Source organism: Pseudomonas sp. TJI-51 (assembly GCF_000190455.2).
In the GTDB taxonomy this organism is placed as follows: domain Bacteria; phylum Pseudomonadota; class Gammaproteobacteria; order Pseudomonadales; family Pseudomonadaceae; genus Aquipseudomonas; species Aquipseudomonas juntendi.
On the sequence record NZ_AEWE02000031.1, the window covers coordinates 1 to 49,940 of the forward strand.

A 49,940-nucleotide genomic window follows, 5' to 3' on the forward strand; every position below is an offset into this window, starting at 1 on the left:
GAACCATAGAATCTCCCACATGATCTCCACAGTTCTCAGCTAATGTGAGGCACCTGTGGGAGCTGGCTTGCCGGCGATTGGGCTGCAAGGCAGCCCCGTGCGGTCTCTCAGGAGAGCAATTCTTTCAGCAGCCCACTGTTGCGTTGCTGTTGCTTCCTCAACACCAGGCGGTTGGCGCGGAACACTGCTTTCAAGTCTTCCAGCGCTGCATTGAAATCATCATTGATGATCACGTAGTCGTACTCGTCGTAGTGCACCATCTCGCTGACCGCTTCTTTCATGCGCCCATCGATGATCTCTTCGCTGTCCTGCCCGCGCCCGTCCAGGCGCTGGCGCAGCGCCTGCTGGCTCGGTGGCAGGATGAATACCGACAACGCATCGGGCATCACCCGGCGAACCTGCTGGGCGCCTTGCCAGTCGATTTCCAGAATCAGGTCATAGCCCTCGTCCAGGGTTTGCTGCAGTGCGCTGCGCGACGTGCCGTAGAAATTGCCGAACACTTCGGCATGCTCCAGGAAGTCACCCTGTGCGATCAGCGCCTTGAATTCCTCGTGCACGACGAAGTGGTAGTTCACCCCGTGCTGCTCGCCCGGGCGCATGGCGCGGGTGGTGTGCGAGACCGAAACGCGGATCTGCCGGTCTTCCTTGATCAGGGCGTTGACCAGGCTGGTCTTGCCGGCGCCGGAAGGGGCCGAGACGATGTAGAGGGTGCCGCTGTTGTGGTTCATGGTTGGGGTGGCCTTACTCGATGTTCTGTACTTGTTCACGCATCTGTTCGATCAATACCTTCAGGTTGACCGCCGCCTGCGTGCTGCGTGGGTCGAAGGCCTTGGAGCCAAGGGTGTTGGCCTCGCGGTTGAGCTCCTGCATCAGGAAGTCCAGGCGCCGGCCGGCGGCGCCGCCCCCCTTGAGCACACGGCGTACTTCGGTAACGTGGGTGCTGAGGCGGTCGAGTTCCTCGGCCACGTCGCTTTTCTGGGCCAGCAGCACCATTTCCTGCTCGAGGCGCTGTGGGTCGAGCTCTGCCTGCATGTCGCCGAAGCGGTCGAGGATTTTCTGCCGCTGCGCCGCGAGCATCTGCGGCACCAGTGCGCGCAGCGTCGTGACTTCACCGGCCATGCTGTCCAGGCGCTCGTTGATCAGGCGCGCCAGTTCCTGGCCTTCGCGCTGGCGCCCGGCCTTGAGTTCGGCCAGGGCTTCGTCGAACAGCGCCATGGCTTCAGCGTTGAGTGCCTGCGGGTCACTGGTATCGGCTACCAGCACGCCGGGCCACGACAGCACTTCCAGCGGGTTGAGCGGGGCTGGCTGCCTGATCAGCCCGGCCACTTCTTCGGCGGCGGCGACCAGTTGTGCGGCGCGCTCGCGGTCGACCTTCAGCGGCTTGCCGGTGCTGTCTTCATTCAGGCGCAAGGTGCATTCCACCTTGCCCCGTGACAGCCCTTGGCGCAGGCCTTCACGCACGCCGCCTTCGAGGTCGCGCAGGGCCTCGGGCAGGCGCAGGTGCGGCTCCAGGTAACGGTGGTTGACCGAACGCAGCTCCCAGACCAGGGTGCCTTGGCTGCCGGCGCGCTCGACACGCGCAAAAGCGGTCATGCTATGCACCATGGGGAGTACCTCGCTTGGATAAGTGAAAGGCGCAGGATTGTAGCGCAGTGGGGGCGTGGCGCCCAATCGGCCTATGTTACCGGTAGGTGGTGGTCGGGGTAGGATAAGGCGACGGGCCGTCTGCGCGCGACAATAGGCATGTCCTCACCGGGCTTGCGGCTCTATAATGCTCGCCAGATTCAAAGTCCCAGTACAGGTATCCCAGATGAAACGTCCAAGTGGTCGCGCCGCCGATCAGCTCCGCTCGATCCGCATCACCCGCAACTACACCAAGCACGCCGAAGGGTCGGTACTGGTCGAGTTCGGTGACACCAAGGTCATCTGCACGGTCAGCGTGGAAAACGGTGTGCCGCGCTTCCTGAAAGGCCAGGGCCAGGGTTGGCTGACCGCCGAGTACGGCATGTTGCCGCGTTCCACCGGTGAGCGTAACCAGCGTGAAGCCAGCCGCGGCAAACAGGGTGGCCGCACCCTGGAAATCCAGCGCCTTATCGGGCGCTCTCTGCGTGCCGCACTGGACATGAGCAAGCTGGGCGACATCACCCTGTACGTCGACTGCGACGTGATCCAGGCCGATGGCGGTACCCGTACCGCGTCCATCACCGGTGCCATGGTTGCCCTGTGCGACGCCCTGGCAGTAATCAAGAAGCGCGGTGGCCTCAAGGGCGGTAACCCGCTCAAGCACATGATCGCTGCCGTTTCGGTCGGCATGTACCAGGGCGAAGCGGTGCTCGACCTGGACTACCTGGAAGATTCCGCTGCCGAAACCGACCTGAACGTGGTCATGACCAGCGCGGGCGGCTTCATCGAAGTGCAGGGCACTGCCGAAGGTGCGCCGTTCCAGCCGGAAGATTTCAACGCCATGCTCGCCCTGGCGCAGAAAGGCATGACCGAAATCTTCGAGCTGCAGCAGGCGGCGCTGGCCGATTGAGACCAGCCGGAGAGGTGCAGATGTTCTGCCACCTCTCCGCGCTGCTGGGCCCGCTGATCTGGCGGCCGATCACAAAGATTTTCTGTGGCCCCGTTCGCGGGCACGCCCGCTCCCACAGGGATCGCGGCGCTTTCACTGGTAGCGCCGTACCTGTGGGAGCGGGCGTGCCCTCGAACGGGGCTGCAAAGCAGCCCCAATTGCTTCAGATGGTCAGCGTCCAGTCATAGTCGACAATCAGCGGCGCATGCTGCGAGAAGCGCGGCTGGCGCGGCAGGGGGGCGTTGCGCACGAAGCGGCGCAAACCCGGGGTGAGGATCTGGTAGTCGAACCGGTAGCCCAGGTTGAGCATCTCGGCCTGCTCGTTGTCCGGCCACCAGCTGTACTGGTCGCCTTCACGGCTGACTTCGCGCAGGGCGTCGACGTAACCCATCTCGCCCGTGATCGCATCCATCCACGCACGCTCCGGCGCCAGGAAGCCAGGCGACTGCTGGCTGTCGCGCCAGTTCTTGATGTCGAGCTTCTGCTGCGCCACGTAGAACGAGCCGCAATAGATGTACTCGCGGCGCTTGCGGCGCTGCTTGTCCAGGTACTTGGCGAAGTCGTCCATCAACTTGAATTTCTGGTTCAAGTCTTCGTCGCCGTTCATGCCCGAAGGCAGTAGCAGGCTGGCAATACTGACTTTGTCGAAATCTGCTTGCAGGTAACGCCCGTAGCGGTCGGCTGTCTCGAAGCCCAGGCCGGTGATGACTGCCTTGGGCTGCATGCGCGAATAAAGGGCCACACCACCTTGGGCTGGCACCTCCGCGTCGCAGGCATAAAGGAAATAGCCATCGAGCTGGAAAGCTGGGTCATCGAGTTCAAAGGCCGAGGCGCGGGTATCCTGAAGGCAGATGACGTCGGCATTCTGGGCTTGAAGCCAGCTGAGCAAACCACGCTCGGCCGCAGCCTGAATGCCATTAACGTTCACACTGATGATCCGCATAAATGGCCCCATAAATCTCGTGCGTGTATGATACCCGAGCTCAACCCATTTAGCTAAATCCGTGGTGTCCGGGACTATTCATGCAGCCGTATCAGCGCGACTTTATCCGTTTTGCCATCGATCGCGGGGTACTGCGTTTCGGTGAATTCACCCTGAAATCGGGGCGTACCAGCCCGTATTTCTTCAATGCCGGCCTGTTCAACACCGGTTCCGCCCTGGCTGAACTGGGCCGCTGCTATGCCGCCGCCATCGTCGACAGCAAGATCCCGTTCGATGTGCTGTTCGGCCCTGCATACAAAGGCATTCCGCTGGCGGCGACCACTGCCGTCTCGCTGGCTGACCAGCACCAGCGCGATGTGCCATGGTGCTTCAACCGCAAGGAAGCCAAGGACCACGGCGAAGGCGGCAGCCTGGTTGGCGCACCGCTGGCCGGTGATGTGCTGATCATCGACGATGTGATCACCGCCGGCACTGCCATCCGTGAGGTCATGCAGATCATCAACGCCCAGCAGGCCAAGGCCGCCGGCGTGCTGATCGCGCTGAACCGCGAAGAACGTGGCAATGGCGAGCTGTCGGCTATCCAGGAAGTGGAGCGTGACTTCGGCATTCCAGTGGTCAGCATCGTTTCGCTGACCCAGGTGCTGGAGTTCCTGGCTGACGACCCACAGCTCAAGCAGCACCTGCCCGCTGTCGAAGCTTACCGGGCGCAGTACGGGATCTGATCCTGGCCCGGAAATGAAAAAGGCGACCTTCTTGTGAAGGTCGCCTTTTTTTGTGCCGCCTGTTTCGGCCTATTCGCGGGCACGCTCCCACAAGGCGCTATCCCTGTGGGAGCGGGCCTGCCCGCGAAGGGGCCGGTACAGGCTAACCGATCACTCAGCGCGGCTTGCGGTTGGTGATCAGGGTGCCCACGCCGCTGTCGGTGAAGATCTCCAGCAGCACCGCATTCGGCACGCGGCCGTCGATGATGTGCGAGCTGTTAACGCCGCCCTGCACGGCATCCAGCGCACACTTGATCTTCGGCAGCATGCCGCCGTAGATGGTGCCATCGGCGATCAGCTCGTTGACTTGCTCGGTGGTCAGGCCGGTCAGGACCTGGCCCTGTTTGTCCATCAGGCCCGCAATGTTGGTCAGCAGCATCAGCTTCTCGGCCTTCAGCGCTTCGGCCACCTTGCCGGCCACGAGGTCGGCGTTGATGTTGTAGGACTCACCGTTGACACCCACGCCGATTGGCGCGATGACCGGGATGAAGTCGCCTTTGACCAGCATGTTCAACAGGTCGGTGTTCACGCTCACCACTTCGCCCACGTGACCGATGTCGATGATTTCCGGGGTGGTCATCTCGGGGGTCTGGCGGCTGACGGTCAGCTTGCGTGCGCGGATCAGCTCCGCGTCCTTGCCGGTCAGGCCGATGGCGCTGCCGCCATGGCGGTTGATCAGGTTGACGATGTCCTTGTTGACCTGGCCGCCCAGCACCATTTCCACCACGTCCATGGTCGCCGAATCGGTCACACGCATGCCGTCGATGAAGTGGCTTTCGATCGACAGGCGCTTGAGCAGGTCGCCGATTTGCGGGCCACCCCCGTGCACGACCACCGGGTTGATACCGACCGCTTTCATCAGCACGATGTCACGGGCGAAGCCGGTCTTGAGCTCCTCGCTCTCCATCGCGTTGCCGCCGTACTTGATCACCAGGGTCTTGCCGACAAAGCGGCGGATGTAGGGCAGCGCTTCGGACAAAACCTCGGCTACATGGGAAGCGGCATCGCGATCGAGGGTCATGCAGGGCTCCTGTGAGGAACAGATAATCGGTCAGAACGGCAGTTGCAGCTCAGGATCAACCCGCAGCAACTGGGTACGGAAAACATCCTTGATACGTTGCAATTCGGCGTCACTGTCGGCCTCGAAGCGCAGTACCAGCACCGGTGTGGTGTTGGAGGCGCGAACCAGGCCCCAGCCATGGGCATAGTCGACCCGCACACCGTCGATGGTGGTCAGGTTGGCTTCGCCCCAGTCGGCGTCGCGTTGCAGTGCATCAATGATGCTGAATTTACCCTCGTCGGTCACATCAATATTGATTTCCGGCGTGGAAATGTCGTTCGGGAAGGCGGCAAACAGGTTTTCGGCGCTCTGTTCGGCCTTGCTGAGGATCTCCAGCAGGCGCGCGGCACTGTAGATACCGTCGTCGAAACCGTACCAGCGTTCCTTGATGAAGATGTGACCACTCATCTCGCCCGCCAGCAGCGAACCGGTCTGTTTCATCTTCTTCTTGATCAACGAATGGCCGGTTTTCCACATCAGCGCCCGGCCACCGTGTTGTTCGATCAGCGGGGTCAGGCGCCGGGTGCACTTGACGTCGAAGATGATCTCGGCGCCCGGGTTGCGTCCCAGTACGTCCTGGGCGAACAGCATTAGCAGGCGGTCGGGGTAGACGATGCTGCCGGTGTTGGTCACGACGCCGACGCGGTCGCCGTCACCATCGAAGGCCAGGCCGATGTCGGCGCCGGTCTGCTTGACCTTGGCGATCAGGTCTTCGAGGTTTTCCGGCTTGCCTGGGTCCGGGTGGTGGTTAGGGAAGTTGCCGTCCACCTCGCAGAACAGCGGGATCACCTCACAGCCCAGGGCTTCGATCAGCTGGGGGGCAATCACACCGGCGGCGCCATTGCCGCAATCCACCACGACCTTGAGCTTCCTGGCCAGCTTCACGTCGCCGACGATCTGCTGGAAGTAGCGGTCGAGGATCTCGACTTTTTCCACACGCCCTGCAGCCAGGGTCAGGTCGTTGGTTTTCAGGCGGGTCAGCAAGGCCTGGATCTGTTCATTGGCCAGGGTGTCGCCGGCGATGACGATCTTGAAGCCGTTGTAGTCGGACGGGTTGTGGCTACCGGTCAGCATCACGCCCGACTTGCCGGCCAATACGTTGGCCGCGTAGTACAGGGCCGGGGTCGGCACCAGGCCGACGTCGCTGACCTGGCAACCGGCATCGACCAGGCCCTTGAACAGTTGCTCCACCAGCATTGGCCCGGACAGGCGGCCATCGCGGCCTACCGAGACTTGCGGTTCGCCCTGGGCCAGGCTTTGCGCACCAATGGCGCGGCCGATCCAGTAGGCGGTTTCGGCGTGCAAGGTCTTGCCGACCACGCCGCGAATGTCATACGCGCGGAAAATGCTGTCTGGCAATGTGGCGGGGACCAGGTGGGCCATGTCGTTCATCTCTGGAAGCTCCATTAATCAAAGGCTTTCTGGGCAGGCGCAAATTGAACGCTTGGACGGTGGTTTCACCAGAGAGTTCGCCATCCTTGGCCTGAACGGTCGTGTTTCGGCTCAGTGGCTGCCGGAGTGACCGAAGCCGCCAGCGCCGCGCTGGCTTTCATCGAAGGCCTCGACGATATCGAAATGCGCCTGCACGACCGGCACCAGCACCAGCTGGGCGATACGCTCGCCCACGGCGATGGTGAAAGGGGTGGTGCCGCGGTTCCAGCACGACACCATCAGCTCGCCCTGGTAGTCCGAATCGATCAACCCGACCAGGTTGCCCAGCACGATGCCGTGCTTATGGCCCAGGCCCGAACGCGGCAGGATGACTGCGGCCAGGCCCGGGTCGCCGATGTAGATCGACAAGCCGGTAGGAATCAGCAGGGTCTGGCCTGGTTCGAGGACGGTGTCTTGCTGGAGCAGGGCGCGCAGGTCGAGGCCAGCGGAGCCGGGGGTGGCGTAGGTTGGCAGCGGAAATTCGCTGCCCAGGCGTGGGTCGAGGATCTTGGCTTGAGGAGCGTGCATGTAACTTATTGAACCTGGTTGAGCCGTTCGGCGATGAAGGCGACCAGTTGCCGGGCGATCTTGCCCTTGCTGGTCTGCGCGAAGAGGGTTTGGTGCTGTTGGCGGTCGATCACGGTCAAGGCATTTTCTTCGCTGTTGAAGCCAATGCTGGGGTTGGCCACATCGTTGGCGACGATCAGGTCGAGGTTCTTGTCCTTGAGCTTGCGCGTGGCGTAATCGAGCAGGTGTTCGGTCTCGGCAGCAAAGCCGACGCTGAACGGGCGGTCGGCGCGGCCGGCGATGGTGGCAAGGATATCGGGATTGCGCACCATCTGCAGCAGCATGCCGTCGCCGGTCGTAGGATCTTTCTTCAATTTTTGTGTGGCAACGACTTCCGGGCGGTAGTCCGCAACGGCTGCCGAGGCAATGAACAGGTCGCACGGCATGGCCGCCTCGCAGGCCGCGAGCATGTCCCGCGCGCTGACCACGTCGATACGGCTGACCCGGTCCGGGGTTGGCAGATGCACCGGGCCGGTCACGAGGGTCACCCGAGCCCCTGCTTCAGCTGCCGCCTCGGCGAGGGCGAAACCCATCTTGCCGGAGCTATGATTGGTGATGTAGCGCACCGGGTCGATGTTTTCCTGGGTCGGCCCGGCGGTGATCAGCACATGCTTGCCGGTCAGGGCCTGGCGCTTGAAGCTTTCTGCCGCGCACCAGGCCAGCTCGGTGGCCTCGAGCATGCGCCCCAGGCCCACGTCACCACAGGCCTGGCTGCCGGAGGCCGGGCCGAATACCTGGATGCCACGGCTTTTGAGCAGGTCGAGGTTGGCCTGGGTCGCCGGGTCGCGCCACATGGCCTGGTTCATCGCCGGGGCCACCGCCACGGTGGCGTCGGTGGCCAGTACCAGGGTGGTCAGCAGGTCATCGGCCATGCCCTGGGCCATGCGCGCCATCAGGTCGGCGGTGGCCGGGGCGATCAAGACCAGGTCGGCCCACTTGGCCAGTTCGATGTGGCCCATGGCCGCTTCGGCAGCCGGGTCCAGCAGGTCCATGTGCACCGGGTGGCCCGACAGCGCCTGCAGGGTCAGCGGGGTGATGAATTCGGCACCCCCACGGGTCATGACGACGCGCACCTGCGCGCCGTGCTCCAGGAGACGGCGAATCAGCTCGGCGCTTTTGTAGGCGGCAATGCCGCCCCCCACGCCGAGAACGATGCGCTTGCGATACAGCCGCTGCATAGGCTTGCCTTTTTCCAGTGAGAGCGGGCGGCGACGTTTGCAAATGCCTGCGGCAGAACGTCGCATGTACGAGGCGAAATAGATTAACACAGGGCCGAAATGGGCCGCAGCAAGGGCAGAGGGGCAGGGATGAATATCAGGGAGTGGCCGGCTGAAGATCGGCCAAGGGAGAAGCTGTTGCAACGGGGTGCGGCGGTGCTGTCGGACGCCGAGTTGCTGGCCGTGTTGCTCGGTTCGGGCGTGGCCGGGCGCAATGTACTGGACCTTGCACGCGGGCTGCTGGTGCGTTTTGGTGGGCTGCGGCAGTTTCTTGAGGCCGAGCGCGCGGCGGTGCTGCGCGAGCCGGGCATAGGCGCTGTGAAATACGCACAGTTGCAAGCGCTGCTGGAAATCGGCCGGCGTTACCTGGATGAGCACATCGCGCGCGCAGCGGTGCTGGAAGGGCCCGAGGCGGTGCGGCGTTACCTGAAGGCCATGCTGCGCCATGAGCCCAGCGAGGTGTTCGGTTGCCTGTTTCTGGACACCAAGCACAGGCCGCTGGCGTTCGAGATTCTGTTCAGGGGCACCATCGACCGTGCCAGCGTCTACCCGCGGGAGGTGGTGCGGCGGGCATTGCTGCACAACGCGGCCGCGTTGATCCTGACGGGTTATGGTGTCAACTCTAGTGTTTCACTCGGCTGAAGTGCCCGAGATAGAAGCATTCCTTGATGCTTATTCAGATTTTGATGTTCCATATTCAGTGTTGCAGAGCAAATTTGATTTTAGGCCCAGGCGGGCCACCACAGCAGTCAGCTTCACCAACAATTGTGATGCTAGGTCCCGGATGACTGGGGCTCAGGCTGTTGCTTGCGGTTCACAGAAAAGCTGGGAATTCCTACCCATCTTCCCGAAAAAGCTGAACATTACGGCAAAATCTGATGGAACCTACTCCACGTGGCCAAGGGATCCTACATCGCTGATGGCATTTTGACCTTCTCCACTCATTGTGTACCGCTGGATAAAAAGGCGAGAATGCGCGCGCAATGGAAGGCATGATGCGCGCAGGTCGGCGCTCTCGTGGCAGGATGTCACCGGCTTCATGCCTCCACAGCCAAGGCTCGCACGAGCCTTTAAGCTTAATGCCAATTTGTGGAGAGTGATGTGCTGAGTGACGACGACCAAAAGCTAGCCAAGATCCTTTTTGGCCTTCTGAAAAATGCGACTAGCCAAGCCGTCGTCAAGGAATTCCTCCGGACGAAGGGCATCCCCGTTTCTGCGCAAAACTGGGACGATCTCTATGAGAAGCGGATCGAGCCTGCCCTCAAGGATAAAAAACTTGCCCTGAAAGACCTCCGTGATCTACTGCAGCAGGTGGAGGAGTTTGGCAAGCAGCACTCGTTCCTTTTCCAGTGCACTGAAGAGCGGGCAATCGGCCTGCTGTCTCCTACGCGCATCGCTTCAATCGCAGCAGCTGAGGGCCTTTCGGGGCTGTTTACTCACCCGCTGGATCTTGAGATGCCCGACGAGGCCACAATCGTCGACATCCGCCTGTACCGTCCGGACCCGCAGAAGACACCGGTTTCGCTTACGATCAAAGTCGTCGAAAGCCGTGACATCAATCGTCTCAGCGCTGTGGAGACGGATCCAGCAACTGGCGAACTGATTCGACGCTATGCGACCACAAAAAAACGTGCGGTGAATATTGTTCACCTGGACCACACTGGTTTATTGGAGTTTCGTATTGCCTCTCAAGATAATCAGGCAAAGAAATATTCCGAGCTCTTGTGGGTGTTGAAAAACAAAGTAAGGAAATTTCTACCGGACGATGGGTTCGCTGAAGTTTCGCTTAGCCCCGCTAAGAATAAGATTCTGCGCGAGCGCGATAACCTCTCCCAAGAAATCAGATATAGCAATTCAACGGCTCGAAATGAATTCGGGGCCCAAATGCAGATTACCTCCGCATCGGTTGATGAAAACCTTTCATCGGATGAGGGTTCGATGTCTGCGTTGGATCGCTTCTTGGAGCGTGATGGCGAAGTGACGGGAGCCAATATTTACGTTAAACTACCAGACAGTGATTCTCCCCGTGAACTGAGGCTTTTGATTTCGGGTGAGAGAAACGAGTTTGCGGTGACCGTAGCGTGCTCCGCCGGAGAATACGAATATGTTCGCGGAAAAGTTATCGCCTTTAATACTTAACCATCCAGACGAGGCTGAAGGCCTCCGAAGATTGGCTAGTTTTATCCAGGGCTATGAATCCCAGGGTGGCGAAGCTTTGCCTAGAATTCGGCTAAACCCGAATCGCATGTTCGATATTATGCAAGCCGGTACTTCCGCGCACCTTGCAATCTTGATTAATATCTTGGTAACGGGCCGGATTATCAAGAGATTCCTTATTGTTAGGTGCCCCAGCGGCGAAGGTCTCTCATTCCAATCTTACGGCGATATCCCAGAGATTGTTCGTGATCCTGGGATGGATACCGAATTTGAAGTACTTGCCGCCAACGTGGAACCAACCTATAGATTGGTGCTCGATTGAAGCCTGTTGATATTGTTACCCTTGTTCGATCGACTTGGGAAAATACGATTGAGACCAAACGACTGGCCCAGCTGCAGGCAATTAGGGCAACTCTGGATGCCGAGCATCTGGAGCTGTTTGACTCGTTAGTCGATATGCAGATTTCTAATGTCAAAGATGATGCTCAGGCCATCACGCTCATGCTTGTCCATGGTATTCAAACTGATGGTTCCTGGCACGAGCTGGTAAAAGCAGCCTTCCGAGATGTTGCTCATGTCAGAGTCAAAGGTCTTGGCTACCATTGTGTGACCGCGCTGCAGCTTGCGTGTCCGTTTCGATCTACGCCAATCAATAAGATCGCAAATGACTTCCGAGACGCACGGCTTATGGAACCGACTGCTCGCATTATGGTCATTGCCCACAGCTTCGGCACCTATATCATTAGTCGGATCCTCGCCAAATACACTGACATCAACATTGAGAGAATTGTTCTCTGCGGCTCCATAATAAAAGGCAATTATGCCTGGGAGAAGCATGCTCGGCACATGGCTGCAGGCAACATCGTCAACGATGTCGGGACGCGAGATTTTTACCCCGTCCTAGCTACCTTTTCGACTATAGGCTACGGCGGGACTGGTCGAAACGGATTTAAAAATACACGTGTAGCTGACCGTTACTTTGATTACGGCCATAGCGATTTTTTTGAGCCCGACAAGGACCATATCGTCAAATATTGGAAGCCTTATATTCTAGATGGGACCATCGTCGAGTCTGAGTGGGATAGCATAAAGCCGAAGACCCATCTGGGAATCATGCTGGCTTGTCACCCTTGGATCGGCAGACCTGCCTTCTATGCAACCGTTGGGTTAATTACAGCTGCCGTAGCGGGTTTGGCTTGGTGGCTACTCACCTGATCTTCCACTGCTCTGTTTCAGGGTCCCTTACCAAATGCTGCTCTGAGACGACATCCAAGCCTACGGACCTAAAAATACTGAGCATTAGCGTCATAGAATAGTAATAGAGTCGCTGGTGTCGTCCCTTGTCTGAGGCCACAAACACCCCGTCAATCCGTCCATCCTCACTAGTCGCGAATTCGAATACGTACGAGTGGATTACCTGGTTCGCGACAAAAGTCATATCCCGCAGTTCTTTGTAAACTTTAGTAGTTTCGTAGTTTTCCATTATGTTGTGCCGATTGAAGTAGTCTACTGTCTTGCCACTGGTGATCGGGTAGTACGGTAGATGGAGCTTAATTTTCTTCGTTGATTCAGAGATTTTGTAGGTCTCGATTAGCTTGCGTACCGTATAAAAACTGACAAAAATTTCACGTTCTGCTTTCGCATAAATGCGCCCTTCAGAACACTCTTTTACACGAGCCTTCTCAAGCCAACGAGCTGAACGAAGAAGTGACTTCCTCCAATCATCAGACTCGTAAATCATCAGGATTCTCCTTGACTGAGAAATAAATAAAGCGTCAGTCTATTACTGCTGCATCAATACAATATTATCACCTCGGCTAGCATAGGACGCAATAGGTCAATGACCCAGGCTCTAAAGCAATATATCGCGAAAAGCATTAACTCAGTTATAATGATGGCCCCGCTTAAACGGGAGGTGATACGCCTCATCATATGCTGCTCTATAGCAATTATCCTGAATGCCATCCTATTCTTTGGTGTAGAAAACGACGGTACCATCAAGCCATGGGCAGAGATACCACTGAAACTGTTCGCCTCAACAACTTTATTTGCCTTTATGGTGAAGATTTTCCTTCCGCTTTTCGGTTGGACCATATTGAAGGCAGTGTTATTGAGCGCCAATAATGCCTTTAGTGGGGTGCTAAGCTTTCTAGGGAATCAATTTACAGGTGCTTTGTATTGTTCGGCCTTTATCCTGGCTTCTCTTACACTTAAGCAGTATGTAATTTCAGGGTTTATGGATCCTCAATTGGCTCTGATGGCGCCTACTGTTCTCTTTGCGGGCTTCTTGTACTTCTATATTTTTCAGTGCGCTATTCAAAAAACAATGACGCCTGCTCTGTGTGCTCCGCCTCTCCCGCGCTCTAGCAGGGTGCCGTGACTACCTGTTCTTGTAGGGGCAGGTTCGAATAGCAAGAGTCACTTGATGGCGTGATTTGATCTCTATCCTGGTGCCATAGCATGGCGCCAAAATTCCGCCGGCATAAAAATCTCCTGCCTGACACAATCAGAATAATAAATGCTACGAAAGTAGGCTGCGTACTGAGCGATTATGGAAAACTTCGCTGGAATCTATTCGTCATTACGTGATAAAAATTATTCTGTGCCCCGGTAAAGTGGCACAAAAATATAGAGCAACAGTTCAAGGGAATAGATATGGCTCAGTATAAGCACGGCAATTTTCTGCACAAAAGTGATCATTCGGAGTACGATAAAAAGTATTCGCCTGGTACCGAAGCGCCAAATCCAGGCATTTACCGATGCGTCTCCTGCGGGGATGAGATCGGTATTGCCAAAGGGCATGTTCTTCCTCCACAGAACCATCACCAGCATGCACCTGGCGCGGGCAAGATTGAGTGGCAGTTAGTGGTTTTTGCACAGCAGCGGAAATAAGGTTTTTGGGCTCAGTAGAGCTCTGCAACGTGGGTTCTACTGAGCACTCAATAAAAGGACGGAATCCGTATTGACTATTCAAACCACTATGAGGAGGGTGATCGTGAGCGTGCCTGGTTACGCATATATTCGGATATTAGATTGCCGAAATTGATGTCGGCCTCTTCAACAAAAATATTGACGTGGCAGTAAAACTCTTCAGGACCCCTGAGATAATTGAAAATTCTTGATCTGACGACGCCACAAACCCCCGCTTTGACGGCCGTAGAGGGTAGGTTGACTACATCGCCAACACATGGGATAAGAGCTAAGCCATGCTCACTGTTAAAGACAATATCAGCTGAGCGGTCATCAGGCCTGACAAACTCTTGATCCTCCGAGACCTGCTGATAATCAATGCTATACCTCATGCACAGCCTACCTCATTTGCGGGGTAAGGAATCAGCGCCGCGGGTCGTAAATAGTAAAATCCAGTTCAGTAGGCACGTTTGCGACGGAATTAGTTAGCCGATCTCGATACTATATAGTTTGGCAATTAACGCTTTTCAAGTACATACCCTACGCCTCTAAGTGTGTGTATCAGCTTGGTTTCGAAGGGGTCATCTATCTTGGCTCTGAGTCTTCGAATCGACACCTCTACAACGTTCGTGTCGCAATCAAAATTCATATCCCAAACCTGAGAGATAATCTGCGTACGGCTCAGTACCACCCCGGTGTTACGCATCAAGTAGTGCAGCAACGCGAATTCTTTGGTGGTCAAATCAATACGCTGACCGTCCCTGAATGCCCTGTGCCGGCTTTGATCAAGTTCCAGATCGGCCACGCGAATGACCTCCACAGATGCGGGGTGATCTGACCTGCGCATCAAGGCGCGAACCCGGGCTAGCAGCTCTGGGAACTCAAATGGTTTGATCAGATAGTCATCTGCGCCGTTCTCCAGCCCCCGGACCTTATCCGCCAATCGGCTTCTCGCCGTCAGCATCATGATGCGGGACGGGCAGTTTTTACGGCGCAACAACTCAAGGACCTGCCAACCGTCCATCTCTGGTAGGTTTATATCGAGGATAATCAGCTCGTACTCATGCTGCTTGGCCAAGAATAATCCATCTGATCCGGTGTGGACGCAATCTACGACATAGCCACACTCTGTAAGGCCTTGACGCACATACTCCGCAGTTTTTACTTCATCCTCAATTACCAGAATTCGCATGGGATTATGTCTCGATATCACTGAGCAATTAACCGCGCACGCGCGCCGGCATTATTGAAATGGATGGTAAATCAAAATGAGCGTGTTGGGGTTCAAATGACGGATTTGTAATTTCTAGGTAATACAGTTGATAGTCTGGAGGTATATCTTGTCGCGGCTTGGGTTTGACAGTTGCGGGCCCTCTCTCCAGCGGATGATTTGACCATATGAAATACTGGGTTATTTTCTTCTTTGTGCTAGCTTCGTTCCGTTCGGATGACGGCGAGGTCGCTCATGTTGAGGAGACTGGTCATTGGTGTAGTCATGAACTTCACCGGCATGCAATGCGTACAATCGAACGCTTACTTGAATTTTAGGCAAAAAAAAGGCGCCCAATGGGCGCCAAATATCCACCTTTTACCAAAGGAGCAATTAAGCCACTCAAGGTGAATTCGTAATGCTCGTTTTACTAATCGGACCAGCCGTCGAAAGACTGGCCCGCTCAGCGAATTACAGAATCGAAAGCGGGTACTCGATGATTACACGAGTTTCATCCAGATCCGATTCGAAAGCAGTGGCACGCGTGGTTGCCTGGCGCAACCGGAAGGACAAGTCTTTTGTCGGACCGGTTTGCACAACGTATTTGACTTCGACGTCACGCTCCCAACGCTTCTGATTGTCGAGCGGGTTGCCGTTGTCGTCGGTGCGCATGTAGAACTGGTTAGCGTTCGAGTAATCCGCGCCCGAGCCTCTGGCGTAGCGGGTCATGAACGTCAGGCCTGGGATGCCGTAGCTGGTGAAGTTCAGGTCATAGCGCAGCATCCAGGAACGCTCTTTCGGCGAGTTGAAGTCGCTGTACTGGATGGAGTTGTCGACGAAAATCGAGTCCGACTGACGCAGATAGTCGAAATCGTCGTCGCCGTTGTTGCGCTGGTGCGACAGGGCCAGGGTGTGGGCGCCGTAACGCACGCCGACCTTGGCACTCCAGATGTTGTTGTCGAATTCACCCAGGCGCTTCTTACCTTCATCTACGGCTTTGTAGTAGTTGAAGCCACCGATCAGCGCCAGATCGTCGCTCAGCGGGTAAACAACGCTGGTGCCGGCGTAGTACTGATTCCAGACGTCTTTCAGCTGGCTGGCGTAGACGCTCACAGTCCAGTTGTCGTTGATCGAGTAGTCACCACCACCGTAACCGATCCATGGCGAGTTGACCGGGCCGCCGTAGAAGGTCACGAAGTTGTCGTTCAGGTTGCTGGAGACTGGCTGGCTCATGGCGTGCAGTCGACCACCCTGAAGGGTGAGGCCTTGGATGCTGGTGTTCTCAACGGTCACGCCGCGGAAGCTTTCTGGCAGCAGGCGAGAGTCACCGGATGCAACGACCGGAGTCGATGGGAAAACATCACCTACTTTCACGATGGTATCGAACAAGCGGACTTTGGCTGCACCGCCGACCTTGGTGTATTCGTCGCGAGCTTCGCCCTTGTTATCAACGGGTAGCACGTCGAAGGAGCTACGGCCGCCGTTGCGCCCATCACCGGTGTCGAGCTTGAGGCCGATCATGGCGAAGGCATCAACGCCGAAGCCAACGGTACCCTGGGTAAACCCAGAGTTGAATTTACTGATGATCGCGTGCGCCCAGGCTTCGGAGTAGCCGTTGGTATTGCCCTTGCCACTGTTGTAAGTGGGGGCGGTGCTGTCGCGATTATCACGGTTGAAGTAGAAGTTACGGTTCAACACTGTAAGGCTGCTGCCTTCAATGAAGCCTTCTGGCTTGTCTTCAGCTTGTGCCGAAATAGCGTAGCTTCCAGACAGCGCAGAAACTGCCGCCAAATACAGTGGTACTTTGATTTTCATCCGATGCTCCTTTGATTCACGGCAGTTTTTATTATGTTTACCGGCGCGGGTGTCGTTAATTGTTCTGACCCGGCGGCGCGCCTAGCGTAGCGCGAGCTCATATTTGCAGGCCGAAGATAACGGGAGGGTGATAGGACAATTACAATTTCGTCATCTGCCTGTTATTCGGCGCCTTCGCACCGCGTGTTTGCCATCTCCGTTGCTTGTAACGAAATCCTAGTGCCGGGTTTGGTTTCCCAGTATTTTCGGGCATTACAGGACTTTCTTACGAAATTGTAATTTTCTAGCCACCCCTCTGATAGCTACCGCTCATTAGAGTGCCATCACCTAATCAAGTGGGGCTTGGCAGCTGTTTCGGCGTTCTCGCCAAGCTTTATCGAAGTTTGTGCACGAGGACCATCAAAGTGCCCCGGTATAACCGCAATGTCTTATCCAAGACCTCCGTCTCGCCCTGGAAGATCGCTGCACTCTGTGCAGTCATCTCTGGATTGATGGCACCTGCAGCTCTTGCTCAAAGCATCAGCTTGCCCCAGGCGCTTTCGACGGCCATGGATGCCAACCCTGACCTGGCCGCGGCCCGGCAAGAGATTGGCATCGCTGATGGTGCTCGCAAGCAGGCCGGGCTTATCCCCAACCCCACTATTTCGTACGACGTGGAAGACACCCGTCGTAACACCAGCACGACGACCGTGTCGCTTAGCCAAACCCTGGAGCTGGGTGGTAAGCGGGGAGCTCGTGTTGACGTCGCCACTTACGGGCAGACCGCCGCACAGCTGGAGTTGGACCGTCGCGTGAACGGTCTGCGGGCAGACGTCGTACAGGCCTTCTACGCCGCATTGCGGGCCCAGACAGGCCTTGACCTGGCCAAGCAATCTCTCGAACTGACTGAGCGCGGTCTCCGCATCGTCGATGGTCGTGTTCGCGCAGGTAAATCGTCTCCAGTAGAGGCCACCCGCGCCCAAGTACAACTGGCCGAAGCAAAGCTGCAAGTTCGACGTGCCGAAACCGAAAAGACGACCGCTTACCAGCAACTCGCTCAAATTACCGGGAGCTCGGTCACCGTCTTTGATCGACTCGAATCGCCAACCCTCTCCCCGGGACTGCCACCGCGGACTGAAGAGCTGCTGGCGAAGCTCGATCAGACCGCAGAAATGCGCCAGGCCGTGGTACAGATCGACAAGAGCGATGCCTCGCTCGGTTCAGAGAAAGCTCAGCGTATCCCGAACCTTACCGTCAGCGTAGGTAGCCAGTACGACCGCTCTGTGCGCGAGCGTGTCAACACTGTGGGCGTCTCTATGCCTTTGCCGCTGTTTGATCGCAACCAGGGCAACATTCTTTCCGCTTCTCGTCGTGCAGATCAGGCCCGAGACCAGCGCAATGCTGTGGAGCTGCGGCTGCGCACCGAAACCCAAACCGCGTTGAACCAGTGGTCCACCGCCATGCAGGAGGTCGAGTCCTACGACAAGACCATTCTGCCGTCAGCCCAACAAGCCGTAGATACCGCAACCCGCGGCTTCGAGATGGGCAAATTCGGCTTCATCGAAGTGCTGGATGCCCAGCGCACCTTGATCGTCGCTCGTGGCCAATATCTCGAATCGTTGGCAGCGGCGACCAATGCGCGTGCGCAGGTGGAAAGGGTTTATGGCGAAGTCGGCTCAACTGCCGGCGCTCGCTGAACGGGCCAAACATTTTCTTCGGCACACAGCCTTGAACAAGCCGGTGCCTACGATCAGCAGGAGTAGCAATGGATAACAAACGCAAGATCGCCCTCGCGGTAGCCGCTGTGGCAGCCCTCGGATTTGGCAGCCTTGCCTGGAACAACAGTTCTGGACAGCAGGCCGCTAGTACCGCCGAGCATGGCGCTAACGATGGCCATGGCGACGAAAAGAAAGCCGCATCTGCCGCCAAAGAGGAGGGTGATGAGGGCCATGGTGAAGAAGGCCACAGCGAAGAGGGCGGTGAAGAAGAGGGCAAGCTGACGCTTAGCGCTGAGCAGATCAAGGCTGCCGGCGTTGCCCTGGAAGCTGCAGCGCCGCGTGACTTGGGTACAGTCGTGAGCTTCCCGGGCGAAATTCGCTTCGATGAAGACCGGACCGCCCACGTGGTTCCTCGTGTTCCTGGCGTTGTAGAGACTGTCCAAGCCGACCTGGGTGAGACGGTCAAAAAGGGTCAGGTCCTCGCTGTAATCGCGAGCCAGCAGATCTCTGACCTGCGCAGCGAACAACAGGCCGCACAGCGTCGCGTCGAACTGGCGCGAGTGACCTTCGAGCGTGAGAAGCAGCTGTGGCAGGACAAGATTTCCGCGGAGCAAGACTACCTCCAAGCACGCCAAGCGCTGCAAGAAGCGGAGATCTCCTTGGCCAACGCCAAGCAGAAGGTCGGTGCGATCGGTGCTTCGGTTAACTCCGTTGGCGGTAATCGTTACGAACTCCGAGCTCCTTTCGACGCCGTGGTGGTGGAGAAACACCTGACCGTTGGCGAAGTCGTCAGCGAGGCGACCAACGCCTTCATCCTTTCTGACCTGAATCAGGTCTGGGCAACCTTCGCCGTCCCGCCTACAGATCTGGGCAAGGTCACGACTGGTCGTGCGGTGAAAGTCTCTTCGCCTGACATGAATGTCGAGGTCGAAGGGAAGGTGGGTTATGTCGGGAGCCTGCTGGGCGAGCAAAACCGCGCAGCCACTGTCCGCGTCACCTTGACCAACCCCAACGGTGCCTGGCGTCCAGGCCTGTTCGTGAACATTGCGGTCACTTCCCAGACTGATCGAGTTGCCGTAGCGGTCCCTGAGCACGCAGTCCAGACCGTTGAAGACAAACCCTCGGTATTCGTACGCACCCCAGATGGGTTTGACACCCGCCCGGTAAAACTGGGTCGTCGCGACAATGGGTACGTGGAAGTCATCGACGGTATTGAAGCCGGCGCCCAGGTAGCAACCAGTGGCAGCTTCACACTCAAGTCCGAGCTCGGCAAAGCTTCTGCCGAACACGGTCACTGATGCGAACTGACAGGATGATTTCTCATGTTTGAACGTATCATCAGATTCGCCATCGAGCAGCGCATCGTAGTAATGATCGCTGTTCTGATCATGGCGGGTATCGGTATCTACAGCTATCAAAAGCTGCCCATCGATGCGGTACCCGATATCACCAACGTCCAGGTGCAGATCAACACTGCAGCGCCTGGTTATTCGCCTTTGGAAACCGAACAACGGATCACGTTTCCAGTTGAAACGGCCATGGCCGGTCTCCCGGGCCTTCAGCAGACCCGTTCCCTGTCTCGCTCTGGCTTGTCTCAGGTCACCGTGATCTTCAAGGATGGCACTGACATCTTCTTTGCCCGCCAGTTGATCAACGAGCGGCTGCAGGTTGCGAAGGAACAGCTGCCAGAAGGCGTAGAGGCCGTTATGGGCCCGGTATCTACCGGCCTCGGCGAGATCTTCCTGTGGACCGTTGAAGCCGAAGATGGCGCGGTCAAAGAGGACGGTACGCCTTACACCCCGACCGACCTGCGCGTGATCCAAGACTGGATCATCAAGCCTCAGCTGCGCAACGTCCCGGGTGTAGCCGAGATCAATACCATCGGCGGCTATGCCAAGCAGTTCCTGGTTGCGCCAGATCCTAAGCGCCTGGCTACCTACAAGCTTACCCTCAATGACCTGGTCGCAGCGTTGGAAAGTAACAATGCCAACGTCGGCGCCGGCTACATCGAACGTAATGGTGAGCAGTTGCTCATCCGTGCGCCCGGCCAGGTAGGCAACATCGAAGACATCGCCAACATCGTGATCACCAGCGTGGATGGTGCACCGATTCGCATCAGCAGCGTTGCTGACGTCAGCATCGGTAAAGAACTCCGCACAGGTGCTGCTACTGAGAACGGCCGCGAAGTCGTGCTCGGTACCGTGTTCATGCTGATTGGTGAAAACAGCCGTACTGTGTCTCAAGCTGTCGCCGCCAAACTGGCGGACATCAACCGCACCCTGCCAAAGGGCGTGGTGGCTGTGACCGTTTACGACCGTACCAACCTGGTTGAAAAAGCCATCGCGACGGTGAAGAAGAACCTGGTAGAAGGCGCGATCTTGGTAATCGCGATTCTGTTCCTGTTCCTCGGCAACATCCGTGCAGCCCTGATCACCGCGATGGTGATTCCGCTGTCCATGCTTTTCACCTTCACAGGCATGTTCAACAACAAGGTCAGTGCCAACTTAATGAGTTTGGGGGCACTCGACTTCGGCATCATCGTCGACGGTGCCGTGGTTATTGTAGAAAACGCGATCCGTCGACTGGCTCATGCGCAGCATAAGCATGGCCGCATGCTCACCAAAACCGAACGCTTCCACGAGGTCTTTGCCGCGGCGCGAGAAGCTCGCCGGCCGCTGATCTTCGGTCAGCTGATCATCATGGTGGTGTACCTGCCGATCTTCGCCCTCACCGGCGTCGAAGGCAAAATGTTCCACCCTATGGCGTTCACCGTTGTGATGGCTCTGCTGGGCGCAATGATCCTGTCCGTTACCTTTGTTCCTGCAGCTATTGCCATGTTCGTCACTGGCAAGGTGAAGGAAGAGGAAGGCGTGGTCATGCGCACAGCTCGACTGCGCTATGAGCCGGTTCTGCAATGGGTGCTGGGACATCGGAACATCGCTTTCTCGGCCGCAGTAGCCTTGGTCGTGCTCAGTGGTGTGCTGGCAAGTCGTATGGGTAGCGAGTTCATCCCAAGCCTCAGTGAGGGTGACTTTGCGATGCAGGCCATGCGTGTGCCTGGAACGAGCCTCACTCAGTCCGTCGAGATGCAGCAGCGTCTGGAGAAAGCGGTAATAGCGCAGGTGCCTGAAGTCGAGCGGATGTTCGCACGCTCGGGTACCGCGGAAATTGCATCTGACCCGATGCCACCGAACGCCTCCGACGCCTACATCATGCTCAAGCCTCAGGATCAGTGGCCTAACCCCAAGAAGCCTCGCGATGAGCTGATTGCTGAGGTGCAGAAGGCCGCAGCGGGTGTTCCAGGAAGCAACTACGAGTTGTCGCAGCCAATCCAACTGCGTTTCAACGAGCTGATTTCGGGCGTGCGTAGTGATGTCGCTGTGAAGGTCTTCGGCGATGACATGGACGTGCTCAACAACACCGCCAACAAGATCGCGGCAGCGCTCAAAGCGGTACCGGGCTCGTCGGAAGTGAAAGTTGAGCAGACATCCGGCCTGCCGGTGCTGACAATCAACATCGACCGCGAGAAAGCAGCACGCTACGGCCTGAACATCGCGGATGTTCAGAACTCGATCGCTATCGCCGTGGGTGGTCGCCAGGCCGGCACGCTGTATGAGGGCGACCGTCGGTTCGACATGGTAGTGCGCCTGCCTGAGACCGTTCGCACCGACGTAGCGGGGATGTCCAGTTTGCTGATTCCGGTGCCTGCCAATGCGGCTCAGGGTGCCAACCAGATCGGTTTCATCCCGCTGTCGCAGGTCGCTAATCTGGACCTGCAACTGGGCCCGAACCAAATCAGCCGCGAGAACGGCAAGCGTCTGGTAATTGTCAGTGCCAACGTTCGAGGCCGTGACCTGGGATCCTTCGTTGAGGAGGCGACCGCTTCGCTGGATCAGAAGGTGCAAATCCCTGCGGGCTACTGGACGACTTGGGGTGGCCAGTTCGAGCAGCTGCAGTCGGCTGCCAAACGGCTGCAGATCGTTGTTCCAGTCGCCTTGCTGCTGGTCATGACCTTGTTGTTCCTGATGTTCAACAACCTGAAGGACGGCATGCTGGTCTTCACCGGTATTCCATTCGCACTCACCGGTGGTGTTGTGGCGTTGTGGTTGCGGGACATCCCACTGTCGATCTCGGCAGGTGTCGGCTTCATTGCACTGTCCGGCGTTGCAGTACTGAACGGCCTGGTGATGATTGCCTTCATCCGCGGGCTAAGGGAGGAAGGGCGAACGCTCAGGCAGGCAGTCGATGAAGGTGCATTAACCCGTCTGCGACCTGTTCTGATGACTGCCTTGGTAGCTTCCCTGGGCTTCATCCCGATGGCTTTGGCCACCGGTACCGGTGCAGAAGTTCAGCGGCCACTGGCGACTGTGGTGATTGGCGGGATCCTGTCCTCCACCGCATTGACCTTGTTGGTACTGCCTGCCCTGTATTACTGGGCACACCGCAAGGATGAAGACGGCGACGAGGCCGAAGTGGTTAGCTAACAGGCTCCGCTAAAGAGAAGCCCACAACACGTGTTGTGGGCTTTTTTGTTTAAAGTGAAGTAGATGCACTTACCTTTCAAAATTGTAAGTTTCTCGTCATGCCGGTGATGCCTATGCATTGCTAAGGTTACGCCCGAGAAGTTTTGAAATTGAGAGGGTTTTATGAAAAAGCTAATTATCGCTGCTGCACTTGTTGTTTTCTCGGTGGCTTCGCAGGCCAACACTTTTTCCGAGAGCAAGCAGCTGCAATACACCAAGGAGCACCAGACCGCAGTGGCCAAGTACGCGGAGAAAAATGGCAAGCCAATGCCAGAGATTCAGGATTACAAATATGGCATGAAGATAGACGTTGCTAAGTTCGTACGTCAGTCGCAGGACCCACGTACCTGCCAGGTCTACCCACGGTTGATGACCTTCGAGGACTCCCAGGGCACGCTCAAGACTGTTCGTTACTCGATGTATTCGCAATGCATCAACAACAAGTAGTAAACGATTTGAACAGAACAATTAGAGAATTCATAAATGCCAGGCAGTGCCTGGCATTTTTTATTACGCCCGATGCCCCATGGTTTTGACATGTTAACGCCTGGGCCGGGGCAAACCGTGCAATAGGTCTTAGCTAACCAACCGCGACGGCTCCCAACTGCAGAGGGCAATTGGAAGCCTTGACCCCAGAAGGGACGAGTTATGAAGAGTTTGCTTGAACGCCCTGATGACCAAGCTGGGCATGAAGGTCATAGCCATGAGCATGGCGGCATTTTTGGCATGAACACGGAGCTGATTTTCGCGCTGATCTGTGGTGCCCTCCTGGGTGCCGGAGCTCTCGCAGGACAACTTGACCTGATTGATCGACTGCCCCTGATTCTGTACGTGTCGGCCTATGTGTTCGGTGGATGGTTCACCACCAAGGAAGCGATCAGCAACATCCGCCAGAAACGCTTCGAGATCGATTCGCTGATGCTTCTCGCCGCAGCCGGTGCCGCGAGCATTGGCGCCTGGGCGGAGGGGGCTCTGCTGCTGTTCCTGTTCAGTCTGGGGCATTCCCTTGAAAGCTACGCGATGGGGCGGGCCAAGAAAGCGATTGAGGCACTGTCCAAGCTCGCACCAGCCACCGCGATCGTACGCAGAGCAAATGGCACGTTGGAAATGCCTGTGGAGCTGCTGGTTCCCGGTGACGTTGTCATCGTGCGCCCCAATGACCGCCTACCGGCCGATGGTTTTGTTGTAGTGGGCTCCTCAAGTATCAACCAGGCGCCAGTAACCGGTGAGAGCGTCCCCGTGGACAAGCAACCTGTCCCTGATGCCGAACTCGCACGCAGCAAGCCAGATGCAGTGGATGCAGCCTCGAAAGTCTTCGCCGGTACCATCAATGGCGAAACGCTCATCGAGGTTGAGGTAACACGGCGCTCTACGGAAAGTACCCTGGCGCGGGTCATCAAGATGGTCAGTGAAGCCGAAGTCAGGAAGTCACCGACCCAGCGATTCACGGACCGCTTCCAACGCATATTCGTCCCGTTGGTTTTGCTGCTGGTAGTCGGGCTGCTATTTGCCGGCATTTTCCTTGATGAGCCGTTCCGTGACTCGTTCTACCGGGCGATGGCCGTACTGGTTGCAGCCAGCCCCTGCGCGCTGGCGATCGCAACACCAAGCGCCATTCTATCTGGCATCGCCAGGGCAGCCCGAGGTGGCGTGCTGATCAAGGGCGGTGCACCGCTTGAAGAGCTCGGCTCCTTGAATGCCATGGCATTCGACAAGACCGGTACCCTGACCGAAGGGCGCCCACGCATCACCGATGTAATACCGGTAGGCGGCACGCAGATCGAGGATCTACTAAACGTCGCCATCGCTGTGGAGTCGATGAGCGACCATCCGCTGGCTGCGGCAATTGTGCGTGACGGTGAAGAGATGATTGGCACACGGCGCCGATTGCAAGCCAAGAACATGAGCAACATGATTGGCCGCGGCGTACGTGCCGAGCTTGATGGGCAGTTCGTCTGGATTGGCAAGGTCGAGATGTTCGGTACCAATGGTATTCCCGCACTGAGCAAGGCAGCCTTGGAGGCTGCGGAGCGTCTGCGTCAGTCGGGCCGCACAACCATGGTGGTACGTCGCGCTGACAAGGATCTGGGCGCTATCGGGCTATTGGACACACCCCGAGAGGGTGCCAAAGAGGCACTCCAGAAACTCAGAGAGATGGGCATCGACCGCATGGTCATGATTTCTGGGGACCACAACCGCGTTGCAGAGGCGGTAGCCAAACAAGTTGGCTTAGATGAGGCGTGGGGAGACCTAATGCCGGAAGACAAGGTCAAGGCCATCAAGAACCTGCGCCTCAGCGCCAGGGTGGCCATGGTGGGTGACGGCGTGAATGATGCCCCTGCCATGGCCAATTCGAGCGTTGGCATCGCAATGGGGGCTGCCGGATCTGATGTCGCCCTGGAAACGGCTGATATCGCGCTTATGGCTGACGACATCAGGCAACTCCCATTTGCGGTGGGGCTGAGCCGTCACACGCGATCGATCATCCGCCAGAACCTGTTCGTCAGCTTGGGGATTGTGGCCATCTTGGTTCCGTCTACCATCATGGGCTTGAGCATTGGTGCCGCCGTTGCGATCCATGAGGGCTCCACACTGCTGGTCGTCTTCAACGCCTTGCGGTTGTTGGCCTACCGCAGAAGCTCCTGATCCCTGAGCTTCAATCATGAAGCTAAGCAGGGAAATGACTTGAAGTAGAAGTACGGGTCGTGCGCGATCAGCGCACGACCCGTACTTTTCTCACTCGTCGATCCCGATGCGCTTGAGGCTTTCAAGGGCCTTCCCACACTCAGGTGAGCCGTGCCTTAAGCCGCAGGCCAACGCAGCTTTGAGACTCATGACACCGGCTACGAAACCGACTTGATTGCCGACCCCTTGTCCGTTCGCAAATCCCTGATCATACGCAATCTCCACAAGTGCATTGATCGCCGCCAGGGTGTCTTGTTTGTTGGTACTGTTCTGCATATCTACTCCGCGAGCATTCAGCTCATATCGCTCGGTTAGATGGCGGCGCCTTCAGGTTTGGGGTGAGCGAATCCCGCTCCCATAGCCAATCCCTAACGGGGGGCATAGCCCGCCACCGTAAGGAAAATCAGCTATTGAGAGCAGGTGACTCGTTTTGGTCACGCGTGCTGCTCGCCTCACCGCATTGGCACTGAGTGGGTACATCCGGATAGCCGCTGTGTTTCTCGACGAACAGCGTTTGGCAGGTGGTGCACCCATAAATCCGCGGCAGAGACTTCAGACCACCTGGCAGCACATCGCTCAAGGGCTCGTTATGCCAAGGAGCCCCGTCAAGGATCTTGGAGCGCAGGATGTTTCCCAGCCGCCAGGTGTTACTTTGTGCGCGCCAGAACCACATCGGCGCCGAAAGTGAATACTGGATGAAGGTCTCTTCCGGCTGTTTGGAGAGCATCGGAAATTTAGGGCGGGTCGATCCGGAATCGATGATAGTGAACCCCATGCCCATCTCAGCGCTCGGATGGGTCTGTTCACCGAAATAGCGGTCGTGACTCGCCGAAGCCGTAGCTTGATGATCAGTCGGCGGAAATACCCACAGATAGCACTCGCTTCGAGTCACCATTTCGACGAGCTGGCTCTGTCCCCGTATAGGGAAATCTGCAGCCAGTGCGAAGCGATCTTTCCACGTGATTTTCGGAGGCGGTGCCATACCCGCCGCAATGGCCAGCGTCGCCGTTTTCGGGACGAATCGATCGCCGAGCTCGTTCAGATCCAGATTCTTGCAAAGGGCTTTGAATGCCTTTTTACGAGTCTTCGAGGTGAAGGAGGGGTCGAGGAGCAGGCGAACCTGGTTCACGCCTATCCCTGCAGCTCGTAGTACTTCGATGACTTCTTCAGCCACGCCGACTGCTTGAAGATCGGTCAATCCCAAGCACTTTTTCGCCCGCTCAATCGTCTCGTAGAGGTTGTACTGCCTGTCGCTGTCACGGCATACCTGGATTGGCAGATTGTCTTGGGAGTCAACTTCTGGGGAGACGGAGCCAATGGCAGCGTGGAGCAACTGGTGAATGTGCTGGTGAGCGTACGGGCGACCGGAAGCCGAGAATGAGGCGTGCAGCTGAGCAGCGAGAGGTTGAAGCAGCTTTTTGGCAGACATGACTATCCCCTAATGAGCGACGTTGGGGTAGCTGCGCTTGTAGGGCCGTTAGACGCGAAGCTGGACGTCGAATCAGGTTCAATCATGAGTAGGAGTCAGGTTTGGTTTGCTTGCACGGCCACCATGCAAAACCCGACGCGGCAATCACACCAGATTCGCCGAGTTTTGGCAAGAGAGGTCATCAGGTGAGCGAGAGCAGGTAGGAGGAGGACGCTCCAAGCTCGATCACGTCAGAAACAGGGAAGCCGGAAGCACATTGAGCGCTTCCGGCTTTCTCACGTCAGACTGATGAGAGGGATCAGAAGACGTATTGCAGGCGGGTCACGATTGCATTGCCGCTGTCGTCGCCCACGGTGTTCTCGTTATTGTCAGTACGCACGTTGATGTAGTTGGCACTGAGTTTCACTGCCTCGTTGACATACCAGTTCACACCCACAGTGTGGCTCTTGGCCTTGCGCTCGTTCGATTGATCCGCTGCGGTGACCAGGTTGCCGTCTTCGACCTTGATATCGTCAAAGCGGTAGAAAACTTCCCAGGCCCCCAGTTCCTTGTTCTCTGGTTTGATAGTGTCGAACTTGGCACCGTCGAGCTTGTAGATACGCGGCTCGCCGGTCAGGGTGTAAGCCATCTGGGCGTAGTAACCAGAGGCCTTCATGTCGCTGTTGGCCTGGTCAGCTTTCAGCTTGCGGCGAAGGTATTCCGCTTGCACCGAGAACGGGCCGGTGGCCCAGGCACCTTCGAGACCCCAGACCGAATCGTCCTTCCACAGGCCATCTTGTGCGGCGGCACCGCCAAACAGCATGCGGTTGCCGTTGGTGCCGGCATCGCCGCCGCCATTGGTATCTACACCGCGAACGCCAAGACGCGAACGAATCCGGGTATCGACCGCACTGTTTTTGAGGTCGCGGTAAGCGTACTGAGCACCGACGTGCAGGACGTTGCCATCACTGTGCAGCGGTGCGAACACGGCACGTGCGTTGTAGCGCTTGGTGCTGTCGCCATCCGAGTTGTTGTTGGTTTCGCTGAAAACGCTACCGGAGACATAAGCCATGTCAGCGATGGTGCTGGTGGCTTGAACACCCATGCCGGCGTTGTCGTTGATCCAGTCCGCCAGGTCGTACGAGAGGTTCCGCTCCATGGCAGTGGTCCACTTCGAACTGGTGGCTTTCTCAAGACCGAAGTCGGTGTAGAAACGACCGAATCGCAGTTGGACGGGCTTGAAACCGGTGTAGGTCAGGCTGGCCTCGTCGAAGTAACCGTCGGAGTCGTTGCCCGTGTTGCGGGAAAGGTCGTAGTTGAGCTGATACTTCCAGTCGCGGTACAGAACGCCGCCGAGCTCAAGGTAGGCGCGACGGAAGTAGCCGGCGTCAGCGGTATCGCCATTCTTGGTGAAGACACCATCGAAACGGCCGTAGTCGGCCTGAACGCGACCGCCCAGTTTGAAACTGAATTCCTTGTCAGAAGTCGATACTTCAAGACCGCCCTTGGTCTTCAGAACGATGTCAGCTCCGTCAGTGGTTACTGTTCCGGAGAATGCTTGCGAGGAAAATGTGCCTATTATTGCGGCAGCCAACAGCTTTTCCCGCATGTTCGAAGAACGGATCATTGCTTGCCTCTCGTATGTTAAGTGCTTAGCTACCGACGTTGTATTTCGCCCTTCGTCGGCCTAAATTTATCTTGCAGATGGGAGCAGGCCACGGTTGTCACCTGCTGTAACAAGATGCCTTTGTTCTAAGCACTCTGACTAGATTGCAAGCGAATATGACAGTTGTGTTTCTGTAGTGTTAACAGGAGAGTTTGAAACCTAACAAAACTGTTACCGAACAAGCCAGTCCTTCTTATCAAAGAAGCTCTTCTTGATCAATCTACGGATTTCCAGAACGTGCGGGTTGCGGGCAAGCTTGGTTTTGATAACAAGATAGACATCTTTCTCCTCCAGATCGTCCAAAAAACCCGGCACCGGCAGAATATTCCTCTCCATCTTTCGACTATAGTCGGGCAGCACACCGATACACGCGCCTCCTACGACAAGGCCACGGGATAAGTTATAGTTCTTTACCCGAGTGGTACCGCCCTGATGCTCAGCCATTATCGATGCCCACTTTCGTGAGCCCGCCAAAATCTCTTCATCCCAAGGGATAACGAGCATGAAGTTGTGCAAATCCAGGCTCTGCACTGGAAGGGTGACGCTTCTTGAGTAGCGGCTGGAAATGAACAGCGAGTGCCCAATCCGGCCAAGCCGTTCAAACCTATACGTAGGATGGCGATCAAACGCGCCCTCATCATCTGGGCTCACGAAAGCGATACCCACATCGACTTCACACTCAGAGAGCATCTGCGTTGTGCACTCTGAATGGATTTCAAGCTGCATTTCGGCATGATCGCGCACGTAGGCGACTAGATCGCGGTTTACGATGTCGCTCAACACTGGCTCCGTGATCGCGATGGTAAGCCTGGGGACTTCCTTTTCACCGGACTTGCCAAGGCCGTCTGGGCCGAAGAGCTGGCACAGGTAATGGCTGACCCTCTCGCCAGTGCGGGTCAGGGCAAGCTTGTTGTGTTTGTATACAAACACGGGAGCACCAATGTGCTCTTCCAGTTTCTCCAAGCGTTTCCGAAGGCCTACCACTGGCACATTGAGCCCCCGGGCAGCCTGTTTGAAACTGGCACAACGTGCTGTTGCGAAAAACTCTACGGCCAGCTGATCATCAATTGGCAGATCATCCAATATGTCAGGACTGTAAGGAACAACGCTGCTTGTAAATGTTTCATTTTGTGTAACCATTGGGTCCCCCTTAATTCGGGGAATCTATCTCAATGCCACCCAGCATTTCCTTATCTTGTCAGCATTGTAATCCGCAGGTCATGCATGCGTTATCGGAAGGTTTTATTTCGAAAGCGTAATTTTCGAGCAATCTTGCTGATATTGTAGCGTGCTAGCCTAGCGCGCCAATTTCATTACTTGGCAGATCTAAATTTAGCCAATTACGCATTTACATTTGGTTCACTTTTTTTTCACCTTTGCCTCCATAGGCTTTGGGCATGGAAAATCAAACCCTACCTCTTACTACCTTACTGATTCGTTATCTGGGGATCGGCTTCATAGCAACGGGAATCCATTATGCGGTGTTCCTAGTGCTGGTTACGACAGAATTATCTACTCCATTGCTAGCCAGTATCTGTGGAGGCATGGTTGGCGCTATCGCAAGCTTTATTGGAAATAGGGCGCTCTGCTTTGTGTCAGATGGCTCTCGTAAGTTTCAGCCTGTCAGGTTTGCACTGGTCGCGTTAGCCACAAACTTCGGCAATGGCGTGGGTATGTGGTTCCTCATCAAGTCGAATCTGTCACCGCTCATCTCCCAACTTGTAGTGACCTTAAGCCTCACTGCACTTGGATTCATTGCACATCGTTTTTGGACATTCAATCATGCAGACATTACATCGCTTTCCCGAGCGCCCTGATCCCTTGTTAACCATCGTCGTCCCTTGCTTCCAGGAAGAGGAAACCATCCCCGAGTTCCACCAGCGGATCACCCGCGTCGTGAAGCGCTTACCCGTCTCCTGCGAAATCCTCTATATCGACGATGGCAGTAACGACCGAACGGCCGACATTCTTCGCCACTATCAGGATGGGTCATCTGTACGTTGTCTGTCCCTGAGTCGCAACTTCGGCAAAGAGGCTGCACTCAGCGCCGGGATAGACCATGCCCGTGGCAGTGCGCTGATCTTCATCGATGTCGACCTGCAGGACCCACCAGAGCTCATCTCGGCCATGGTGGACCACTGGCAACGCGGTTACGACGTGGTGAACATGCAACGCAACCTGAGAGTCGGTGATTCGTGGTTTAAGCGCATGAGTGCCCGGGCTTACTACTGGGTCATGCAGCGCCTGGTGGAGAAGGTGGACATGCCGGCCGATGTCAGCGATTTCCGATTGATTGGGCCTGCGCCGCTGGCAGCACTGCGGGCGCTGGACGAACGCTCCAGGATTCTCAAAGGCATGATCGGCTGGGTAGGCTTCCGTACCATCGAGCTGCCCTACAATCGCACCGTTCGCCATGCCGGCAGCACCAAGTGGAATGCAGCTGGCCTGTTCAATCTGGCCATCGAAAGCATCGTCAGCTTCTCTCGCAAACCGCTGCGCATTTTCAGCCTCATCAGTTTCGGTCTTTTCGTCTCCAGCATCTGCTACATGCTTGCGTCGCTTGTGGCAGGAAGTTTCGACATCCATCACCTGATCGTCGGAATGGCTTCATTCATGTGCGTCGGTGTCGCCATGGTGGGGGAGTACCTGGGCGTGACACTCGCGGAAGTGAAGCGCCGGCCTCTCTATTTCCTGAAGCACAGCAGCAAGGCGGATCCCGTGTCACTCCACCCTTCGATGGCCTCGATCGAGGGTAAGAAATGCTGAGCCTGAAAAACGAGCGGACGCTGTGGTGGATCCTGGGTTCGATTTTGCTCTTGCGTTTGGTGGGGCTGGGCATCTATCCACTGATGGACACATCGGAGGCTCGCTACGCTGAAATGGCTCGCAAGATGGTCGAGTTGAATGACTGGATCACGCCCATGTTCGACTACGGGGTACCGTTCTGGGGCAAGCCACCGTTGTCCTTCTGGACCCAGGCCGCAAGCATGACGGTCTTCGGCGTTAACGAGTTCGCTGCGCGTTTCCCGGCGTGGCTGCTGCACCTGGCAAGCTGTTTCATCATCATCAAACTCGGCACGCAGCAGATTTCCCGTAACGCCGGCATCTGGGCCGCCATTATCTTTTCCAGCACCACCCTTGGCCTAGTCTCCAGCGGTGTCGTGCTGACCGACCCTGTTTTGTCGTTCTCGATTCTGCTGGCCAGCTACGGTTTCTGGCGTTGGATGAAGTGCGCCAGCAAGGCGGATGCCTACCTGATGTTCGCAGGTCTCGGGCTGGGCTTGCTTGCCAAAGGCCCTCTGACCCTAGTGCTTATGGGGGCGCCGGCATTCGCCTGGTTCGTTATCTACAAGGAATGGGGACGGGTACTGAGGCTTCCCTGGATCAGCGGCCTTGTACTCATGTTCGGTATATCCGTGCCTTGGTATGTCGCGGCCGAGATGAAAACGCCCGGCTTCATGGAGTACTTCTTCGTTGGTGAGCACTGGAGCCGCTACGTCGTCAGTAACTGGGCGGGCGACCTATACGGCAGTGCTCATGCCAAGCCATATGGCACCATCTGGATCCAGCTCGGACTGTCGCTACTGCCGTGGGCCTTTTTCTTACCATTACTGATCCGCAAGCGTGAATCAATGCAGCGCTTCGAGGCTTACCTCTGGCTGTGGGCCTTGGCGACACCGGTCTTCTTCACATTTGCAGGCAACATTCTGTGGACCTACCTGCTACCTGCGCTGCCAGCCTGGGCATTGCTGCTATCCGGACGGATCAGCGATGTTGGCCCGAAGACTACATGGGCTGCCGCGGCGAGTGCATTGGTGTTACCAATCATCGGTGCGGGCATCATCTACGCCGGGGTACTTGAGGAGCGACCTCAGAATCAGCGAGATGTGGTTCAAGCCTGGCTCAATGTGCAGTCTGCTCATTCCGCTCCCCTGATCTATCCTGGCCGCCGCTCATACTCGTCGGAGTTTTACAGCAGCGGAAAGTCCGAGAACATCAAGGATCCTGCCAAGTGGCCGCAGGATGGCTCGTTCTATCTGTCCAGGCGCTTGCGAGACAGCAAGGATGGTCTGCCCGCTGATCTAGCATGTACAGCGATCACCGAAGCGAACGCCAGCCAGCTCATGCTGTGCCATTGGAAACGTACCGTACAAGGTGCCGAGGGTCTGGCTGGAGAAAGCAATGCGGAAACGCCTCGCAAGAACGAAGGCTAAATTCCAAGCACAAAAAAGCCAGGTTTTATCCTGGCTTTTTTGTCGATTTCTTTCGTCATTTGAAGTCCTATTTAACCGCCGATTAATTGTCGGCTTGTTCCTTACCATCCTTGCTTTCTTTCTTTTGCTCTTGAGCGACTTGTTGTTTGTTCTGGTCCGAAGAGTCATCGCTCCATAGGCGAGCCTGTTCGGTTCGGAAGTTTTCATTGAACTGTTTCGCTCGCTCGAAGCCACCTTCAGCGTAAGCGGTACCCATGAGACCCAGCAGCAGGCTGCCAATAGCGATAGATTTGACAAATTTCATTGTGAACCTCGGTTCATACTAGGCCTGCCTGATTAGCGGCCTTTGTTGGTTTGTAGTTTAGGAACGCGAAGCTAACGACAAGGTGAGTCAATAATTACAATTCCGTAATTTTGGCGGCAGGCAGGATGCGTTAAATCCTCAAATCTGGAAGGATCATGTCTATCTCGGCACTGTCGAGGGCGACTAAGAATTTTCTCTTAAATTACAATTTTGATATCTAGCGCGTTAATTCAGCGCGGCGTTGTTGGCCGCCCTAGGAGATAGCCATGAATGACATAGAGCCCTGGGCAGTTGCTATCGGTGACTTTCGCCGCTGCACTGAAAAACTCACTGTCCAGCTCGATGAGCTGACCTCGCAGACGCGGACCTCCAGCGCTGTTCTGGAGAGGTCGAACGAACTGGTGGAGCAGGTGGACGCTGTCGGCCGGCAGATTCAGGAGGAGGTGCGAAAGGCGGAGAAGGCTTGGTCGAACGCGGAGGAGGTTGCCTTGCGCGCCGCTGCATCAGCGTATTCAGCTGCATGCCGCGGAGTCGACACCGCCATCCAGCCACTGATCTCGGAGCTTACAGCAGCGACAAAGGCGGCGGACGCCTCTATCCAGGAGCTCAAGCGGGCACCGGTGCTGGCCAAGCGTTATGTGATGGTGGTCGCCACGTCGTTCTTCATTCTGGCGCTGATCTGTGTCTACTCGACCATGCGCCTGATCGATGCCGCCGGCAGCGTAAGTGCTCAAGAGAAAGTGAATGCTCAGTACTTCTCACACCTGTGGAAGAACGCCAATCCTGACGAGCAGAAGATCATCAAGTCGGTGATTCTGCGGTCGCCTATGGACCCTGTGGTCCTCCGGCACTGATGCATTGAGCAAACAAAAAGGCCCGTCGATGGACGGGCCTAATCATGTCTGCGCGGTTTAAGCGGCGGTCATTGCTGGCTGCAGTTGCTGGGCTGCGGGAAAGTGAAGGTGGAACCAGGTGAAGTTTTCTTCGGTCACCTCCACGCTCGCCGACCCTTGGTGCAGGCTCATGATCGACTGCACAATGGCCAAGCCAAGACCGGTACCGCCTTCGCTCCGTGCTCGGCTCTTGTCCACACGGTAGAACCGCTCAAATAAGTGCGCATGGTGTTCCTTGGCAATACCGCGGCCGGGGTTGCCGACACTCAAGGTCGTACCGCTCGCACTATGCTGCACCTTCACGTAGACCGTGCGGCCGCGAGGGCAGTAGCGGATCGCGTTCGACACGAGGTTTGAGACGGCCCGTTGAACCATCAGGCGGTTCCCGCGTACCACATCATCACTCCCAGAAATCTGCAGCTGGATCTCGCCTTCCTCTGCCGAAATGCTGAAGAGGTCGCATACGCGCTGAACCTCGTCGACCAGGGACACCGGTTCGAACTCCACCATGGACGCAGGGTGACTGACCTGGGCCAAGAACAGCATGTCGGAAACCATGCGGCTCATGCGGTCCAACTCTTCTGTGCACGACTCTAGAACCTCCCGGTACTCGGAAAGCGATCTTTCTCTGGTCAAGGCAACCTGGGCCTTGCCCATCAGGTTGGAAAGCGGTGCTCGAAGTTCGTGGGCAAGGTCGTCAGAGAACTGCGAGAGCTGCTGAACGCCATCATCCAGGCGAGCCAGCATGATGTTGATGCCGTCGGCGAGCTTCTTGAGTTCTGCCGGCATCCCATCAGTCGGAAGACGATGGTCGAGGCTCTCCGTTGAGATCTTTGACGCCACCTTGAGGAATTTGGTCAGCGGCAGCAGGCCTCTGCGCACGGTCCACCAGCCAATGGCCAAGATCAGTGCGAGGATGACGGGGGACATCATCAAGGCCCAAGTCAGCAACGCATCAAGCAGTGCCTCACTGGATGACTGGTCCATGGTCATATAGACGCTGACCTCTGTTCCATCGCCCAAGCGCATGATCCGAGAAGCACTCAGCAGAGGACGGTCCTGCGTATCACGCCATTCATGCTCTTTAGGCTGGGCCGCCGGCTGAAACTTGTGCACCTCCAGATTGACCTGTTTCGAGCCAATCGAGAGCAGAGGAGTCTGATTCTGTGAGGTATCGAATATGCTCACATACAGGTTGTTGTGGCCCATGACCAAATCGACAAGCTGATGTGCATCTGCGTTGACGCCGGAGATATCCGGGATGGTGGACAGGTTGTGAGCCATCCCCGCCATCTTTACTTCCAGGTCCGCTCGGGCATTTCTTTCCAGAGCCTTACCTACCATCAGATAGCCAAAGGTGGCGAACAGAAGCAGCAACGCTGCGCTCATCAACCCAACTTTTAACCCCAGCTTTGCAGCCAGGCTGAATGGCCTCATGCGCGTTCCTCAAAAACGTACCCAACGCCACGAAGCGTGTGAATGAGCTTGGTTTCAAACGGGTCATCGATCTTCGAGCGCAAGCGCCGGATGGCTACATCGATGACATTGGTGTCGCAATCGAAATTCATATCCCAGACCAACGAGATGATCTGGGAACGAGTCAGCGCTTCGCCCGTTCGGCTCATGAGCAGGTGCAGAAGCGCAAATTCCTTGGTGGTGAGATCGATGCGTGTGCCACCGCGGAAGACGCGATGGCGGACGGAGTCGAGTTCCAGATCCGCAATTTTCAGCGAGCTCTTCTCGACCAACTCATCACCACGGCGTTGCAGCGAACGGATGCGAGCAAGCAGTTCAGGGAATTCGAATGGCTTCACAAGGTAGTCATCCGCGCCGCCGTCCAAGCCCTTGAGCTTGTCATTGATGCGTCCGCGGGCGGTCAGCATGATGATGCGGACCCGGCTGGTCTTACGGATGGTTTCCAGCAGGTCCCAGCCGTCGATACCGGGGAGGTTCACGTCCAGAAGGACCAACGAATAGACATTAGTGTTGAACAAGTGCAGGGCATCTACACCGTTGTGCACGATATCTACGACATACCCGCTTTCGGATAGGCCCTGCTGAAGATATTCGGCAGTTTTAATTTCGTCTTCCACAACTAGAACGCGCATAACTTATCTCAAGGTGTGAGGAAGGAGTTGGCCTAATCCGCCAAGATTATGGTTGCAGGCTGTTCGAAAGATAGGCTGAGGGTATGGCATGTGGTAGTCGCTACCTCTGTCCATACGCCGGGTCACCTGAGGACGCTTGAATCTTAACGCGAAGAAGCTGGCCGCGGCGAAATCCTACAAATTTGTAATGTAGCCGCAAGATTTCTGACAGTCATGCAGGCTCCAGCTCTGAGCTTAGCGGATTCTGGGGTCTGCGACGGTGTATGACAGCTTCGCCTGACAGGCGGAATCGGCCATGACAGGCAGTATTTCGGTCGCCAGCTTGCAGAGACTGGCGCTGGCCTTGCATCGAGTGCGCCACGCAGGCAGTCCCCATGCACGGCCGCGAACTGCTACGCCTTTCTGCGAATTAGTTCACTTGGTGGCTCAGTAGTCTCCCGAATAATTACCTTACAATCTATTACATGTCCAAATTGTAATTGCGCGATCATCTTGGTGTTAGCCTCCTTTGCTAGTTTAAGGGCAGCGGAAGAGGCATCGCTGCTTTGGAAATTGTCTCATTTCAAAGCAGCTTGGCAAGAGCAGCGGGCAGTTGTTCTCGTCAATGCATTCACCTGTAAACCATACGCTCCTTTGGTAGGTGAATTTTAGCGCCCCCCTACGGGCGCTTTTTTATTAAGGGACTTCTTATGAACACTACTGTATCAGCGATCGCCGTGTTTATGCTCTTCACATCACTAACAGCCAATGCACAAAGCGGTATGGAAATAAACCAACGCATTGAGCGTTCTGCTAGAGAGGCTACTGCGGATTATGCTCAGCGCGTAAAAAAGCCCATGCCTCAACTTGAAGACTATGCCTACGGTATGGACCTTGACGTTGGTAAGTTGGTGTATGTATCACCCAGCGTGCGGTACTGCGGTAATGTAAGAAGTATGATGACCTACGAAGACTCGAAAGGCGAGCTGCACATGGTTCGCTACCTGGTGAAGGGCGAGTGTATTAACAGCCGTTAAGGCTCATCAAGATGATGTCTGCGGTCGCCGGATCATAGAAGCTCAATGCCGAACCGGCGCAGCAGTACGGCGAAACATCCGAAACTGGCCATTGTGATGAGGATGCTGCTGATAAGGGTCGGCCAGAAGCCGAGCTTAGGTAGCAGCAACGGGAACGCGATAAACATCGGCAGTGTAGGAAGCACGTACCAGAACGTGTACCAAGCATGATTGGAGATCTTCTCCATGCTCTGGTTCTCCAAATAGAGCCAGACCAGCGTCAAGACAGTGACCAGGGGTAGGGCGGCGACCAGGCCGCCCAGCTTGTCACTGCGTTTCGCCAGCTCTGATACGAGAATCACTATTCCGGCAGTGAGTAGGTACTTCGTGATGATCCAAGCCATCGCTGAACCTTCTGGGGATTGTGGACGGGGGAGGTGAAGCCATTCTCCAACCCCTCTCGAAGTGCTCCTGCCGTTTACGCCATCCCTCATCGCATTTCTTCTACAACATCCCCCTCAGCCAGGAAGGGGATGTGTCTGCATGGTGTTTACCGATCGATCAGTGCGAGGGCGAGGGAACGCTCTCGTGGAAAGCTGCCCGCTCGATCTGGATGGTGCAGTGATGGATTTCAAATCCATCGCTGACAGCATCCACGACGGCCGCCAACACAGCATCCCCATCTGCAGAATCCCGTACCACTACGTGCGACGTCATCACGTTGCTGCCACTGCTGACGGCCCAGACGTGCAAGTCATGAACGTCCGTGACCCCATCTACGCCGCGGATGGTGGCCTCGATTGCCGTAACGTCGAGCCCCCTCGGCACACCCTCCATGAGAATCCCCAGGCTTTCGCGAAGCAACTGCCACGTCCGCGGCAGTACCCAAAGTCCGATTGCCACAGCGACAATCGTGTCGACCCAGGTCCAGCCCGTGAAGCGGATGATGAGTGCTGCAATGATTACGCCTAGCGAGCCGAGCATGTCGCTCCAAACTTCGAGGTAGGCGCCTTTGACGTTAAGGCTCTCGTTGCTCGCAGATGCCAGAAGGCGCATCGAGATTAGGTTGATGATCAGGCCGGCGATTGCGATCCACATCATCGCCCCGGTAGCGATCTCCGCCGGCATGAAAAAGCGCTGGTAGGCCTCGTACAAGATGTACATCGCCACCAGGAAGAGCAGCACGGCGTTGAACGTCGAAGCCAGAATCTCCAGGCGCGCATAGCCGAAGGTTCTTTTCTGATCCGCCGGGCGCTTGGCTATCTGAAGTGCAATCAGTGAGATCGCCAAGGCGGCAGTATCTGTGAACATGTGGGATGCGTCAGACAGCAGCGCCAGGCTGCCGGTAATCCACGCACCGATCACTTCTGCAATCATGAAGCTGCCAGTCAAGGCGAGCGCCATGATTAGCTTCTTCTGATGCCCCTCGCGTACTGCAGCGCTGCCATGGTCATGATTTGAACCCACGTATTTCTCCTTGCGCAGGGTTGTGGTCTCGTTGGCCTTCCTGTCTGCCTATCGTTAGAGCGTCGCTTGGCCACACTGACTGCAGAATTTTGCTCCTGCGCTCAGCAACGAGCCACAGGCGGTGCAACCACTCGATAGTGGTGTTCCGCAGTTTAGACAAAAGCGTGCTGACGGATCGTTGGCCGTCCGGCACTGCCTGCAGCCCTGCAGATCTTTAATGGGGGCTGGAGTGGCATGGCGCCCGCCGTCATACACCTGGTTGCCGCCGTCGCAGCCCTGCTGCCGGCCATGGCGATCGTATTGCTCGGCCCCATGTCCCCCGCTGTGGTGCTTGCCTCCACCGTGGTTTCCACGGCCATGGTGCCCGCCCAGGATATTTTTGAAAAAGCTCATGGTATTCGCCCCTCATTGATGGGTGACATATTAACGAGCAAAAGTTGAAAAGAATGTTCTGCTCGCGAGAAAGACTTGTAAGTTAAAGTGAAAGTTCAAAATTAGCCTACGTCAAAACGAAGCCGTTTTGTTTGTGAAATTAAATTTATCTAGCTGAGCGGTGCTCTGCGTTTAATAGATGGTGTCGCCCTAATTTTTATCATAGCCTGGTCGATGGCAATTAAAACAGCAGTTATTGCATTTCTGTCAGCATTGTAATCACGAGGTCATCGTGTCGTTATCAGGCGCCGGAAATAATGCGCTCAGCGAGATTTATTTCTCTTTTGTCCCTATGCCTCACACATTCTAAGCGTCTCCAACGCCTAGGCCCTAAGGCCTCTGGCGCTCCGCACATTGCGCAATCGCTCAGCATCTGTCGATGGTTTGCCAAGCAGCTCCCGCTAACTCCACAGCTAACGCATGGATAAGCAGCCTCTCAGAGTTTGATAATGACACCTTCAAAATCCATTGTTCACACCCTGTTAAGTAAATGGATCTTTGCTATTCGCACTGCCCGACAGGAAGGCATCAGCACTAATCTGCTCATTGGGCTGGTAACTCTTTGGTTGCTGCTATTCGCGAATGCTGAGCTCTGGAGCGTGCTCTGGAAGCTGGTATTCAAAACCGATGAAGTGAACTGGCTGCTAGCAGCTAGCCTCCCAGTCATAGTATTCGCATGGGTGTTTACGGTTCTGAGCTTGCTGTCATGGGCGCGGCTGACCAAACCTTTTCTATGTCTCGTACTGATCAGCGCGGCTTTTGCGAGTTACTTCATGAATGCCTATGGCATCGTGATCGATTACACAATGTTCACCAACGTTGTGGAGACAGACGTCGCTGAGGCAACCGAGCTGCTGAATTGGAAGCTCGGTCTGTGGGTCGCAATGGTTGGGGTGTTGCCCGTCTACCTGATCTCCCGGGTTCCCCTCCGGCGCAAGCCTTGGGCCAGAGCTTTGGTCAGCAGGGTCATTGCTCTGTCGCTCGCTCTGTTGACCTTGTCTGGCATCGTGCTGAGTCAATACCAGTCATATGCCTCCTTGCTGCGCAACAATCGGGAGATCCGACTGATCCTGGTACCCACCAACTTGTTTGCGGCTGGCCATGGTTACCTGAAGCGCCAGCTGGCCACACCTAAAACGCTGACGGCCATTGGAACTGATGCGGTAGTTAATCGACAGGGGGCGGCCCGTAAACCTAGGCTGCTGGTACTGGCTGTAGGAGAGACCGCCCGCTCCGCCAACTTCTCCCTCAATGGCTACACCCGTGAAACGAACCCGGAGCTGGAAAAACGCAACGTCATCAGCTTCTCCAACGTCAGCTCCTGCGGCACCGCCACCGCAGTTTCGTTGCCATGCATGTTCCTGGATGTGGGTAAGGCCGAGTACAAAGATGGCTTGGCCAAGAGCCGAGAAGGGCTGCTCGACGTGCTTCAACGCGCAGGCATTAGTGTCATGTGGACTGACAACAACTCGGGGTGCAAAGGGGCCTGCGACAGGGTTCCCAACCACAAGGCTGCCTCTCACGCGGATCCCCAACTTTGCACCAGCGAGGAGTGTAAGGACGGGGTGCTGCTCTCGGAGATGCAAGACTTCATCAAGCGTCAAGAAGGCGATGCTGTCCTGGTGCTCCACTACAAAGGTAGCCATGGCCCGGCCTACTACAAGCGCTACCCCGCGCAATTCAAGAAATTCGCGCCGGTGTGCGAGACCAACGAGCTCGACAAATGTAAGCAGCAGGAAGTGCTCAATGCCTACGATAACTCGATCCTTTACACCGACTACGTTACAGCCGGGCTGATCGACATCCTGGCAGCGAACACCAAATTCGACACTGGGCTCCTGTACGTTTCTGACCACGGAGAATCACTGGGTGAGGGTGGGCTCTACCTGCATGGGCTGCCTTATGCGATGGCTCCTGAAGAGCAAACCAAGGTGCCATTGGTGCTTTGGATGTCCGATTCTCTTGCGAAGAGTGAAAGGCTCAACGTCGGCTGTTTGAAAGCTCAAGCAAGCTCACCTCTTAGCCACGACAACCTGTTTCACACAGTGCTCGGGATGATGAATGTCCAGACGTCCTCGTACCGCTCAGCCTTGGATTTCACTGCCCCGTGCAAGCCCTTGCCAGGAGGCTCTTACTCAGGCCTCTAAGACACGAAGTAGGATGGCCCCTCTGGGATGCCAAGTGCTTCTGCTCCCGTCCGCTTTGACAGCTATAAGAAGCTGGACTAACTACATAGCAGCACCCACCAACCCAAGCGATAAAGGAAATCTCGCATGAGCATCAAGCCAGGCCCTAAACGAACTAACGAAGATGGCACTCCGGATAAAAGGCAGCGAGTCACGCCTGAGAAGCAGAAGGACCATCCGGACCTGAAACCCCACAAGCACAAAAAGGGGGAGTAGGTTAACAAGGCAGCTCCCGACTGCGGGAGCTGCCTTTAGATGACGGCTTCAAGGGGAACTTGAAGCTATCACCACAATGCAATGTCGTACGTCAGATACAAGCGGTAGTTATCCCGGTCGCTGCTGTACGTGCTCCTGGCCACTGCATATCGAAACTCAGCCCCCACACCTTTGAAGAGCCCGTCCTGGATCACATATTTCAGGTTCGTATTGGACTCGTGCTCCCGGGCTTCCTGACCACGATAGACCCCATCCTCGCCCTTGTAGTAGCGGGTCATGAAGCTCAGTCCAGGAATTCCCATGCTAGTAAAATCGTAGTCGTACCTCGCCATCCAGGTCCGCTCTCCGGGCTGAATGAATTTGCCAACGCTAGCATTGCTGAACGAGTAGACCGTGCTTACGCTCACGTACGGAAGTGCGGTGCTGCCATCAACCTTTTGATATCCAGCACTGAACGTGTGGCCACCCAGACGATAACTGAGTAAACCGCTAAACATATCGCTATCAACTACACCATTACGGGCTGCGCCAGCATCATCACTGATAAAGTAACGTAGATCGCTAGTTAGCTTGCCTGGGCCAAGCGGCAGTGTGTAAACCAACCCGAAAAATTGTTGGCGGTAGAAATCCCGAAGTTCCCCGTAGTAGCTGCTAAAACTGAGCTGTTTGGTGAGGTCGTAGCGCATCCCCGCAAAATCAAAGTCCGTACCGCCACCTCCGGAATATCCCTGAGGAAATATATCGACGCTATCGGTAGAGTTTCGGGCTTTGAATTTGTCTAGATGCCCAGCTTGAAGGTACAACCGATCAACACCGGTGTACTCCGCTTGGGTACCTCGGAACGTTTGAGGTAGTAGTCGACCATCGTTGTAAACCAGGACGGGGATTTTGGGGAGGAGAGTGCCACCACTGACCAAAAGGTCATTCCATTTGGCCTTAGCGGTAATGCCAAGACTCGAATATTCGCTAGCTGCCCGACCATCGTCGTGGACCGGCAGAAGGCCTGTCCCCGCATGCTTAGCGCTTGAGTCGAGCCGGATTCCTGAAAGTCCCAGTGCCTCCAAACCAAAGCCTACAGGTCCTTCGGTGTAACCTGACTGTAGCTTGAGCAGAAAACCCTGCGCCCACTCTTTGCGATCTTCGCCCCCATCACGAAATCCATCATTGAAATAGTAATTTCGCAGAGCCAGCCGGCCCTCGGAGTCTTTGAAGAAGTCTGCTTCAGCAAAATTGGGGAACAAGCTAGCAATGACGCTTGCACACGCGAGTGTGCGCGATGTTGTGAGGGTGTTCATCGGAAATCTCTGCTGTGTATTGTGATTTTTGGCAGCATCAAAATGGAGCGACCCAGTACTATCCATCGCAGATTACGCAGCGTCATGCTGGACGGGATTCACTCATGCGGCGGACACTAACCCGTCGTGGAATCGGCAACAACGTTATGAGTAATACGCATGAGGCTATGCGTTTAGTTGGTAAGAAACCTCGGAGTATCTTGTGAACCTCAAACAACTCGAAGCTTTTCAAGCCATCATGACAACGGGCTCTACCATCGGAGCTGCTACCCGTATGGGCTTGTCCCAATCGGCCGTCAGCCGCTTGTTAACTCAGCTCGAAGATCACTTAGGCCTCGCGCTCTTCCTTCGACGTAAGGGCAGATTGATGGCGACTCCTGAGGCGGAAGAACTCCTTGGACAGGTGGCGGAGCTCGTAGACAACCTCCAGCGCGTACAACGCATGGCAGATGAGCTGAGACTGGGTCATTCGCGCCGGAGTCTGCTCAAGGTTGCAGTACCGACCAGCATGTCTCAACACTTGCTACCGAGGATCGTTGCCGAATTCATGCAGGGCCGTGAGGACGTCGTCGTAGAGGTCATCACCGGCGGATACGATGCGCTGGAAAGGGCCGTACTCGACAAAAGCGCTGACTTCGCTTTCGTGCGTTTGCCTACGGAACTTCAGCATTTTGAAGTGCTACCGGTACTGGAGACCGAAGGGATGTGCGTCATGCACCAAAGCCATCCACTGGCGGAGCTATCGGAGGTCAGTCTCGAAGCATTGCGGTATGAACCCCTCGTGCTTCTGGGGCGGCAAAGGAGCCTTCGATCTGAACTCGACCTGCGTTTCCGAGAGGCTGAAATTACCCCTCAAGTTCGCGTAGAGGTCCACTCGGTCAGTGCTGCTTGCGCATTCGTTGCAGAGGGTATGGGGGTCTCAATTATCAATGGTCTTTTGGCCAAAGAGTTTGGTGGCCTTCCTTTGATCGCCAAGCCGCTGAGACCTGCGCTTTGCTATCGTTTTGGCCTGATTTTCCGCAAAGACCAGCCACGCTCTTTGCTGGTTGAGAGTTTCGCGGAGCACATGCGTAACAGGCTCACAGAGGTGAATGGTTCTACGCCAACGCAATAAATTGCATAGCCCAACCCGATTTACTCATAACGTTGAGTGACTGCATCCGATTGAACTAGTGTGCGCCCTGTAGCCCTGGGCCCCTACAAAACAATAATCGAGATCGCGCACCATGAACCTACCTCATGCACCGGCGGCGCAAGCCGCGCCTGCTGGAAAAGCAGACATCCCTCGCCCGGCCAAGCAGCTCAATCCTGCGTTGATCCTGTTGAGCATTGTTTTCATGGCTCTGGCCTTCACCTACTTCGTCGATTCAGGCCAGTTCCAGCGCAAAGACATCGCTGTTGTCCCCGGTTCGTACCAGACCTTGGAAAAGGACGCCTCTCTAAGCCAGCTATTTTCCACAGAGCCGCGTGCCACAACCGATTCTGCTGCACGTCCGGTCTCCTTGGTTGAGGCTTTCATGGCCATTCCACAGGGCATCGAGAAGCGAGCCGGCCTGATCTTCATGGTTTTGTTCATCGGCGGAATGTTTGGCGTGCTGAACAAGGCCGGGGCAATCGATGCTGGTCTTGAGCGGATACTTGGCCTTACCCGGGGCAACATCTACGTGCTGGTACCCTGCTTGATGCTGGTGTTCTCGGCCGGTAGCACGTTCATGGGACTGGCCAAAGAGTTCATCCTGATCGTCCCGCTAATGGTAGCGATGGCCAATCGCCTGGGGCTGCCCAACATTGTTGGTCTGGCGATCGTGGTGATCTCGGTGAAAATCGGCTATCTGGGTTCGATTACCAACCCCGTGGCATTGGCGGTTGCCCAGCCGCTAGTGGGCGTTCCAATGTTCAGCGGGCTGAATATGCGTGTGGCAGCCTACTTGGTGTTTCTGCTGGTCGGCATTGGCTTCGTGTTAATGACTGTACGCCGACTGGGTTACGACGCCAGTGCTGAGTTTACTTTTAAGCGCACACCGCTAGCGCCACGCCACAGTCTCAACCTTCTACTGCTGGGAGCGGGCGTCGCCTTCCTGGTTTATGCCTCCAATCGCTGGCACTGGAAGTACCCAGAGTTGTCTGCGTACTACTTGGCGATGAGCATGGTGTTCAGTGTGGTGGCTGGCATCGGTGCCAGCGAGGCTGCCGGCGCATTCGTCGACGGAATGAAGAAGGTGCTAATGGCCGGCGTGCTGATCGGTCTCGCCACTGCGGTGGAGATCATCCTCAGCACTGGCCAGGTGCTCGACACTATCGTCAACAACCTTTCCAACCTGGTCAGCGATCACGGCCCTCTAGTTTCGGCGTACGGCATGTTCTTCGCACAACTCGGGCTGGATGTCCTGATCCCGTCCACGTCGGGGCAAGCAGCAGTGACCATGCCAATCTTCGGACCGTTGGGGCAATTGTCAGGTGTGAGCGCTCAGACCACTGTGTATGCCTTTTTGCTGGGCAATGGTCTAACAAACCTGATCACTCCTACCTCAAGTGGCCTACTAGTGCTGCTTGCGACCGCTCAAGTCGGATGGGGTCAATGGGCGCGATTCATCTGGCCGTTGTGCCTGGTATTCGCGGCCATCGCCATGTGCCTCCTCTCCATTGCCGTTCTGACCGGCTACTGAAATCTCGGGCCGCGTATGCGGCCCTACTGCTTTGAGTGTCAAACATGCAAATCCTCAGAAACCTGATGGTCCCGATGCGCGATGGCGTTCGGTTGGCCACCGATGTCTACCTGCCTGATGAAAGTACCGGCGTGTGGCCAGTGGTGATCGAACGCACTCCATACGACAAGAGCAAGCCCTCACGCTCGGAGAAATGCCTGAATGGTCATCACTTAGGGCGTGAAGAGATGGCCCAAGCCTTTGCCGAACATGGCTTCGTCACTGTGTTTCAGGACTGCCGCGGTCGCTACGCCTCCGAAGGCGAATTCATCAAGTACGTCAACGAAGCAGAAGACGGCTACGACACTTTGGCCTGGTTGGTCGAGCAGCCTTGGTGCAATGGGAAGGTCGGAAGCATGGGTCTTTCTTATGCAGCCCATACTCAGCTCGCTATGGCCTGCTTAAATCCTCCAGGGCTGAAGACGATGGTGCTGGACTCTGGAGGCTTCGCCAACGCTTATCAATGTGGCATCCGCCAAGGAGGCGCATTCGAGCTCAAACAGGCCACATGGGCATACAAGCAGGCCAAGGAAAGTCCGGCAGCCAAAGCCGATCCACTATTGCGCGAAGCATTGGAGCAGGAAGACATCCGGCATTGGTTCGCCCATATGCCGTGGCGTCCAGGATTTTCACCGCTGCGTCATGCGCCAGCGTATGAGGACTACCTGTTCGACCAATGGGGCCGCGGCTGTTTCGATGCCTATTGGCAACAGTTGGGCATTTGCGCCGATCACTATCGCAGCAACATTCCCGATATTCCGGTGCTGCACATGTCGAGCTGGTATGACGCCTATGTCAGCTCAACCCTGGATAACTTTGCTGCCTTCGTCGCGAACGGTAAGGCACCACAACGACTCGTGATGGGCCCTTGGCTGCATGGCGACCGCAACATTAGCCACAGCGGCGATGCCGAGTTTGGCCCAGCCGCCGCTTTCGATGGGCAAGTGGCGCAGGATTGGCTGTCCTGTCGTATTGAGTGGTTTGTAAACCATCTGCAGCTACAGATCACTGCACCAGCCCAACAGGTGCAGGTATTCATGATGGGCGGTGGTAGTGGTCGCAAGCTTCAGGACACGCGAATAGATCATGGTGGTCAGTGGCTTGATGCACAGCAGTGGCCATTACCTGGCAGCCAGCGGTTGGATCTTTATCTTCATCCTGACGGTCAGTTGAGCAAAGGGGGGCCAGCGGCAACCGATGCTGCTTGCCACTTCCTCGCCGATCCATCTAATCCAGTACCGACCATCGGCGGCGCGCTGACTTCCGGCGCTCCTGTCTTCGAAGGCGGAGCGTTTGATCAGCGAGAAACACCACGCTTCTTCGGCGCGCGCGGAGATGGCAGCGCCATCTGCCAGCGCAACGATGTGCTGTGTTTCGAAACTGAGCCGCTTGAAGCTGACCTTGCTGTCGCCGGTCCGGTAACGATCCAGCTGTGGGTCGAGACCGACGGCTTAGACACTGACTTTACCGCTAAGGTGGTCGACGTCTATCCGCCAAGCGATGACTTCCCAGAGGGGTATGCCATGAACATTACAGACGGCATCATTCGTTGCCGATACCGGGACAGCTGGAACGATCCGAAGCCGACGGTACCTGGGGAATGTTTCAAGGTGCAGATCGAACCGTTTGCAACCTGCAACCTGTTCAAGCGCGGTCACAGCTTGCGCCTTGAGATTGCCGGCAGCAATTTCCCACGGTTCGACGTAAACCCCAACAGCGGTGAGCCGGAAGGCTGCGCGAACAAAAAAAGGACTGCTCGAAATACCGTACATATGGGGGCTAAGCGGCCCTCCAGGATTCAGCTAACGGTCGTCCAAGCACCAGCTGGTAGCTGATAGCGGTATAGAGCTATCGCTTGGCAGCAGTTCTGGACAGCTGCCGAGCGCTGTCCCTGTAAACCAGTTTTTTTACCTGTTAACCACTGTAGTTAACAGGTAAAAAAATAGGTTTACACGATGCTCACCTCTACCCGTTCGACACCAGCAAATCGCCTAGCTCTTCACGGGCCATATCCACTCGGTCCATCCTGCGATAGGGATGATCAACAGGCATTCGGATGAGGCTCTCGAACCAAGCCGGATCGAATTTGAGCACCTGCTTGTGAATGTGCTCAAGCTCACCTTTGCGAAGCTGGGACACTACAAACTCCATGCTCTCAACCAGGCCGGATTCCTCGTTATCCTTAGAGATCCGGTGGCGGATGAAACTCATCTTGAGATCGAAGTAGGGGCCTTTCATCCCAGGAAGGCTCTTCGCCTCCAGCCGGCCTTTGGTGCTGATTTCCGCCCCTGGCACTTGAGACTCTATCGCTTTCACAAGCTCAGCATTCCCACCTATCTTCTGGCCAAAGAGCCGAGTGGCGTCCGACATATAGGCGAAGATCCATGGCACGTTGCGTAGCGTCGCACCGGTATAGAGGTAGCCGCGCTCCCCTTTGTAACGCTGCAGCATGCCTCGCAAGGCTTTCTCCGAGAGCACCACCTGGGTTTCCTTCTCCAGGATGTAAACCACGCGGTCAAACTGTTCTATCAAAAGCCTGAGAATCTTCCGCGGTACGCCGTCAAAACCGGTTTTTCGGTCGGTCTTCTTGTGCTGACGGGGCTGGAAGTATGGGCAATCGTTACGGGCCTCTCCATCAAATGGAGCGATACCGCGAATGCTCTTCGTCGCGTGCTTTCCGAAGGGATTTTTTACGTTTGGGGGTAACTCATACAGCCCTACCAGCTGGACAGGGTTGTCGCATGCCGGGCACACCGCGAACTGAGCCAGCTTGCCCGCGCTTCCGGGCTGATACCACGGCTCCCTGCGGAAGGTCTCAGACTCGAACCGATCCTTGTCTATGGTTTTGCTTTCAGTGTCTTCAATGCGGAGCTTGTACACATCCATCTTTGCCAAAACCGTATCAATAGAGGGTTTATTGATCGTACCCAGCGAAGTTCGGTAGCAGGAAGGCCTATCTGCCCCTTAGGTGGTCACCCTCCGGTGGCAGGCCTTGCCAGAAGCATGGGATTACCCCGTAAGGAGTCTGTGAGCCCCAGAAACAACTAACCCCCTGGTGCGCAGTGCAGGTCTGGGACCCGCCCGAGGCGTGGAGGCTATTCTTGTAGAGAAAATAACACCTGCCACGGAACGGATCAGTTGGTAGGCAGACCAGCCGTCAGCTATGGCCCAGCACCGTCGATCAAGGCCGCTCAATCAGCAAATCGTCGTCTTCTATGGCGTCTCCAAAACTGAACCAGTCGTGCAGGCTGTAATGCACGAAGTCTTCATCCTCCGCATCGAGCATAGTGAAATTCTGCAATACCGTGACATCCGCCCCCGAAGTACAGCCCCTCGTTGAGGTTTACGAAATGCTCCAGCAATTCGTTCAGCTGATCATGCAACTGACTTGTAAGCCTGGCGTGCTCTCGCTTGGTCTAAAAACGGAACATCACTTCATGCGCTTCGGGCGGGGCGCGAACTGGTCCCCAAGTTCTGCTTTTTTGAGGCATCCACTGGGTAAGCCGGCCACATGATTCGGAGGTGCAGATGTCAAGGCTCGGTAACCGACTTAGACGGTGAGACAGGCGTCGCGATCCCGGATCGAATGGCTTCGGCAGTAGGAGGGGGGGTGATCCAGTGGAGCATGAGACCAGCCAGGATGCTTGCGAGGGTGTTTACTGAGATTGTGACGAGAGCATTGCGCATTTTGGAGCGTCCGTTTCTGAAGTGGACCTCTATTTAATGCGCATAAATGGTGTGTCATTACCACCTACCAAAAAAATCGTCGCGCCCCAGAATGGGAATTCGCATTTGGCGACGATTCACGTTTATGCTCCTGCCACAGGTCGACTACAGCACAGTCAGTTGGCTAACCAGGACTCAACCACCTCGGCACCGTACTCTGCCTTCCAGGCCTTCAGAGTGCGCTGATTGCCCCCCTTCGTCTCAACGACTTCTCCGCTATGCGGGTTCTTGTAGGTTTTCACTACTCGTGGTTTCCGTGCAGGTTTTTGTGCAATAGATCCGGAATCTACGGGCTGCGGATCAATGATCTGGATCACGTGACGCAGGCTGTAGCCGTAATCGTTGAGCAGGTTGCGGAGCTTCGTTTCGAATTCCATTTCCTGCTTCAGGGCGGAATCATTCTTCAGTGCTTCCAGTTCGGCGAGCTGCGCGGCGAGCTGTTGTTCGAGAAGGCGAAATTCAGCGAGACGGGACATGAGATTCTCCAAGAAGTGGCCTGAGATTTTATCAGGCTAGACAGAAAGCGTGCTAAGTATCTTGTGGCCTAAACAGCCCTGCAATAGAGCAAAATCCAGTCCCCCCATTGGCGCTTGGGCAATCGCTTCGCGGCATTAGCAGGTGGTGATCAGCTCTGGTGTGAGGTTTTGCTTGAGTCCGGGAAGGCCGTTGCAAGGTCCATGCGTTCAGCTTCTTGAGTGATTTGAGCGAGTAACTCTGCCACTGCTCGGTTCTCTTTGAGGGCATAGCTCCCAACCAGTATGAATCGCCCCTGGTTTC

The 49,940-nt window shown here is 56.1% G+C and carries 44 protein-coding genes and 2 pseudogenes; 23 read left to right on the plus strand and 23 right to left on the minus strand.

What is annotated here, in order from left to right:
• Positions 1-107: 107 nt before the first annotated feature.
• Positions 108-728: a guanylate kinase gene (gene gmk, locus G1E_RS06995; RefSeq protein ID WP_009681989.1), complete on the minus strand. Its 621-nt coding sequence runs from the start codon at positions 726-728 to the stop codon at positions 108-110.
• A 13-nt stretch (positions 729-741) separates the two neighbouring features.
• Entirely contained in the window at positions 742-1,605 is an 864-nt protein-coding gene (locus G1E_RS07000; protein ID WP_009681990.1) for a YicC/YloC family endoribonuclease, read from the minus strand.
• A 205-nt stretch (positions 1,606-1,810) separates the two neighbouring features.
• Between G1E_RS07000 and rph the strand changes: the two genes are divergently transcribed.
• Entirely contained in the window at positions 1,811-2,533 is a 723-nt protein-coding gene (gene rph, locus G1E_RS07005; RefSeq protein ID WP_009681991.1) for a ribonuclease PH, read from the plus strand.
• A gap of 202 nt (positions 2,534-2,735) precedes the next feature.
• On the opposite strand, the gene G1E_RS07010 is transcribed toward rph, so the two are convergent.
• Positions 2,736-3,515: an exodeoxyribonuclease III gene (locus G1E_RS07010; protein WP_047149728.1), complete on the minus strand. Its 780-nt coding sequence runs from the start codon at positions 3,513-3,515 to the stop codon at positions 2,736-2,738.
• Positions 3,516-3,595: 80 nt separating this feature from the next.
• On the opposite strand from G1E_RS07010, the gene pyrE reads away from it, so the two are divergent.
• Positions 3,596-4,237 (plus strand): orotate phosphoribosyltransferase, encoded by a 642-nt coding sequence (gene pyrE / locus G1E_RS07015; RefSeq protein ID WP_009681992.1) that lies wholly within the window; start codon positions 3,596-3,598, stop codon positions 4,235-4,237.
• A gap of 154 nt (positions 4,238-4,391) precedes the next feature.
• Here the strand turns inward: pyrE and argB are convergent, their stop codons facing one another.
• Positions 4,392-5,297: an acetylglutamate kinase gene (argB, locus tag G1E_RS07020; RefSeq protein WP_009681993.1), complete on the minus strand. Its 906-nt coding sequence runs from the start codon at positions 5,295-5,297 to the stop codon at positions 4,392-4,394.
• Between the two features lie 30 nt (positions 5,298-5,327).
• A pseudogene (locus G1E_RS07025) lies at positions 5,328-6,701 on the minus strand (phosphomannomutase/phosphoglucomutase); the annotation flags it as partial.
• Positions 6,702-6,717: 16 nt separating this feature from the next.
• On the opposite strand from G1E_RS07025, the gene G1E_RS28625 reads away from it, so the two are divergent.
• Entirely contained in the window at positions 6,718-6,858 is a 141-nt protein-coding gene (locus G1E_RS28625; RefSeq protein ID WP_165944130.1) for a hypothetical protein, read from the plus strand.
• On the opposite strand, the gene dut is transcribed toward G1E_RS28625, so the two are convergent.
• Positions 6,840-7,295 carry a dUTP diphosphatase gene (gene dut / locus G1E_RS07030; protein WP_047149729.1) on the minus strand — a complete coding sequence of 152 codons (456 nt, stop codon included), beginning with the start codon at positions 7,293-7,295 and terminating at the stop codon, positions 6,840-6,842. The two genes, G1E_RS28625 and dut, sit on opposite strands and share 19 nt — an antisense overlap.
• Before the next feature lie 5 nt (positions 7,296-7,300).
• The gene (gene coaBC / locus G1E_RS07035; protein WP_009681996.1) at positions 7,301-8,512 is read right to left on the minus strand and encodes a bifunctional phosphopantothenoylcysteine decarboxylase/phosphopantothenate--cysteine ligase CoaBC; all 1,212 of its coding nucleotides are present in this window, start codon (positions 8,510-8,512) and stop codon (positions 7,301-7,303) included.
• Between the two features lie 129 nt (positions 8,513-8,641).
• Here coaBC and G1E_RS07040 point away from each other — a divergent pair.
• The 3 genes and pseudogenes from G1E_RS07040 to G1E_RS29280 form a co-directional block, all read left to right on the plus strand.
• Positions 8,642-9,154, plus strand: a pseudogene (locus tag G1E_RS07040) (JAB domain-containing protein); the annotation flags it as partial.
• Positions 9,155-9,652: 498 nt separating this feature from the next.
• Complete coding sequence (locus G1E_RS07045; RefSeq protein WP_009681998.1) at positions 9,653-10,690, plus strand: hypothetical protein; 1,038 nt, start codon at positions 9,653-9,655, stop codon at positions 10,688-10,690.
• Positions 10,691-11,026: 336 nt separating this feature from the next.
• On the plus strand, positions 11,027-11,923 hold the full coding sequence (locus G1E_RS29280; protein WP_014754857.1) for an alpha/beta fold hydrolase: 897 nt from the start codon (positions 11,027-11,029) through the stop codon (positions 11,921-11,923).
• Here the strand turns inward: G1E_RS29280 and G1E_RS07060 are convergent.
• A complete protein-coding gene (locus tag G1E_RS07060) occupies positions 11,916-12,449 on the minus strand; it encodes a hypothetical protein (RefSeq protein ID WP_009682000.1) in 534 nt (177 codons plus the stop codon). The genes G1E_RS29280 and G1E_RS07060 overlap by 8 nt on opposite strands.
• 99 nt (positions 12,450-12,548) lie before the next feature.
• On the opposite strand from G1E_RS07060, the gene G1E_RS07065 reads away from it, so the two are divergent.
• Positions 12,549-13,088 carry a hypothetical protein gene (locus G1E_RS07065; protein WP_003253418.1) on the plus strand — a complete coding sequence of 180 codons (540 nt, stop codon included), beginning with the start codon at positions 12,549-12,551 and terminating at the stop codon, positions 13,086-13,088.
• A 275-nt stretch (positions 13,089-13,363) separates the two neighbouring features.
• Positions 13,364-13,600, plus strand: coding sequence for a hypothetical protein (locus tag G1E_RS28255; RefSeq protein WP_074059229.1), 237 nt, complete (start codon positions 13,364-13,366; stop codon positions 13,598-13,600).
• Positions 13,601-14,135: 535 nt separating this feature from the next.
• Here G1E_RS28255 and G1E_RS07075 read toward each other — a convergent pair.
• Together G1E_RS07075 and G1E_RS07080 are read right to left on the minus strand one after the other, a co-directional pair.
• On the minus strand, positions 14,136-14,810 hold the full coding sequence (locus G1E_RS07075; RefSeq protein ID WP_003253420.1) for a heavy metal response regulator transcription factor: 675 nt from the start codon (positions 14,808-14,810) through the stop codon (positions 14,136-14,138).
• A gap of 489 nt (positions 14,811-15,299) precedes the next feature.
• Positions 15,300-16,643: an OprD family porin gene (locus G1E_RS07080; protein ID WP_009682001.1), complete on the minus strand. Its 1,344-nt coding sequence runs from the start codon at positions 16,641-16,643 to the stop codon at positions 15,300-15,302.
• Between the two features lie 404 nt (positions 16,644-17,047).
• Here G1E_RS07080 and G1E_RS07085 point away from each other — a divergent pair, with 404 nt between their 5' ends.
• From G1E_RS07085 to G1E_RS07105, 5 genes are all read left to right on the plus strand, one after another.
• Complete coding sequence (locus G1E_RS07085) at positions 17,048-18,319, plus strand: TolC family protein (protein ID WP_016712696.1); 1,272 nt, start codon at positions 17,048-17,050, stop codon at positions 18,317-18,319.
• Positions 18,320-18,387: 68 nt separating this feature from the next.
• A complete protein-coding gene (locus tag G1E_RS07090) occupies positions 18,388-19,638 on the plus strand; it encodes an efflux RND transporter periplasmic adaptor subunit (RefSeq protein ID WP_003253426.1) in 1,251 nt (416 codons plus the stop codon).
• 24 nt (positions 19,639-19,662) lie between these two features.
• Positions 19,663-22,824 carry a CusA/CzcA family heavy metal efflux RND transporter gene (locus G1E_RS07095; protein ID WP_003253428.1) on the plus strand — a complete coding sequence of 1,054 codons (3,162 nt, stop codon included), beginning with the start codon at positions 19,663-19,665 and terminating at the stop codon, positions 22,822-22,824.
• A 162-nt stretch (positions 22,825-22,986) separates the two neighbouring features.
• On the plus strand, positions 22,987-23,310 hold the full coding sequence (locus G1E_RS07100) for a DUF2790 domain-containing protein (RefSeq protein ID WP_003253432.1): 324 nt from the start codon (positions 22,987-22,989) through the stop codon (positions 23,308-23,310).
• A 201-nt stretch (positions 23,311-23,511) separates the two neighbouring features.
• Positions 23,512-25,509 carry a heavy metal translocating P-type ATPase gene (locus G1E_RS07105; protein WP_009682002.1) on the plus strand — a complete coding sequence of 666 codons (1,998 nt, stop codon included), beginning with the start codon at positions 23,512-23,514 and terminating at the stop codon, positions 25,507-25,509.
• A gap of 90 nt (positions 25,510-25,599) precedes the next feature.
• On the opposite strand, the gene G1E_RS07110 is transcribed toward G1E_RS07105, so the two are convergent.
• The 4 genes from G1E_RS07110 to G1E_RS07125 form a co-directional block, all read right to left on the minus strand.
• Positions 25,600-25,824, minus strand: coding sequence for a hypothetical protein (locus G1E_RS07110; protein WP_003253436.1), 225 nt, complete (start codon positions 25,822-25,824; stop codon positions 25,600-25,602).
• 127 nt (positions 25,825-25,951) lie between these two features.
• On the minus strand, positions 25,952-26,977 hold the full coding sequence (locus G1E_RS07115) for a hypothetical protein (protein WP_003253439.1): 1,026 nt from the start codon (positions 26,975-26,977) through the stop codon (positions 25,952-25,954).
• 298 nt (positions 26,978-27,275) lie between these two features.
• Positions 27,276-28,583 (minus strand): OprO/OprP family phosphate-selective porin, encoded by a 1,308-nt coding sequence (locus tag G1E_RS07120; protein ID WP_003253440.1) that lies wholly within the window; start codon positions 28,581-28,583, stop codon positions 27,276-27,278.
• 210 nt (positions 28,584-28,793) lie between these two features.
• Positions 28,794-29,762 (minus strand): LysR family transcriptional regulator, encoded by a 969-nt coding sequence (locus G1E_RS07125; RefSeq protein WP_009682003.1) that lies wholly within the window; start codon positions 29,760-29,762, stop codon positions 28,794-28,796.
• A gap of 257 nt (positions 29,763-30,019) precedes the next feature.
• Between G1E_RS07125 and G1E_RS27370 the strand changes: the two genes are divergently transcribed.
• From G1E_RS27370 to G1E_RS07135, 3 genes are read left to right on the plus strand one after another with little or no spacing between them, the layout of a single operon-like run.
• Positions 30,020-30,439: a GtrA family protein gene (locus tag G1E_RS27370; protein ID WP_003253444.1), complete on the plus strand. Its 420-nt coding sequence runs from the start codon at positions 30,020-30,022 to the stop codon at positions 30,437-30,439.
• Positions 30,405-31,388, plus strand: coding sequence for a glycosyltransferase family 2 protein (locus tag G1E_RS07130; protein ID WP_003253446.1), 984 nt, complete (start codon positions 30,405-30,407; stop codon positions 31,386-31,388). Before G1E_RS27370 ends, G1E_RS07130 begins: the two co-directional genes overlap by 35 nt.
• Positions 31,382-32,836, plus strand: coding sequence for a glycosyltransferase family 39 protein (locus tag G1E_RS07135; RefSeq protein WP_003253448.1), 1,455 nt, complete (start codon positions 31,382-31,384; stop codon positions 32,834-32,836). The genes G1E_RS07130 and G1E_RS07135 overlap by 7 nt, the downstream gene beginning before the upstream one ends.
• Positions 32,837-32,918: 82 nt before the next feature.
• Here G1E_RS07135 and G1E_RS07140 read toward each other — a convergent pair whose 3' ends face one another.
• A complete protein-coding gene (locus G1E_RS07140) occupies positions 32,919-33,140 on the minus strand; it encodes a hypothetical protein (RefSeq protein ID WP_003253450.1) in 222 nt (73 codons plus the stop codon).
• A 266-nt stretch (positions 33,141-33,406) separates the two neighbouring features.
• On the opposite strand from G1E_RS07140, the gene G1E_RS07145 reads away from it, so the two are divergent.
• Positions 33,407-33,994, plus strand: coding sequence for a hypothetical protein (locus tag G1E_RS07145; protein WP_003253452.1), 588 nt, complete (start codon positions 33,407-33,409; stop codon positions 33,992-33,994).
• Between the two features lie 57 nt (positions 33,995-34,051).
• Here G1E_RS07145 and G1E_RS07150 read toward each other — a convergent pair whose 3' ends face one another.
• Complete coding sequence (locus tag G1E_RS07150; protein WP_009682005.1) at positions 34,052-35,470, minus strand: heavy metal sensor histidine kinase; 1,419 nt, start codon at positions 35,468-35,470, stop codon at positions 34,052-34,054.
• Complete coding sequence (locus G1E_RS07155; protein WP_003253457.1) at positions 35,467-36,141, minus strand: heavy metal response regulator transcription factor; 675 nt, start codon at positions 36,139-36,141, stop codon at positions 35,467-35,469. Before G1E_RS07155 ends, G1E_RS07150 begins: the two co-directional genes overlap by 4 nt.
• A gap of 689 nt (positions 36,142-36,830) precedes the next feature.
• On the opposite strand from G1E_RS07155, the gene G1E_RS07160 reads away from it, so the two are divergent.
• Positions 36,831-37,157, plus strand: coding sequence for a DUF2790 domain-containing protein (locus G1E_RS07160; RefSeq protein WP_003253458.1), 327 nt, complete (start codon positions 36,831-36,833; stop codon positions 37,155-37,157).
• A gap of 32 nt (positions 37,158-37,189) precedes the next feature.
• Here G1E_RS07160 and G1E_RS07165 read toward each other — a convergent pair whose 3' ends face one another.
• The 3 genes from G1E_RS07165 to G1E_RS29285 form a co-directional block, all read right to left on the minus strand.
• The gene (locus tag G1E_RS07165; protein ID WP_003253461.1) at positions 37,190-37,540 is read right to left on the minus strand and encodes a DUF3147 family protein; all 351 of its coding nucleotides are present in this window, start codon (positions 37,538-37,540) and stop codon (positions 37,190-37,192) included.
• A gap of 157 nt (positions 37,541-37,697) precedes the next feature.
• Positions 37,698-38,603, minus strand: coding sequence for a cation diffusion facilitator family transporter (locus G1E_RS07170; protein WP_003253462.1), 906 nt, complete (start codon positions 38,601-38,603; stop codon positions 37,698-37,700).
• Between the two features lie 54 nt (positions 38,604-38,657).
• Positions 38,658-38,858 carry a zinc ribbon domain-containing protein gene (locus tag G1E_RS29285; protein WP_223255137.1) on the minus strand — a complete coding sequence of 67 codons (201 nt, stop codon included), beginning with the start codon at positions 38,856-38,858 and terminating at the stop codon, positions 38,658-38,660.
• Here G1E_RS29285 and G1E_RS29290 point away from each other — a divergent pair.
• Both G1E_RS29290 and G1E_RS07180 read left to right on the plus strand, forming a co-directional pair.
• Positions 38,838-39,044 carry a hypothetical protein gene (locus tag G1E_RS29290; protein ID WP_003253464.1) on the plus strand — a complete coding sequence of 69 codons (207 nt, stop codon included), beginning with the start codon at positions 38,838-38,840 and terminating at the stop codon, positions 39,042-39,044. The two genes, G1E_RS29285 and G1E_RS29290, sit on opposite strands and share 21 nt — an antisense overlap.
• Positions 39,045-39,484: 440 nt before the next feature.
• Positions 39,485-41,182 (plus strand): phosphoethanolamine transferase, encoded by a 1,698-nt coding sequence (locus tag G1E_RS07180; protein WP_003253466.1) that lies wholly within the window; start codon positions 39,485-39,487, stop codon positions 41,180-41,182.
• 323 nt (positions 41,183-41,505) lie between these two features.
• Here the strand turns inward: G1E_RS07180 and G1E_RS07185 are convergent, their stop codons facing one another.
• Positions 41,506-42,732, minus strand: coding sequence for an OprD family porin (locus tag G1E_RS07185; protein ID WP_009682006.1), 1,227 nt, complete (start codon positions 42,730-42,732; stop codon positions 41,506-41,508).
• A 202-nt stretch (positions 42,733-42,934) separates the two neighbouring features.
• Between G1E_RS07185 and G1E_RS07190 the strand changes: the two genes are divergently transcribed.
• The 3 genes from G1E_RS07190 to G1E_RS07200 all read left to right on the plus strand — a co-directional run bounded on the left by G1E_RS07190 (position 42,935) and on the right by G1E_RS07200 (position 47,272).
• Positions 42,935-43,846, plus strand: a complete 912-nt coding sequence (locus G1E_RS07190; protein ID WP_003253472.1) for a LysR family transcriptional regulator — start codon at positions 42,935-42,937, stop codon at positions 43,844-43,846.
• Between the two features lie 112 nt (positions 43,847-43,958).
• Complete coding sequence (locus G1E_RS07195) at positions 43,959-45,398, plus strand: YfcC family protein (RefSeq protein ID WP_003253475.1); 1,440 nt, start codon at positions 43,959-43,961, stop codon at positions 45,396-45,398.
• Positions 45,399-45,442: 44 nt separating this feature from the next.
• Positions 45,443-47,272: a CocE/NonD family hydrolase gene (locus tag G1E_RS07200; RefSeq protein ID WP_009682007.1), complete on the plus strand. Its 1,830-nt coding sequence runs from the start codon at positions 45,443-45,445 to the stop codon at positions 47,270-47,272.
• A 130-nt stretch (positions 47,273-47,402) separates the two neighbouring features.
• Here G1E_RS07200 and G1E_RS07205 read toward each other — a convergent pair whose 3' ends face one another.
• Positions 47,403-48,323, minus strand: a complete 921-nt coding sequence (locus G1E_RS07205) for a hypothetical protein (RefSeq protein WP_003253479.1) — start codon at positions 48,321-48,323, stop codon at positions 47,403-47,405.
• Positions 48,324-49,279: 956 nt separating this feature from the next.
• Entirely contained in the window at positions 49,280-49,639 is a 360-nt protein-coding gene (locus G1E_RS07210) for a histone-like nucleoid-structuring protein, MvaT/MvaU family (protein ID WP_003253484.1), read from the minus strand.
• Between the last annotated feature and the right edge of the window lie 301 nt (positions 49,640-49,940).

Bases quoted from the DNA above. Each gene is read 5' to 3' on its own strand.
- gmk (WP_009681989.1), bottom strand. From the start codon at position 728: ATGAACCACAACAGCGGCACCCTCTACATCGTCTCGGCCCCTTCCGGC.
- G1E_RS07000 (WP_009681990.1), bottom strand. From the start codon at position 1,605: ATGGTGCATAGCATGACCGCTTTTGCGCGTGTCGAGCGCGCCGGCAGC.
- rph (WP_009681991.1), top strand. From the start codon at position 1,811: ATGAAACGTCCAAGTGGTCGCGCCGCCGATCAGCTCCGCTCGATCCGC.
- G1E_RS07010 (WP_047149728.1), bottom strand. From the start codon at position 3,515: ATGCGGATCATCAGTGTGAACGTTAATGGCATTCAGGCTGCGGCCGAG.
- pyrE (WP_009681992.1), top strand. From the start codon at position 3,596: ATGCAGCCGTATCAGCGCGACTTTATCCGTTTTGCCATCGATCGCGGG.
- argB (WP_009681993.1), bottom strand. From the start codon at position 5,297: ATGACCCTCGATCGCGATGCCGCTTCCCATGTAGCCGAGGTTTTGTCC.
- G1E_RS28625 (WP_165944130.1), top strand. From the start codon at position 6,718: ATGTCGTTCATCTCTGGAAGCTCCATTAATCAAAGGCTTTCTGGGCAG.
- dut (WP_047149729.1), bottom strand. From the start codon at position 7,295: ATGCACGCTCCTCAAGCCAAGATCCTCGACCCACGCCTGGGCAGCGAA.
- coaBC (WP_009681996.1), bottom strand. From the start codon at position 8,512: ATGCAGCGGCTGTATCGCAAGCGCATCGTTCTCGGCGTGGGGGGCGGC.
- G1E_RS07060 (WP_009682000.1), bottom strand. From the start codon at position 12,449: ATGATTTACGAGTCTGATGATTGGAGGAAGTCACTTCTTCGTTCAGCT.
- G1E_RS07065 (WP_003253418.1), top strand. From the start codon at position 12,549: ATGACCCAGGCTCTAAAGCAATATATCGCGAAAAGCATTAACTCAGTT.
- G1E_RS28255 (WP_074059229.1), top strand. From the start codon at position 13,364: ATGGCTCAGTATAAGCACGGCAATTTTCTGCACAAAAGTGATCATTCG.
- G1E_RS07075 (WP_003253420.1), bottom strand. From the start codon at position 14,810: ATGCGAATTCTGGTAATTGAGGATGAAGTAAAAACTGCGGAGTATGTG.
- G1E_RS07080 (WP_009682001.1), bottom strand. From the start codon at position 16,643: ATGAAAATCAAAGTACCACTGTATTTGGCGGCAGTTTCTGCGCTGTCT.
- G1E_RS07090 (WP_003253426.1), top strand. From the start codon at position 18,388: ATGGATAACAAACGCAAGATCGCCCTCGCGGTAGCCGCTGTGGCAGCC.
- G1E_RS07095 (WP_003253428.1), top strand. From the start codon at position 19,663: ATGTTTGAACGTATCATCAGATTCGCCATCGAGCAGCGCATCGTAGTA.
- G1E_RS07100 (WP_003253432.1), top strand. From the start codon at position 22,987: ATGAAAAAGCTAATTATCGCTGCTGCACTTGTTGTTTTCTCGGTGGCT.
- G1E_RS07105 (WP_009682002.1), top strand. From the start codon at position 23,512: ATGAAGAGTTTGCTTGAACGCCCTGATGACCAAGCTGGGCATGAAGGT.
- G1E_RS07110 (WP_003253436.1), bottom strand. From the start codon at position 25,824: ATGCAGAACAGTACCAACAAACAAGACACCCTGGCGGCGATCAATGCA.
- G1E_RS07115 (WP_003253439.1), bottom strand. From the start codon at position 26,977: ATGTCTGCCAAAAAGCTGCTTCAACCTCTCGCTGCTCAGCTGCACGCC.
- G1E_RS07120 (WP_003253440.1), bottom strand. From the start codon at position 28,583: ATGATCCGTTCTTCGAACATGCGGGAAAAGCTGTTGGCTGCCGCAATA.
- G1E_RS07125 (WP_009682003.1), bottom strand. From the start codon at position 29,762: ATGGTTACACAAAATGAAACATTTACAAGCAGCGTTGTTCCTTACAGT.
- G1E_RS27370 (WP_003253444.1), top strand. From the start codon at position 30,020: ATGGAAAATCAAACCCTACCTCTTACTACCTTACTGATTCGTTATCTG.
- G1E_RS07130 (WP_003253446.1), top strand. From the start codon at position 30,405: ATGCAGACATTACATCGCTTTCCCGAGCGCCCTGATCCCTTGTTAACC.
- G1E_RS07135 (WP_003253448.1), top strand. From the start codon at position 31,382: ATGCTGAGCCTGAAAAACGAGCGGACGCTGTGGTGGATCCTGGGTTCG.
- G1E_RS07140 (WP_003253450.1), bottom strand. From the start codon at position 33,140: ATGAAATTTGTCAAATCTATCGCTATTGGCAGCCTGCTGCTGGGTCTC.
- G1E_RS07145 (WP_003253452.1), top strand. From the start codon at position 33,407: ATGAATGACATAGAGCCCTGGGCAGTTGCTATCGGTGACTTTCGCCGC.
- G1E_RS07150 (WP_009682005.1), bottom strand. From the start codon at position 35,470: ATGAGGCCATTCAGCCTGGCTGCAAAGCTGGGGTTAAAAGTTGGGTTG.
- G1E_RS07155 (WP_003253457.1), bottom strand. From the start codon at position 36,141: ATGCGCGTTCTAGTTGTGGAAGACGAAATTAAAACTGCCGAATATCTT.
- G1E_RS07160 (WP_003253458.1), top strand. From the start codon at position 36,831: ATGAACACTACTGTATCAGCGATCGCCGTGTTTATGCTCTTCACATCA.
- G1E_RS07165 (WP_003253461.1), bottom strand. From the start codon at position 37,540: ATGGCTTGGATCATCACGAAGTACCTACTCACTGCCGGAATAGTGATT.
- G1E_RS29290 (WP_003253464.1), top strand. From the start codon at position 38,838: ATGGCGCCCGCCGTCATACACCTGGTTGCCGCCGTCGCAGCCCTGCTG.
- G1E_RS07180 (WP_003253466.1), top strand. From the start codon at position 39,485: ATGACACCTTCAAAATCCATTGTTCACACCCTGTTAAGTAAATGGATC.
- G1E_RS07185 (WP_009682006.1), bottom strand. From the start codon at position 42,732: ATGAACACCCTCACAACATCGCGCACACTCGCGTGTGCAAGCGTCATT.
- G1E_RS07195 (WP_003253475.1), top strand. From the start codon at position 43,959: ATGAACCTACCTCATGCACCGGCGGCGCAAGCCGCGCCTGCTGGAAAA.
- G1E_RS07200 (WP_009682007.1), top strand. From the start codon at position 45,443: ATGCAAATCCTCAGAAACCTGATGGTCCCGATGCGCGATGGCGTTCGG.
- G1E_RS07205 (WP_003253479.1), bottom strand. From the start codon at position 48,323: ATGGATGTGTACAAGCTCCGCATTGAAGACACTGAAAGCAAAACCATA.
- G1E_RS07210 (WP_003253484.1), bottom strand. From the start codon at position 49,639: ATGTCCCGTCTCGCTGAATTTCGCCTTCTCGAACAACAGCTCGCCGCG.